At 56.0% G+C, this 57,671-nt stretch carries 42 protein-coding genes and 3 pseudogenes (1 of these 45 running past the window's edge); 24 read left to right on the top strand and 21 right to left on the bottom strand.

What is annotated here, in order from left to right:
- A protein-coding gene (locus JQ575_RS32075; RefSeq protein WP_212037181.1) for a hypothetical protein crosses the window boundary here: on the bottom strand, nucleotides 1-560 show its start. Its footprint begins 1,576 nt before the window's first position; the window shows 560 of its 2,136 coding nt (coding positions 1-560); its start codon is at nucleotides 558-560; the stop codon falls past the left edge of the window.
- A 255-nt stretch (nucleotides 561-815) separates the two neighbouring features.
- Here JQ575_RS32075 and JQ575_RS32070 point away from each other — a divergent pair, with 255 nt between their 5' ends.
- Nucleotides 816-1,376: a hypothetical protein gene (locus tag JQ575_RS32070; protein ID WP_212037180.1), complete on the top strand. Its 561-nt coding sequence runs from the start codon at nucleotides 816-818 to the stop codon at nucleotides 1,374-1,376.
- Between the two features lie 148 nt (nucleotides 1,377-1,524).
- On the opposite strand, the gene JQ575_RS32065 is transcribed toward JQ575_RS32070, so the two are convergent.
- The 10 genes from JQ575_RS32065 to JQ575_RS32020 all read right to left on the bottom strand — a co-directional run bounded on the left by JQ575_RS32065 (nucleotide 1,525) and on the right by JQ575_RS32020 (nucleotide 12,859).
- Nucleotides 1,525-1,776: a hypothetical protein gene (locus JQ575_RS32065; RefSeq protein ID WP_212037179.1), complete on the bottom strand. Its 252-nt coding sequence runs from the start codon at nucleotides 1,774-1,776 to the stop codon at nucleotides 1,525-1,527.
- Between the two features lie 88 nt (nucleotides 1,777-1,864).
- Entirely contained in the window at nucleotides 1,865-2,149 is a 285-nt protein-coding gene (locus JQ575_RS32060; RefSeq protein WP_212037178.1) for a hypothetical protein, read from the bottom strand.
- 52 nt (nucleotides 2,150-2,201) lie between these two features.
- Nucleotides 2,202-4,886 (bottom strand): type VI secretion system ATPase TssH, encoded by a 2,685-nt coding sequence (gene tssH, locus JQ575_RS32055; RefSeq protein WP_212037177.1) that lies wholly within the window; start codon nucleotides 4,884-4,886, stop codon nucleotides 2,202-2,204.
- Complete coding sequence (gene tssG / locus JQ575_RS32050; RefSeq protein ID WP_212037176.1) at nucleotides 4,886-5,923, bottom strand: type VI secretion system baseplate subunit TssG; 1,038 nt, start codon at nucleotides 5,921-5,923, stop codon at nucleotides 4,886-4,888. Before tssG ends, tssH begins: the two co-directional genes overlap by 1 nt.
- A gap of 19 nt (nucleotides 5,924-5,942) precedes the next feature.
- Nucleotides 5,943-7,904 carry a type VI secretion system baseplate subunit TssF gene (gene tssF, locus JQ575_RS32045; protein ID WP_212037175.1) on the bottom strand — a complete coding sequence of 654 codons (1,962 nt, stop codon included), beginning with the start codon at nucleotides 7,902-7,904 and terminating at the stop codon, nucleotides 5,943-5,945.
- A 6-nt stretch (nucleotides 7,905-7,910) separates the two neighbouring features.
- Entirely contained in the window at nucleotides 7,911-8,456 is a 546-nt protein-coding gene (gene tssE / locus JQ575_RS32040; RefSeq protein WP_249167030.1) for a type VI secretion system baseplate subunit TssE, read from the bottom strand.
- A 131-nt stretch (nucleotides 8,457-8,587) separates the two neighbouring features.
- The gene (locus JQ575_RS32035; RefSeq protein ID WP_212037174.1) at nucleotides 8,588-9,094 is read right to left on the bottom strand and encodes a type VI secretion system tube protein Hcp; all 507 of its coding nucleotides are present in this window, start codon (nucleotides 9,092-9,094) and stop codon (nucleotides 8,588-8,590) included.
- A 119-nt stretch (nucleotides 9,095-9,213) separates the two neighbouring features.
- Nucleotides 9,214-10,713 (bottom strand): type VI secretion system contractile sheath large subunit, encoded by a 1,500-nt coding sequence (gene tssC / locus JQ575_RS32030; protein ID WP_212037173.1) that lies wholly within the window; start codon nucleotides 10,711-10,713, stop codon nucleotides 9,214-9,216.
- Nucleotides 10,714-10,727: 14 nt separating this feature from the next.
- Complete coding sequence (tssB, locus tag JQ575_RS32025; protein WP_212037172.1) at nucleotides 10,728-11,267, bottom strand: type VI secretion system contractile sheath small subunit; 540 nt, start codon at nucleotides 11,265-11,267, stop codon at nucleotides 10,728-10,730.
- 158 nt (nucleotides 11,268-11,425) lie between these two features.
- Complete coding sequence (locus JQ575_RS32020) at nucleotides 11,426-12,859, bottom strand: type VI secretion system ImpA family N-terminal domain-containing protein (protein ID WP_212037171.1); 1,434 nt, start codon at nucleotides 12,857-12,859, stop codon at nucleotides 11,426-11,428.
- Nucleotides 12,860-13,396: 537 nt separating this feature from the next.
- Between JQ575_RS32020 and JQ575_RS32015 the strand changes: the two genes are divergently transcribed.
- The 10 genes from JQ575_RS32015 to JQ575_RS31970 all read left to right on the top strand — a co-directional run bounded on the left by JQ575_RS32015 (nucleotide 13,397) and on the right by JQ575_RS31970 (nucleotide 28,727).
- On the top strand, nucleotides 13,397-14,443 hold the full coding sequence (locus JQ575_RS32015) for a hypothetical protein (protein WP_212037170.1): 1,047 nt from the start codon (nucleotides 13,397-13,399) through the stop codon (nucleotides 14,441-14,443).
- Nucleotides 14,444-14,665: 222 nt separating this feature from the next.
- Nucleotides 14,666-16,588 carry a type VI secretion system Vgr family protein gene (locus JQ575_RS32010; protein WP_212037169.1) on the top strand — a complete coding sequence of 641 codons (1,923 nt, stop codon included), beginning with the start codon at nucleotides 14,666-14,668 and terminating at the stop codon, nucleotides 16,586-16,588.
- 61 nt (nucleotides 16,589-16,649) lie between these two features.
- The gene (locus JQ575_RS32005; RefSeq protein ID WP_212037168.1) at nucleotides 16,650-17,258 is read left to right on the top strand and encodes a DUF6931 family protein; all 609 of its coding nucleotides are present in this window, start codon (nucleotides 16,650-16,652) and stop codon (nucleotides 17,256-17,258) included.
- Between the two features lie 123 nt (nucleotides 17,259-17,381).
- The gene (gene tagH / locus JQ575_RS32000) at nucleotides 17,382-18,833 is read left to right on the top strand and encodes a type VI secretion system-associated FHA domain protein TagH (RefSeq protein ID WP_212037167.1); all 1,452 of its coding nucleotides are present in this window, start codon (nucleotides 17,382-17,384) and stop codon (nucleotides 18,831-18,833) included.
- Between the two features lie 134 nt (nucleotides 18,834-18,967).
- Nucleotides 18,968-20,305, top strand: coding sequence for a type VI secretion system baseplate subunit TssK (gene tssK, locus JQ575_RS31995; RefSeq protein ID WP_212037166.1), 1,338 nt, complete (start codon nucleotides 18,968-18,970; stop codon nucleotides 20,303-20,305).
- Nucleotides 20,302-21,870, top strand: a complete 1,569-nt coding sequence (gene tssL / locus JQ575_RS31990) for a type VI secretion system protein TssL, long form (RefSeq protein WP_212037165.1) — start codon at nucleotides 20,302-20,304, stop codon at nucleotides 21,868-21,870. The genes tssK and tssL overlap by 4 nt, the downstream gene beginning before the upstream one ends.
- A gap of 26 nt (nucleotides 21,871-21,896) precedes the next feature.
- Nucleotides 21,897-25,436, top strand: a complete 3,540-nt coding sequence (gene tssM, locus JQ575_RS31985) for a type VI secretion system membrane subunit TssM (protein ID WP_212037164.1) — start codon at nucleotides 21,897-21,899, stop codon at nucleotides 25,434-25,436.
- Between the two features lie 6 nt (nucleotides 25,437-25,442).
- Complete coding sequence (gene tagF / locus JQ575_RS31980; RefSeq protein WP_212037163.1) at nucleotides 25,443-26,138, top strand: type VI secretion system-associated protein TagF; 696 nt, start codon at nucleotides 25,443-25,445, stop codon at nucleotides 26,136-26,138.
- Between the two features lie 20 nt (nucleotides 26,139-26,158).
- Nucleotides 26,159-26,950: a PP2C family serine/threonine-protein phosphatase gene (locus JQ575_RS31975; protein WP_212037162.1), complete on the top strand. Its 792-nt coding sequence runs from the start codon at nucleotides 26,159-26,161 to the stop codon at nucleotides 26,948-26,950.
- Between the two features lie 4 nt (nucleotides 26,951-26,954).
- Nucleotides 26,955-28,727: a serine/threonine-protein kinase gene (locus JQ575_RS31970; RefSeq protein ID WP_212037161.1), complete on the top strand. Its 1,773-nt coding sequence runs from the start codon at nucleotides 26,955-26,957 to the stop codon at nucleotides 28,725-28,727.
- A gap of 100 nt (nucleotides 28,728-28,827) precedes the next feature.
- Here JQ575_RS31970 and JQ575_RS31965 read toward each other — a convergent pair whose 3' ends face one another.
- Nucleotides 28,828-29,841: a DUF4424 domain-containing protein gene (locus JQ575_RS31965; RefSeq protein WP_212037160.1), complete on the bottom strand. Its 1,014-nt coding sequence runs from the start codon at nucleotides 29,839-29,841 to the stop codon at nucleotides 28,828-28,830.
- Nucleotides 29,842-30,415: 574 nt separating this feature from the next.
- Between JQ575_RS31965 and JQ575_RS31960 the strand changes: the two genes are divergently transcribed.
- The 5 genes from JQ575_RS31960 (at nucleotide 30,416) to JQ575_RS31940 (ending at nucleotide 37,098) form a co-directional block, all read left to right on the top strand.
- Nucleotides 30,416-32,182: a hypothetical protein gene (locus tag JQ575_RS31960; RefSeq protein WP_312016061.1), complete on the top strand. Its 1,767-nt coding sequence runs from the start codon at nucleotides 30,416-30,418 to the stop codon at nucleotides 32,180-32,182.
- A gap of 592 nt (nucleotides 32,183-32,774) precedes the next feature.
- Nucleotides 32,775-33,740, top strand: coding sequence for an OmpA family protein (locus tag JQ575_RS31955; protein ID WP_212037159.1), 966 nt, complete (start codon nucleotides 32,775-32,777; stop codon nucleotides 33,738-33,740).
- 19 nt (nucleotides 33,741-33,759) lie between these two features.
- On the top strand, nucleotides 33,760-35,454 hold the full coding sequence (locus JQ575_RS31950) for a caspase family protein (protein WP_212037158.1): 1,695 nt from the start codon (nucleotides 33,760-33,762) through the stop codon (nucleotides 35,452-35,454).
- 10 nt (nucleotides 35,455-35,464) lie between these two features.
- Complete coding sequence (locus tag JQ575_RS31945; protein WP_212037157.1) at nucleotides 35,465-36,232, top strand: DUF4384 domain-containing protein; 768 nt, start codon at nucleotides 35,465-35,467, stop codon at nucleotides 36,230-36,232.
- Between the two features lie 113 nt (nucleotides 36,233-36,345).
- Nucleotides 36,346-37,098, top strand: a complete 753-nt coding sequence (locus JQ575_RS31940; protein WP_212037156.1) for a hypothetical protein — start codon at nucleotides 36,346-36,348, stop codon at nucleotides 37,096-37,098.
- 113 nt (nucleotides 37,099-37,211) lie between these two features.
- Here JQ575_RS31940 and JQ575_RS31935 read toward each other — a convergent pair whose 3' ends face one another.
- The 6 genes and pseudogenes from JQ575_RS31935 to JQ575_RS46230 all read right to left on the bottom strand — a co-directional run bounded on the left by JQ575_RS31935 (nucleotide 37,212) and on the right by JQ575_RS46230 (nucleotide 45,286).
- Complete coding sequence (locus tag JQ575_RS31935) at nucleotides 37,212-38,072, bottom strand: class I SAM-dependent methyltransferase (protein WP_212037155.1); 861 nt, start codon at nucleotides 38,070-38,072, stop codon at nucleotides 37,212-37,214.
- Between the two features lie 356 nt (nucleotides 38,073-38,428).
- Nucleotides 38,429-39,148, bottom strand: coding sequence for an alpha/beta hydrolase fold domain-containing protein (locus JQ575_RS31930; RefSeq protein WP_212037154.1), 720 nt, complete (start codon nucleotides 39,146-39,148; stop codon nucleotides 38,429-38,431).
- Between the two features lie 734 nt (nucleotides 39,149-39,882).
- Nucleotides 39,883-40,167: pseudogene (locus JQ575_RS31925) on the bottom strand (transposase); the annotation flags it as partial.
- A 343-nt stretch (nucleotides 40,168-40,510) separates the two neighbouring features.
- Complete coding sequence (locus JQ575_RS31920; RefSeq protein WP_212037153.1) at nucleotides 40,511-40,642, bottom strand: DNA methyltransferase; 132 nt, start codon at nucleotides 40,640-40,642, stop codon at nucleotides 40,511-40,513.
- 197 nt (nucleotides 40,643-40,839) lie between these two features.
- Nucleotides 40,840-41,388: a site-specific DNA-methyltransferase gene (locus JQ575_RS31915; protein WP_212037152.1), complete on the bottom strand. Its 549-nt coding sequence runs from the start codon at nucleotides 41,386-41,388 to the stop codon at nucleotides 40,840-40,842.
- A 1,198-nt stretch (nucleotides 41,389-42,586) separates the two neighbouring features.
- Nucleotides 42,587-45,286 (bottom strand): autotransporter outer membrane beta-barrel domain-containing protein, encoded by a 2,700-nt coding sequence (locus tag JQ575_RS46230; protein WP_212037151.1) that lies wholly within the window; start codon nucleotides 45,284-45,286, stop codon nucleotides 42,587-42,589.
- Between the two features lie 607 nt (nucleotides 45,287-45,893).
- On the opposite strand from JQ575_RS46230, the gene JQ575_RS31905 reads away from it, so the two are divergent.
- The 3 genes and pseudogenes from JQ575_RS31905 to JQ575_RS45050 all read left to right on the top strand — a co-directional run.
- On the top strand, nucleotides 45,894-48,065 hold the full coding sequence (locus JQ575_RS31905; RefSeq protein ID WP_212037150.1) for a tetratricopeptide repeat protein: 2,172 nt from the start codon (nucleotides 45,894-45,896) through the stop codon (nucleotides 48,063-48,065).
- Between the two features lie 750 nt (nucleotides 48,066-48,815).
- Nucleotides 48,816-48,907, top strand: a pseudogene (locus JQ575_RS46630) (integrase core domain-containing protein); the annotation flags it as partial.
- A gap of 378 nt (nucleotides 48,908-49,285) precedes the next feature.
- Nucleotides 49,286-49,783, top strand: a pseudogene (locus tag JQ575_RS45050) (transposase); the annotation flags it as partial.
- Nucleotides 49,784-49,950: 167 nt separating this feature from the next.
- Here JQ575_RS45050 and JQ575_RS31900 read toward each other — a convergent pair.
- Both JQ575_RS31900 and JQ575_RS31895 read right to left on the bottom strand, forming a co-directional pair.
- Nucleotides 49,951-50,382, bottom strand: a complete 432-nt coding sequence (locus tag JQ575_RS31900) for a DUF5681 domain-containing protein (RefSeq protein WP_212037149.1) — start codon at nucleotides 50,380-50,382, stop codon at nucleotides 49,951-49,953.
- Between the two features lie 159 nt (nucleotides 50,383-50,541).
- Nucleotides 50,542-51,753, bottom strand: coding sequence for a ParB N-terminal domain-containing protein (locus JQ575_RS31895; protein ID WP_212037148.1), 1,212 nt, complete (start codon nucleotides 51,751-51,753; stop codon nucleotides 50,542-50,544).
- A gap of 524 nt (nucleotides 51,754-52,277) precedes the next feature.
- On the opposite strand from JQ575_RS31895, the gene JQ575_RS31890 reads away from it, so the two are divergent.
- From JQ575_RS31890 to JQ575_RS31880, 3 genes are read left to right on the top strand one after another with little or no spacing between them, the layout of a single operon-like run.
- A complete protein-coding gene (locus JQ575_RS31890; protein ID WP_212037147.1) occupies nucleotides 52,278-52,607 on the top strand; it encodes a DUF3489 domain-containing protein in 330 nt (109 codons plus the stop codon).
- The gene (locus tag JQ575_RS31885; RefSeq protein ID WP_212037146.1) at nucleotides 52,604-53,086 is read left to right on the top strand and encodes a DUF2924 domain-containing protein; all 483 of its coding nucleotides are present in this window, start codon (nucleotides 52,604-52,606) and stop codon (nucleotides 53,084-53,086) included. The genes JQ575_RS31890 and JQ575_RS31885 overlap by 4 nt, the downstream gene beginning before the upstream one ends.
- Complete coding sequence (locus JQ575_RS31880) at nucleotides 53,076-54,620, top strand: recombinase family protein (RefSeq protein ID WP_212037145.1); 1,545 nt, start codon at nucleotides 53,076-53,078, stop codon at nucleotides 54,618-54,620. Before JQ575_RS31885 ends, JQ575_RS31880 begins: the two co-directional genes overlap by 11 nt.
- Before the next feature lie 83 nt (nucleotides 54,621-54,703).
- Here the strand turns inward: JQ575_RS31880 and JQ575_RS46625 are convergent, their stop codons facing one another.
- Nucleotides 54,704-54,850 (bottom strand): DUF4055 domain-containing protein, encoded by a 147-nt coding sequence (locus JQ575_RS46625; protein ID WP_409364842.1) that lies wholly within the window; start codon nucleotides 54,848-54,850, stop codon nucleotides 54,704-54,706.
- Between the two features lie 527 nt (nucleotides 54,851-55,377).
- Between JQ575_RS46625 and JQ575_RS31875 the strand changes: the two genes are divergently transcribed.
- Together JQ575_RS31875 and JQ575_RS31870 are read left to right on the top strand one after the other, a co-directional pair.
- A complete protein-coding gene (locus JQ575_RS31875; protein WP_212037144.1) occupies nucleotides 55,378-56,487 on the top strand; it encodes a hypothetical protein in 1,110 nt (369 codons plus the stop codon).
- A gap of 955 nt (nucleotides 56,488-57,442) precedes the next feature.
- Nucleotides 57,443-57,671 (top strand): transposase (locus JQ575_RS31870; RefSeq protein WP_212037143.1); only part of this gene is annotated, 229 nt, incomplete at its 3' end.

The raw sequence follows: 57,671 nt of genomic DNA, 5'->3' as shown, positions 1-57,671 counted from the left end.
TAACCCATTGCGAATCGGCCAGGCTGCGTTTGCACCGCCTCGGCTAGTTTTTTTGCAGCATACGTACCGTTGGCCGTATACAGCCCTTCGATGAATCCGGCCTCGAAATTCGCTAACGGGCCACCAATGATGGCTTTCGGAGCGGTCGAAGGCGACGAGCCCTGTTCACTCTTCACAAGGACCGATAAACTTGCCTTGACCGCGCTGGAGAGATGGACGCTTGCAGTTATGGTAGCAATGCCATCTTTTTGTCCGGTTAGCCGGAATATGCGCAGCCCATCCCCGGCGGTGAGGAACGCTGGTTCGATTTTTATAAACTGGCCGCCGGGAATCTGGACGTCGACATCCATCTCCTGATCGCCCCAGACGCCATCACGCAACGCGACGTGGACACTATTCGAAGGACCCGCAACTATTGCGAGGGAGGCATTACTGCCACCGTGAGATGCGAACTTTTTTGATTCCGCTTCACGCGGATACATTTCGAAGCTCGCCATATCGCGACCTCCTTGAATTATTTTAAAATGATAGCGTATACTGCCGCGTATTTCATAGAACATACCACCGAGCTTCTTCCGGTCAACTGGTTGCGCGGGTCGAGCGGCTAACACGTGAAGCCATGGACCATGGCTGCGCGTAAGACCCCTGCTTGAGCAGCTACGAACGCGATCAAACACCAATTTTAAGTCGCTCAACTATTAGTTTTTGAGGCTGCGAATAGTTCTGGAAAATGAAATCGAGCCAAATGCCAATGCGTATTGACTACCTTATTTATTGGGCATCTTGCGAGTGCATAGTGCACAGTTAGGATAGAAATGACCGACCTGCCCTCGTTTCGATCAAGAGCAAAGGGGATTCTGACATCTCCTGCTTGCAACAACATCCGCTTCAAATTGGACAACGTCCAGATACGAAGCTTCATGTTCGGGTATATCGGCGATGCCATCGCGAGAAATCGCGTTCACATCAAAGCCGAGGGCTTCAACGGATACGACCACGAGAGTGACACCATTTTTCTTGTATCGCCGGACGTACGTCCCCACGAGCTTGTGCATGAGGCGACGCACGCGGTCATCGACGCCACAAATCGCGGCCTTGTCATTTCAAAGGGGCCGGGGGAAGCGGCGGCTTACCTGGCGGAAACGGTCTACTCCATTGTCACACAAGGTGAAGCCAACTCACTAGATGTGCCGCATCTCACGCCGCCGGTTGCCAGTCTTGCGAGGAGACTCATAGAATACAACAAGGACCCGAGACGAACGTTCACCTGCCCTGCTTCTGACGTCACCCTGATCAAGGCGATTTTGGGAAGTTCAAAGCTGGCGGGAAATATGGCCCGGATGGATACGATGAACGGTATTACCGAACCTCGATAGATTTCGAATCCAGGTTTGCGGACTGACCAACCCTACAGACAAGCGCCGTCGTTCTGTCCCCAGGTCTAATGCCCGTTCGAGAGTCAGTGCCTTGAGACCTGGAACAGACTTACGGAAATCTCGCCGCAATGCCCTAGGGATCAACGGTTCATTTCCTGGCTCGCTTCTTCCCGCTTTTCTTGCGAGATTTTTTTGCAACGACAATCCTCTTCTTGTTCGGATTTTTCGAGGTTTTCTGGTCCTGCAGACGAGTCCAGAGGGCCGCAAAATCAGACTCAATCTGATTGGTCAGGCTTTGCAGACCATAGAGCAGATTGAACATGACGGGGTCAGTTTCGGCAGAAACGTGCTTTGCAGCCTCTTTGAAATTTTCTCGGGCGACGACATAACCTGCGCTCATTAGTGTGCTTCCTCCATCAATAGCGTACGACAAAATTATCCGCGAAGTTGCGCAACCCTGGGGTCTGTCCATTGCGAATTTCGTGATCTCAATCTTCTTCGTAGCGCCACAAATCGCCCCACTCGCTTTTCCAGACCTTGTCAGGATCAATCACCACAATCGGAATTTTCTTGGAATTCGCCAGTTCAACGGCCGCTCCGACCGCTTGCAGTGCGGGGACTTCCGCACTTGTCATGTCCGCCGGCACTCTGTCCGGTGCGGCCGTTTTTGGACAGTGCACGATTCCGACCTGCGTATCCCCCTTGTTGATAAGGGTCAGATTAATCGCATCCGGTTGAATCTCATCAACCTGCTCGAAACGGTTTTTGGCCATCGATTCATCCCTGTCGTATTCTGCAGACTGTCTGGGTTGCCCCTACAACTGATCATATCCACGCATATGCAAAGTCATCATTCTCAATCGTGACCTTCGCTTCTTTCAATTCCTGTTTCGCAAGCGAGCGTTTCAGGAATTCGCGCGACATCGCCGGCAGCAGCGTGTTGTTGATGATGTTATCGATCATGCGCCCGCCGGAATCCGGGTCATTGCACATCGAGACGATGTGATCGACGACAGCCTGATCGTATTTGAAGTCCGCCTTGTGGTTCTCCTGAACGCGCCTACCGATACGATCCAGGGCCAACCGCACGATGCCGCCCAACATCTTGTTCGATAGCGGATAGTAAGGAATGGAAACCATTCGCCCAAGCAGCGCCGGCGGAAATACTTTCAATAGTTCAGGCCGCAATTCCTGAGCCAAAGCCTCCGAATCCTCGCGATACTTCGGATCTGCGGATAGCCCCATGATCAGATCCGTGCCGACGTTCGTCGTAAGTATGATCAAGGTATTCTTGAAATCAATCCGGCGGCCATTTCCATCATCCATGAATCCCTTGTCGAATACCTGGAAGAATATCTCATGAACATCCGCGTGAGCCTTTTCTACTTCATCGAGCAAGACAACGCTATACGGCTTGCGTCGAACGGCCTCGGTAAGCCGCCCCCCCTCCCCAAAGCCAACATACCCGGGAGGTGCCCCTTTCAGCGATGAAACCGTATGTGCTTCCTGGAATTCCGACATGTTTATTGTGATTATGTTGTTCTCGCCACCATAGAGCGCTTCCGCAAGTGCCAATGCCGTTTCGGTCTTGCCGACACCGGACGGCCCGCACAGCATGAAAACGCCGATAGGCTTGTTGGGATTGTCGAGCTTGGCACGGTTGGTTTCAATTCGCTTGGCAATCGTGGCCAGACCATGGGATTGCCCGACCACACGCCTGTTCAGAATCTCCGGCAGGCGAAGTACGTTCTCGATCTCGTCTTTCAACATGCGTCCGACCGGAATTCCCGTCCAGTCGGAGACAATGGACGCCACAACTTGTTCATCGACATGGGCGAAGACCATGCGCTTTTCGGGGTCTCTCGCCTCAAGGTCGGTGAATGTTTGACGAAGCTGTTTGCGCACTTCCTCCTTATCAACAGGTTCGGCTGGCTGAGACTCTGATGGAGGTGTGGATCCCGCATCGGTCTCGGCAGGATTGAGGATGTCTCGTAGGCTGCGAATGCTATCGACAATTTTCTTTTCGGCTGCCCATTCTGCATCCAGGGCCGTAAGCTTCTCCGTTAACGCGGCAATTTCGCCATCGATCGCGCCAATCCTTTCTTCGCCAACCACGCCGAGATCGTTATCATCGATCAATGCGGCCTTCTCGTTCTCGTAGGCGGCGATCGAAGAGGTCACGTCTTCGATCAACGCCGGAACTGCGCTCTGGCTGATGGCGACACGGGCCGAAGCAGTATCCAGAAGACTCACGGCCTTGTCCGGTAGCTGCCGCGAGGGAATGTAACGATGTGAAAGGTTTACAGCAGCAACGATAGCGGCGTCGGAAATCCGCACCTTATGATGCTTCTCCATGGGACCTAGAATTCCGCGTAACATGTCGCAGCATTTCTGAACGTCCGGCTCATTGATCTGAATGGGCTGGAAGCGCCGCGTGAGTGCAGGATCTTTTTCGATATACTGGCGGTATTCCGACCACGTGGTTGCAGCGATGGTCCGGAGCGTCCCCCTCGCCAAAGCCGGCTTGAGCAGATTGGCCGCATCACCCGTGCCCGCCGACCCGCCTGCCCCGATCAACGTATGAGCTTCGTCGATAAACAGGATTATTGGGGTCGGCGATTGTTGCACCTCGTCGATCACCGACCGCAGGCGCTGTTCAAACTCACCCTTCATCGAAGCGCCGGCTTGCATCAGGCCCACATCGAGCACGCACAGCCTCACGTTGCGAAGCGGCGGCGGCACTTCGCCCGCCGCAATACGCTGGGCAAAGCCCTCGACCACCGCAGTCTTTCCGACCCCGGCTTCGCCGGTAAGGATAGGATTGTTCTGACGCCTTCGCATCAAAACATCGATTATTTGTCGAACTTCCTCGTCGCGGCCGAGGATAGGGTCCATCTCGCCCGATCGCGCCTTGGCCGTGAGATCTTGAGAAAAACGATCAAGAGCCGTTGTGCCTTTTTGGCTGGCAGAATGACCGGCACCGGCCGCACCTGGAGCGACAAGCCCCGACCCGTCCATCGGACGCAGGGTTTCTTCCTCAGATCCTGCCCAAATATTTCGGTATTCCGCAGTCAACACATCGACCGATATCTTGCTGAATTCCGGGGAAAGGCTGATGAACGCGCGCGCGAGTTCGCGTGATTGCAGTGCGCCAACCAGAACGTGGCCGGTCCGAATCTGGGTTTCCCCGAAAAACAGGGTGGCGTAATGCCAACCGCGATCAAGCAGATCCATGACCGTGTTAGATACCGCGGGCATCTCGGTTTCGTTCTTACGGAAGCTGTTGACCACTGCAGTCACGTTCGCCATCAGCCTGCCGTGGTCGATGCTGAAATGATTCAGTGTTAGGCCAATATCGCTACGCTCGCTCTGCAGGATATGGGCAAGCCAGTGCGCAAGCTCGACGTTGCGGTTGCCCGCGCCCTTGGCCTGTCGCAGCGCCTTGAAGAACGCTTCATATCCAACCCTGTTGAGCTTGCCTGCGACCGCCTCAAGACTAATGTCGGCCATCAGTTCCCCCTTCGTTGTCCGTCCGCGGCTTTTCGCGAACGCTTGTGTTTCATACGGTCGGAAGGATGAAATCGCGCATCACGCCGGAATGCATCCTTCAATGTCCAGTTTGGCGACATCCAGGTGGTCCAACCAAGCTGACCGAATTGGCCGAGCCGGATGGGCTCCGCAGCGCCCGACGGAATGGCCAACTCGGCGTCCCAGTCGAGTTCCTCGCCATTGTAGAAGAATACGAGGTCAGCGAGAGGCTCGCACAGATCACCGCTTGGCAGAAAGCGCATGTACTGCGCCAGACTTCTGGTAAAGATCCTGATCCGAATCTTGTCCTGGACGCTGAAAACAGTCCGGCCCAGCAGCGCGTCTTCACCAAGAACGTTGTATCTCATGCCGACGATCGACCATTCCGCCGCTTCAATCGCCAACCGCGTTCCAACGAATTCTTCCACCTCTGCGTCGACCTTGAAGAGGCCTTGTATTGCCGCCGAGAGACGCGACGCGGATTTGGCCTTTGCTCCCAAAAGACCGGCATAGCCAAGCTTGGCGGCGTCCGGCACACTGTCTAGGTCTCGGTAGGGCGTAGATCCCAGGCCAATTGCAGAACCGATATATGCCACGAAGCGGTCCAGATCGGGTCGGTCATGTTGTGCTATCGGCCTGGAATCCGCCCAAGCACGGAAAAATAACTGAATAAATCGATGATTGAAGATATCGAGAAACCGCGGAAAGGCGTCATCTCGAGCGATCACATAGTGATGGGCTTCTTCCGTGATTGCGAGAGGTAACGCCCCTTGCGGCCCCAGTAGGCCAAGATATTTGACGAATATCCTGAGTGTCTTGTCCTCCTCCTGCACTACCCGCGCAAGATTGGAAGCAGGAAAGTCCATGAAAGGATCCTGCCCGAAATGAACGAACTCATCACGCCTGGCAGTGCTCTCGCCGATGCGGGGGCGATTCTTGTGCTTTCGTTCGAGATGCCGCAATACGGCGAAGTAATCGAAGCGCCATGGTTCCTCTTCGAGGTTACGGAGAAACGTCATGGCCACCTCAATGCATAGGTCATAGCGGACGTCGCTTCCCCATCCGGGGCGGCCACCGCATGATCTCTCCACGCTCCACAGAGTGAATTACCGTCTGGGTGAAATGATTGAAGCCGGAATACTCCGCAAAGAACCGGTCCAGGACCGCGCCAAGTAGAAAAATGCCAGTTCCTTCGAAAGCCCTTTCATCAATCGTTACGCTAATCTCTACCCCGCGCGCGACTCCGATGCCGCCGCGCTCGCGAATGCGTCGATTGATTGGCCGGCTATCGACACTTCGGACGCCACGAATGCGGCGCTCGGTAACGCTGTCGGTCATTTCGGCAAACATTGCTAGGCTTTCGCGGAGCGCCTGCGCATTGCGACCCGCGCCGCGTTCGACCAGACCAAGGTGATTGGTACTCAGTAAGTTGACGAGCCGCCAAGTGACAGTGCCGGTGTGCGCCGTTTCGCTGCGGCTGCGCAATTGCGCCACCACGGGCTCCCGCGGCGGGGTAGGCCCCGCGACGCATACCAGATCCAGCGAAAAATCATCGAGCAAACGGAAATCAGCGCCGCCAGCCCCAATCGGCAGATGTTCGGTCAAATGTCGATTCGAGCATAGCGCCCGCACGCTCAATTCCGCGATGGCGGCCTCATCATCGATGCCGCCGAGTTCGCTGAGCGAGATGAACATGTCTGTCCCGACGTAATCGGAAGAAATGCCGGTACGCTTCTCCTCAACGGTGCGCCGTCGGGGCAACCGCCGTGTGGTGTAATGGAGACTTGAGCTGTGTGATCCGTCGAGCGCTGCAGAATAAAGCGGCTGCACCGGAACCTTATCCTGCCCACCTGGGTAATGCGCATAGACATCAAGCAGTCGATGTGGTTCGAAATCGAGGGAGTGACTGCGATCGGGCACGACATGGTATTCGTGCTGATTCGATTTCAGAGCGATGCGGTCAGTGGTCTTTTCGAACAGGTTGATGGCGGGCGCCGCATACAGCGCAAACATCTCTGGTCGTATTGCAGCGGCAAGTCGCACATTGACTTCATTGAACGCGATCAAAACATCAACCGTCTTGGCTTTCAGCAGCGGCAGCACGTCGCCGAGCCGCGTCAGGTTGCAGCCAAGGAATTTGCGTGGAAATACGAAGTATTCTCGCAGGAGATCAAATCCCTCGAACACCCGATAGTCATTCGGAAACAGGGCATCATTGCGTTCGAACCCAACCTGCTGAAGGCAATCCGTCGACGCGCGATGAATAATCGGATCGCCAAATTCGTCGAGACAGCGGAAATAGATACCCTTACAGTGAGCAAACAATTGCTCATAGAGCCCGATCGAATCAGCTTCCGAACCGACGAAGTAGATTGGCAGATCAGACGTACGGCAGCCGGCGAAATGCATCTCAGGCTTCTTGATTGCCTCCGCGTCCGACGGCTCATCCTCCCAATTCGGCACCGTGCGATGCGTAAATGTCAACCGCATGCCTGACAGCACCTCGGTACCAACCGACAAGCCAAGAGCTTGCAGTGGCGCCGGCGATGAATAATATTCAGCTCCTGTTAGTTCAAAAGGCCACACGACCATATCGTTGCAAAGGCGATAGCGGCACGCAATCTGCCGGTCGAGTTGACGAAATGTGGCGTCGAGATAGGCGCCGCGGTCGATCGCGCGTCCGTCGCGCAAGGCAGCGTCGCCGTATACCGGAACCACCTTTGCCAACATCATCGACGGCGTCGGCGCCTGGTAATGCGGGGCCAGTTGCTCCAGCAGGCTGCTGGTGAATTCAGGAAATTCGTGCTTCAGCTTCAGTTGCACCCGCGCGGCTAGAAAGGCAGCGCCTTCTAAAAGACCGCCTATCATCGGATCAACGCGGTCTTCCAGTATTCCGCCGAGCCGCTCGGCGATGCCCGGATATTCGCCCGCAAACTCACGGGCCTGCTCGTTGAGCAACTGAAGTTCCCGATTATAGAGATCGAGAAATTCCCGGTTCATTGAATTTCACACACGATTGATGACAATCTTTCCGGTGTCGATCACGTCAGCGACAAATTCCACCGGAACGTGAACCGGGTGGCATATCAATTCGGCCCGAACCACAAATCTCACCTTGAGCTCGGCCGCATCGACACTATTGTCCCGCTCAATCTGCAACGAAGCCGCTGCAAGCCGCGGTTCGTAATTCAGGATCGCGATCTTGAGTTCTTCCGGAATGTCATCTACTCCGGCTTCATCAATCGAGCGGCGAGTCAGGTCCGGAATACCAAAGTTGAGAATCGATTTGCGGACATACGGAGTGAGACCCATATCGATCGTCGATGCCATCTCGATCGTATTCAACAATGAATCGAGATCACGCGCGACCTCGCGGCGGAGCGCCGGCTCGGTGATTACCTGACGGGGCCGCAATCTGCGATCCGCGATGACGCGTCCTCCGGCTTCGTCGCGCAAGTCCACCGTTTTCTGCGCGTCCTTGGCATTGTGCGCCGAGCGGAACACGTACATTAGCGGTGGGCTGAGACGGGTCTTAATGTCTCGGTCGGCCATCGCGTAGCTTTCATGTTTCCGAAACAATCTATCGCGAGATTGCGATCACAGGTCGCCGATCTCAATCGCGGCATGGGATCCAGCCGCGACTGCGGACACATGTGCCCATCGAATAGAATGCAAATCAGGAGCTAACTAAGCTTCGCCGTCTGCTTCTGCAAATCGTAGGTGAAGTCGAAATTGCCGGCAGGAGTGCCGTCGGCGTCTGCTTGGCCCTGGTAGGTTAATTCGATGACACCGCAGGTCAACGTCACACTTTCGTGTACATATTGCTCAGATCCCGACCCGCTATGCTGGACGCTCGTCACCAGGACTTCCGTCAGTTTGATGACCAGGTATTCGAGTTTGTCGTTGCCGCCCCTGGCTTTACGGCAAGTGATCTTTCCGCCCGCGAAGTGTTTCCCGGTCGCGGAAGCGTTCATCAAAGCAGCAGTTGCCTTGTCAACGTACTTGCTGACATGAAAATCTGAAAAAGTGGGCTTGCTTTGCTGACCGCCCTGCCCCAACGCGAAGGACGCCGGGTTGCTCACCCCAAACGACCAACCAATGATATCGATCTCGTTCTTGTGAGACGGTGTTGCTTCGTCAATCGATTCGCCCGTAATGCCATCAAGCTGCAGAAACATATCGCCAGCCATTTGAATTCCCCTTCGTTTGTGCCGAGGATCACGTTCCCCATGTCGCACCATCACGGCACGATGTGAGGCAAAGCCTCTAATCTTGGTCTTCGAATCGGCTTCAGTAGTTCAATGAATTTTCACTTCGCAACGGGTAACCGCGAAACCAGGCGCAGGCCAATGTCCATCCCCTCCAGCTGGAAATGTGGCCGCAGCTCGAAGGTTGCAGAGTAATATCCCGGATTTTCTTCGTTTTCAACGATCGTTATCTTCGCACCAGCCAGTGGCCTTCGGCACTTTACGCTCTCGCTTGAATTCTTTGGATCACCGTCAACGTATTCCATGATCCAGTTCGTCAGCCACTTCTGCAGCTGTTCCTTCTCATAATATGAGCCTACCTTGTCGCGCACCATACACTTTAAAAAGTGAGCGAATCGACTGACCGCAAACATATAGGGCAAGCGCGATGCCAAATTGCTGGAGGCCGTCGCTTCAGGGTTATTCTGGTAGGCCTTCGGCTTGGCTAGGGATTGGGCACCGATGAACGCAGCCCGGTCGGTGTTCTTGCGGTGAATCAGTGGAATCAATCCTGATTTTGCGAGTTCAGCTTCGCGGCGGTCGCTGATGGCTATCTCGGTCGGGCATTTTAGATCAACGCCGCCATCATCGGTCGGAAAGGTGTGGGAAGGCAGATCTTCGACCTCACCTCCCGATTGAACGCCGCGTATACGGGCGCACCACCCATATTCCTTGAAGGCGCGGTTGATATTTGCCGCCATCGAGTAGGCCGCATTCATCCATGCGTATTTTTCACCCTTGTGAGCGTCCGTATCCTCTTCGAAGGCGAACTCTTCGACAGGTTCGGTTTTGGCGCCGTACGGCAGCCGGGCAAGCACACGCGGCAGGCAAAGGCCAACATACTTCGCGTCGTCGGAATCCCGCAATGACTTCCAAGCCGCATATTCTGGTGTATCGAACAGCTTGCTCAGATCACGCGGATTCATCAACTCGTTCCACGAATCCATACCCATCAGGGTCGAATCTGCGGCCGCGAAGAACGGCGCATGTGCCGCACCAGCGATCTTGCTGATGTCCCGCAATAGCTGCACGTCGGTCGGCAAGTGACTAAAATAATAGTCGCCAACCAGGCAACCATAGGGCTGACCGCCCAACTGGCCGAACTCCTCTTCATACACCTTTTTAAATAAGGGGCTTTGATCCCACGCCGCGTTAGGGTACTGCCGCAAGTGACGGTAAAGCTCGCCTTTGGCGACATTCATCACGCGAATCTTAAGCATCGCGTCCGTCTCGGACTGGAACACGAGATATTTGAGACCACGCCACGCGCTCTCGATTTGCTGAAATTCCGGCGCATGAAGAACTTCATTCAATTGCGCCGACAGCTTCTTGTCCAGCTGTGCGATCATCTCCTCGATCGTATCCAGAACATCGTTCTTGATCAGGCTCGTGTTGGCGAGAGCCTGCTCAACCAGCGTCTGGACCGCGTTTTCAACTTCGGTGGCGGCACGTTCGGTTCGTGGCTTAAAACTTTGTTTCAGTAGCGCCGCGAACTCATCGGCCCCGCGAGTTTCCGGGAGCGCTTCATGGACGGTTTGCGTTGCCGCCGTTTCGGTCGCCATGGCCAAATCTCCGGTCAGGATTTGCTCTCAGTGTTATCTTCGCCCTCGCCGCCCTGCTCGGACGCACGGTTCTTGACCGCCGCCATGAGTTGCGGGTCGGACAAGAGCTTGCGCAACTGCGCCTCGGCGGCAACCTTGCCGTCCATGTAACGTTGCAGATTGGCGAGTTGCTGGCGCGCTTCGAGCAGCTTGGCCAAGGCCGGAACCTGCTTCGCGACGGCCGCCGGCTCGAAGTCCGCCATTTTGTCAAACCGCAGGCTCACGCCCATTTTCTCACCAGACTGTTCAGACAGCTTGTTGTCGACACGGAAACTGACACCGGGCTGAATTGCCGCCATACGAGCATCGAGATTGTCCATGTCGAAATCCAGAAACTTGCGATCGGCAATTTCCGCTTTTTCGGCGCCCGGCGCATTACCGGACAGATCCGACATTACTCCCATGACGAAGGGAAGTTCGATCTTTTCCTCCGCATTCGCCGGGTTCTCGTAGGTGATATGCACCCGCGGCGGGCGATTTCGACGAATGAATTTCTGGCCGCTATCCTTTGCCATCTAAAGCTCCAATTCTAAAATCCGAGCTGTCGAACCAAAACCATCACAACCGACCAGTCCGGCGGATATATCAATCAGTTCTACTGATTAGACGGAATTTTTTCTATTCCGTCAATTGTCATGAACGTTTCGCCCCGCTTTCCGCGACGGTTAAAAACCTATTTATCGGCACCAATGTTTTTCAGTGCGGCCTTCGGCAGCACATCCCGAAGCACCGCCATGAAATCCCGTTCGGCCAAAGCTCTGGCGCGCTGGCAAAGCCACGGCACGGGACTCGAGGGTTCGGTTCTGCGAAAGTGCCGCTCAACCTGCTCCAGCAACGCAATGGCTTGCGGACGCGATTCGATGCGATAGCGGCGCTGCGCCGCATCTGTGGCCGGCATGCCCCCCGCCATAGAACCGCCTCCAGTAAACGAATCCGGCTGCATCGCTATTTCTGACGGCTTGGGAAGCTTGCCGAGCGGCAATTCGAATACCTGATCACCGCCTATCTGGAACGCCACTTTATCCAGCTGCGTGGGGACCAAGACGCTCATCACTTCGAAGAATGACTTGCCGACCAGTTGGTGTGCCTGCCGAACCAACGGAAGTGTGGGGCTCGAGGGCTCCGACAGAGCGTAGTATTCGGCTATCGCCGCCAGCGCTTCTTTTGCGTCGGCAAGCGCCCCTCCCGCGGTGCCGAGCGAATTCGAGGTTGTCCCCGCCTCATTTTCTGCCACACCGTCGTCGACCGTAGTTCCGTCCACCATACTGGTCACGCTTTCGGCCGCATGCGGGTCGATGAACGTAACGATCTTGTCTACGAGTGCAGGCAGATTTTCGAGGCCAACCGAAGCCCCGTGCTTCGCGAACGCCCCGCGTATGCGGCCGACGGAAGTCCTGAGCAACCCAACATCCCTGCGTACAGCAGCAATGGTTGCCGGATCGGCATCGCCCCTCGCAGCGCTGATGTTGGCAACATTCGACGTGGGCTCGCCGTCGCGCGCCTTGACTTCCCCATTCGCTATCATCCAGGCGCGATAGCTGATCGCCCCAATCCGACGAGCCTCGAATAACGGCGTATATTGCAACGCGAACACCACTGTCGGCAATTCGAGCGCCGCCAAAGCTGATTGGCGTGCAATCATATCGCCGTTCTCAATCCGCGGATGCACGGTATCCCAATACAAATCAAGCGACTCGGCTATGGCGGCAATGCTTGCTATGAACCCTTTCAGATCTCTGTTGAGGACCATCAGGCGAGCGCGCGTGACCATTAACCGGACATCGATGGTGCGCCGCAACAGTGGCTCAAGCGCATCGATCTGTCCGGGCAGGTCGACTGTCGTACGATCGAAAGGCTTGCCATCTTCGACAGAAAAGAATGATGGCGGGAAGACGCCTTCAACAGCCGCAAAGTAATTAAGATACGCTGCATCCCCGTCGACATCGAGGTCAGGCCCGCAAGGCTCCTCGGCGGAAATCGGCTGACAGAACGCGGCGACTGCGCGATCCAAATCGCCGGGAGGCGCTGGATTTGGCGTTTCGGCGACTACCGGTCGCAACGGCTCTGTGCCGCGCTCCAATATGGCCGATGAGTCCTGTTCCGACACCGACGCGCCCCCCATTCGGGCTTCTGCTCAAACGCAGTCTTACTCGCAAAACAAGGCCAGTCGGCCACTCACCGATGACCTGTTCAATCCTATAGTTGATACCAATAACGCCTTTGTTATCCCTTTGCCACTGTGCTGCTTCCAGCCCAAGTTTTGAACAGCAGATCCCGTTGGCCCAAGCCGCCGAGTTCCTCGGTCAACCCGCCTTGGCCCGGAACAAAGCAAATACGAACACCGCGCGATCGTGGAAGCCGAGGGTCATCGGGGAATTCCAGTTTCCTACAATGGCATTGCGCCCCCAAAGAGCGGTGTTCCGCGCGACATCGCACCCGCATGGCATCATGCCGTCCGCTTCGTGAAGCCGCGTGGCAGGTGCCCCCTCCCCTGGCCACCGAGAACGCACATCACCCCCAAGCTCCACTCCTAAGAATCGCCGACGCGCGCCTCCGCGGCAGCGATACAAAAAAGCGTCATGTGGCGCCCATAATCCAAGCTAGTCTAGCGATTATCTGGAATTCATAATCACCGGAGAACGCCATGGGTCATTTCAAGATCGGCAAAAATACCATCATCAATGAAATCGCTTTAGACTCCACACCCAAGACCGGCGGAGCGAAGCGGATCACGCTATTCTACGACGGATGGGGGCGGAACGACCACCCGAGTCTCGTCATCGGCTCGCGCAAGCTGCAGGAAGACGGATGGGCGAAAATCGTCGACAAGACGTTCGACGCGAAGCGGGCGCGCGTCCAGTTTACGATTGAGGCGGTCCCCAACGCGAGCGGCATCACCTATGTTTGGGACTCAGGCGGGACAGCCAATGATATGCTGAGCTTGCGGGTCGGCAACGTGCTGAACCACACCGGCATGAAACACGATCTGATCGCCGATCTGGGGCGTAGCGAAAATCCGTTCAATCTTTGGGTTTATCGTCGAATTTTCGACCCTGCCAATAATGATTTGGGAGATAAAACCGTTCGAAAGGAGTTCTTAAAGGACTGGCAAGATCGATTGGTAGACCAGCCTCTCAAGCAAAACACCGATCCCAACGTTGAAAAAAAATGGAACTGCGGGGCCGCTATTGATGCTTTCAACCGAAGCAGCTTCGGGTCGTCACACGATGTGTGGGGGATGCGGCCTTATATGAAGCCTATGAAGAAGAACGCCTTCGGCTTGCTCATCAAGTCGATTGATTTTCTGAACGACGAAATCAAGGCGGGTGCACAGCGCATGAAAAATTCACTGGCAGAAGGTACGGCGACAGTATTGTTCGTGGTACACGACGATAAATTCGCAACGGACCAAAACGGCCACATCAAAGCGTCAAACCTGACGCACTATGTATCGGTTGTAGGTTGTAACGAGGATGGAAGCGAATTTCTCGTCCTTGACCCTTGGCCTGGCGGAATGAAGCTCAAGTACAGGAGCGGAATTTTCGATTCGATGGGCGGCGTGCAGTCGAACTTCATGGGCATTATGAGGTTGGGTCCGAGGTGGGGAGACCTCGATAGCAAGGGCCGAATTCTCGCTACCCCTCAACCCAAGACGGGCTCACACGAATATTTTGCCGTAAGGGGCGGATGACGCCTTCAACTTTATCAGTCATGCGAACTTCCCAAGAGGACTGAAGACAAGGCGTGATTGTTGGCCGCGGCTGGGCTGGTTCAGTGAGTGCCGCGCACTCACGTCCCAGACGTGGCGAGCCACCTGAGAGTAGACTGAACCCAATCGATGGTCGCTCGACAAAATACGAAGGTTCGAATAGCTTTTTCCACCGGAACTCTTTGTGAGAGGGTGGAGGGCTCGATGGCACTTACTCAAACCGACGTCGTCGCGGAATTGACAACGCCGTTGGGCAAAGACGTTCTCGTGTTGACCCAATTTACCGGGTCCGAAGGGCTGGGCGAACTATTCGAATTCCAGGTCGACGCGCTCAGCGAACAGTCGAACATCAATTTCGACGCGGCGCTCGGCAAATCGTGCACGATCAAGCTTAAAGCCTATCGGGGCAAGGTTCGCAGGTTCGACGGCATTCTCACCCGAGCACAATGGGTGGGAAAAACAGACGACTTTTTCCACTACCGGCTGGTGCTGCGTCCTTGGTTTTATCTCTTGGGCTACAAGGCCGATTGCCGCATTTTTCTCGACAAGAAGGTCAAGGAAATTATTGAGGAAGTTTTCACGAAGGGTGGATTTCCCGATTTTGAATTTCGTCTCACCGGCGACTACGACAAGATCCCCTATTGCGTTCAGTATCGAGAAACCGACTTGGCCTTTTGCTCCCGGTTGATGGAACTGTACGGCATCTACTATTTCTTCGAGCACCGTAACGGCAAGCACATCATGGTGCTGGCCGACTCACGGTCCTCCCACCAGACCAACCCGGACGTCCCCAAGCTACCCTACTTGCCTTTGCAGGGCACAGAACTGCACGTAGACCAGTTGCTCGGCGCCTGGGTTTCGGAACGTCGCTTCCGCACAGGCAAGATCGAATTTAATGATTACGACCCTCAGAAGCCAAGCAAGAAGCTTCGGGCGCCCAATCAGGGGACGGAGACCTACCAGCATGCGAAGCTTGAGGTCTATGACTATCCTGGAAAATATGACGAACTGAGCAAGGGAAGCAAGTTTTCGAAGTTCCGACTTGAGGCCGAGCAGTCGTACGATCACCGCCGATATGTTGACGGGGACGCGGCTTCCCTGTTTCCAGGCACCCTCTTCACGGTCGAACGACATCCGATCGATACGGAAAATCGGGAGTTCCTGGTAGTACGTTGCTCGCACCGCTTTGGCACCCAGCATTACCGCACAGGCTTGGGCGGTGGAGGCCCCGAGGAGCAGGTCTATTACGGAAATTACGAATTTCAGCCGAGCGATCGCCCCTTCCGTATGCTCCCGGTGACCCCGAAGCCGCTTATCTGCGGCATCCAAACCGCTAAGGTGGTGGGCAAGAAGGGCGAGGAAAGCGAGGAAATCTCGACCGATGAGGACGCTCATATCTGGGTGCAATTCTTCTGGGATCGCGAGCCGAAGAAATCCTGCCCGGTGCGCGTCGCTCATGCCTGGTCGGGCAAAAAATGGGGCACGCAATTCATCCCGCGTGTTGGCATGGAGGTAGTCGTCGAATTCCTTGAAGGCGATCCTGACCGGCCGTTGGTCACCGGATGCGTCTACAATGGCGACAACAAGGTACCCTACGACCTGCCAGGCAAGAAGACCCAGTCGGGCACCAAGTCGGACTCCACGAAAGGCCATCACGGCTATAATGAATTCATGTTCGAGGACAAGAAAGGCGGTGAATTCATCAGGCTGCATGCCCAGAAGGACCACCTCGTCAACGTCAATGCCAACCAGACAGGGAACGTTGGCGTGGTTAGTCCCGATTCACCCTATATGGGCGGCGACCAGACCTGGACAGTGGGCGGCAATCGGTCGTGGACGATCCAGAAGGGTAACGACACATTGGAGATCATTTTAGGGAATCAAACCATCACCCTCGACATCGGACAGCAGACGGTCGACGCAATGATGGGGATCACGCTTAACGTATGTTTTGGCATGAGCACCATCGCAATCACGCCAGCGGCGATTTCGATGCGTTCTCCCGTAGTCAACATTCAGGCAGACGCCTCGGTCAATATCCTGGCACCCGCGGTAAATGTCGCCACCACCCTCAATACTCCGCTGTTGGTTACCGCGGCCGCCGTCGTCGCCGGCATACCCGTTTAGACCGGCTCGCAACGTGGGGCGGTCGATGCCCCTTGTTACATCCGGTTCAAGATGCGAAGGTTTGACGATTTATGAATTTTTTGCGAACACGCCGCATACCGACGCCCGAGGTTGTTTGATGTCCCGAGTCCGTTTCGCAACCGCTCAGGCCCTGTTCGACGCATTCCCGGAAGTGATTCACAAGATCAGCGTAGCGCCGACCGGCCAAGCACCGTTAGACTTCCTAAGATCCTTGTCGTCGGCCGGCAAGCTGCCGGACGCTGTGGCGTTCTGCGCCTATCTCTTGCCTCGGCGAGAGGCCGTATGGTGGGCATGCGGAAGTGTCAAAACCCTGACGATCGATGCCGCGCAAGACCGGTCTCCGGGCTTCTTGGCCGCTGAATCCTGGGCCTATCAGCCCGATGACCAGCACAGGCAGACAGCGTTGGATATCGGGAATAATGGCGACCAAAACTATCCCGCCACTTGGCTGGCGCTTGCCGCTGGATGGGCCGGCGGGCTTCACGCCTTGGGTGAACAACACGTGCCCACTCCGCCGTATATGACGGCTCGTGCCGTCCGCATCGCAATCCTGCTCAGTGCTGCAAGGGTTGGAAGCGCCGAACGTCTGGCACGTTTGCGGTTCTGTATTGCTGAAGGTATCAAACTGGCCGAAACCGGATTGGGGTAGGAGGCGTGACGATGACTGGAGGCAAAGGCCGCCCCGCTTAGAAGCGACTGGACGAAACGGTATTGGCAGGCGCAAAGTTCGCTGCGATGCACAAAGGGATGATACCCTGTAAAGAAGCAGGCTATGGCACTTACACTGAGAATTGAGAACCAAACGAGCCTGCCAGACGGCGGGCCACTGAGCATTTCGATAGAGGGCAAGCGCGGGATCGATATCGGTCGCAATCAATATCTCGATTGGACACTTCCGGACTCGAGCCGCCTCATATCCGGCAAGCACTGCGAAGTGCGATGGCGGGATGGCGGGTACTGGCTCCACGATATCTCCGCCAACGGAACCTTTCTGCAAGGCGACGACAATCGGCTTAAGGCGCCGCACCGATTGCGCAACGGAGATCGATTTGCCGTCGGGCACTATATAATCGCGGTAGAACTTGACCAAGAGATCATCTCCCCAACGACCCCATCGTCAAGCGTTCCGGCGCCTGACTACGCCGCCATTTGGAATCCAAACGAGGATATACCGGCCCCCATCGACCCGAAGGAGCTAAAGGGCTCTAACGACCTCAGACCCCTTCAGCCAGACTTTCTCGATTGGGCCGTCGATGTCCCGCCAGCCAATTCCCCACCGGCCTTCGATCCGCAAAGCGCGCCGTTGCGCTCCGAGGCCGCGCATGTCGTTGCGCAGCTTGACGAAAGTTGGTCCAGCGGAGCCTCCAAGGTTCGGTCTGCGGAACCAGTACCCAATCCTGCCCCGAATCCGCGCAGACCTTTACCTAGCCCCCCTGGAGCAAACGTGTGGGCTGCCGAAGCGGCCCCTGCCGACAACTCACTTCCGTCCAGGTTCGAAACCTCCAGCGGCAACCGTGGAGGTTTACCGCCTGCGATTCCTGCGAAGCCGAGCGCGTTTGAACGCCCGGAAAAGCAAGGCGCGGAACAGCCCGATCGCGAAGCTGCGCGGGAGTATCCGGCGGCGATGGCAGGTGCGGTTGGAGCAGATTTCAACCGAATGTTTGCTCGCGGGGCCGGACTAGCCGACAATCCGTTTGGATCGCGAGATCCAGCCGAATTCGCCGAGCAGCTCGGTCAATTGACAATTCTCGTTCTCGAGAACATGCGACAACTTCTCGATGCGCGCCAGCAGGCGAAACGTTTCGTCCGAAGTGCGGACCAAACTACGATTCAGGCGTTCGACAACAATCCACTCAAGTTCGCCCCGACTGCGGAAGACGCCATGCGCATCATGTTTGGCTCCAAGAACCGCGGCTATCTCGATGCTCATGGAGCAGTGATTCAAGCATTCGACGACGTAAAGCGACACCAAGTCAAGACCTACGCAGCTATGCAGCAGGCCCTAAAGCTGATGCTCGAGGAATTCGATCCCGCAAAGATCGAGACCAAGTCCCAGGCCGATCGCGGCCTGGTAGCCATGGTAAGTTCCAACAAGGCTCGGTTATGGGATACTTATGTCGCCCAGTGGCAGGCGCGTACTCAGCATCAGAACGACGGCATGCTCAAGGTTTTCATGGATTACTTTGCCGAGTGTTACGACCGCGTTGGAAATGATGTAGGATAGATTGCTATAGTTGACGGAACGCCATTTTCTGCTTGCGCAATGGATAGCCCGACCCGGCACCTCGCCGTGAGAGAGAAAGTAGTCCCAGCCCAGTGAGTTGATCCTGGGCACCGATAGATAGGTAACGATCAAGAATGTCCTGGTACACGAAGGTGGCATGGACGGAGGGGCTGTTCTTACGGCCACAGCACTTTCAGCAGAATGACCGCTATCATGAGCATCTGCTCACGTCGCGGGTTCGCTACGCGACACCCTATCCATGGGGATTTTCTTATCTGGAGGTCGACCGAGACCTTGCACAGCAAAGCAAATTTGGGCTTCGGCGAGCCGCCGGCGTTATGCCGGACGGTACTCCTTTCGAAATCCCTGCCGATAGTCCACTGCCCCCACCCATCGTGATTCCGGACACCGCATCGCAACAAATTGTCTGGCTATCAATCCCGGTCGCCGCCGCTAACACGCGCGAGGTCGATGAGCGCGACGTTGAAAGTGCAGCTCGTTTCGTGATGAACGCTGAAACTTTCGTTGATTCCAGTTCGACCCTTCGCGTCGAAGAAGAGATTGACGTCGCCTTCCCCCGGCTGGGTTATGATCTTCGCAAATCAGCGAAGCCGGGCTATATCGGCCTAGGTATGACTCGCATCCTCGAGGTAAGGGACAAGCAGATCGTATTTGACGAAAAATATGTGCCCCCCTTGCTGCTGTGCAGCGCACATCCGGTGGTCAATGGCTGGATCGACCGTGCGATCGGATGGATAGACAACAAGCTTGAGGAACTGGCACGCTATGCGGCCGACCCAACCGCCGGGGGAGGCCTTCAGAGCGCTGATTATCTGGTCCTGCAACTGTTGAACCGCCACATTGCGGTCTTGAAGCACTTTAGCTCCTCCGGCTACCTGCACCCTGAACGGCTGTTTGAGGAATTCTTGCGACTAGTCGGTGAGCTTGCGACTTTCGCGACACCCGAGCGACGAGCGCGTGATTATCCCGCTTACGATCATGACGATCTCGAGAACGTCTTCGGGCCGGTAATGCGCGATCTCCAAGATTTTCTGAGCGCACGCCTCGGTCGCAGGGCCATTCGCCTCGAAATCATCGAACGAGCCAACAACGCGTTTATTTCCACAATTCGCGATCGAAGTTTGTTTCGCAACGCAACGTTCGTGCTCGAGGTTGCTGCTCGTCGACCGCTCGTCGAAATTCAGAACGATTTCCCGCACCTGTTTAAGGTCGGCCCGAACACCAAGATGAACGAAATTGTTCACGCGAATCTCCCCGGTCTGCCTTTGGTCCACCTGCCGACGCCGCCACCGCATATCCGGGCCATTACCGACCACGTCTATTTTTATCTGGACAGAAAGTCGCCGCTCTGGCCAGAATTCAGCAACGCAGCGTCCATCGGCATGCATTTCTCCGGAGACTGGCCAGCACTCGAGTTGTACCTCTGGGCCATCCTTGAAGATCGACGATGAGTGAAAAGGACAAACCAATAGATCCTTTTGGACGTGGTGAGCGAACCATCATCCGTCCCAATCCGGGCGGAAGGCTGCCCCAGCCTCCCTCTCCCTATTCATCCCCCGACGCGCAACGGGAGTCCGCTCCCGACGCCCGAAATCCATTCTCGCCAAGCCCGCTTTCCGTCTCTCCCGCGTCATCCCATCCCACGGCGTCCCAATACCAGCCGATACCGCCACCCGTCGCGCCGGTCATCGCACCTTCCTCGCCATTCGCTGCGGCTCCATCCAGTCATGCGCCAGAAGAATGGATTTCTTCGCAGAATGTGCCTGCGGCCCAGCAACAGCGACCCGCGGCGCCGATACTGCTTGTCGATGATCTCGTCGCACCGAACGCCAATCCAATTATGCGAGCCGCCGGGCCGCTCCTTCAATTGTTGGGACGTCTTCGCATCGCGCTCATGCGTGCGTCGTTCGCGAGTTTGATGGACCAAGTTTCTGATGCGGTGAAATTCTTCGAAACCGACATTAGGTCCGCAGGTACTTCCGAGCAGCAGGCAAACACCGCCAAATATATTCTTTGTGCGACCGCCGATGATATTGTTCAGCATATCCCCACGGACGAGCGACATGTCTGGGCTCAATACAGCATGCTCAGCCGATTTTTCGGCGAACGAGTGGGCGGTGTGCGGTTCTTTGAAATTCTGGATCGGCTTAAGCAGGATCCGCTGGTCAACTATCCCATCCTTGAGTTGCAGCATGCCTGCCTTGCGCTTGGCTTCCAGGGTATGCACAGGACCTCAGCGGGTGGCGTAGCCGGACTGCAATTGATCCAGCGTAACCTTTACGAGCTGCTTCGCCAGGTTCGCCCCAAGGTCATGCGCGATCTTTCGCCGCATTGGCGCGGCCAGGCACTAGGAAATCGCCGGCAGCGTATTCGTATTCCGATCTGGCTGGTTGCTTCCGTCGCAGCAGCACTTCTTTTTGCGGGTTTCGTTACCTTACGCACCTGGTTGACCTCAAATGCCGAGAAAGCGGCACAGGTGGCCTTATCGCTGCACCCATCCGACAAGATCGAACTGAAGCGAAAGATCATCGCGCCTCCCCCGCCTCCTCCGCCCCCACCTCCGCCCCCGGAGCGAATTACGCAGCTACAGCGAATTCGTAATGCGCTCGCGGCAGAAAACACTTCCTGCAAGATGACCGCCGATCAGACCGCGAGTTTCATCGTCATCCGGGTCTGCAACCTCATTCTGTTCGAGTCAGCGCAAGCAACTGTTCTCGAGCAATTCAAACCTGTAGCTGCACGTCTCGCTGCCACGTTAGAAAAGGAGCTCGGGAAAATCCGCGTAGTCGGCCACACCGACAATACTGCAATGCGAAGTGCGCGTTTCCCGTCAAATTTTGAACTATCGCTCGAGCGAGCCAAGGCCGCTGCCGCCGTACTGAAGCGGGGTCTCTCCGACACCAGTCGAGTCGAAGTTGAAGGAAAGGGAGCTGACGCACCGATCGACACGAACTCTACACCGACAGGACGCGCCAACAATCGTCGCGTCGAAATATTCATCGCGCGAAGTGAATAACAGTCGGGATAATGAAGGCGACAGGAATGACGCTTAGCAAGGAAATTGTTCGTATAGTCCTGATCGGGATCGGTCTCGGATCGCTGACGTCTTTGATATATTTTGCCGGTCCGCTGGTCGCAATTGGCGATTGGCGTCCTCTCAATAATCCGATCATCCGCCAGATAGCGGTTGTCCTGCTCGTGGCTGGAGTGGCGAGTTTCGGCACCTTTTCATTTTATCGAAGACGGAAGGCCGCAAAGCAAATTTCCGAAGCCATCACCGCTGAAAACGAACCGGTCAACGACGAGCCTGTGCTTAAGGAGCGGATGGCGGATGCGCTGAAGACGCTGAAAACTGCGAGCGGTGGCAGCTCCGGATATCTCTACGATTTGCCATGGTACATCATTATCGGTCCGCCGGGTGCCGGCAAGACGACCGCGCTCGTGAATTCCGGGTTGAAGTTTCCGCTCTCTCAGGGCGCGACGCCAGCGGCTATCGCTGGCGTCGGTGGAACGCGGTATTGCGACTGGTGGTTCACTGAAGAGGCAGTGTTGATTGATACCGCTGGCCGGTACACGACGCAAGATTCCGATGCAAAATCCGATAAGCAGAGCTGGTTCTCTTTTCTTGACCTCTTGAAGAAAAGTCGCCCGCGCCAACCCATTAACGGAGTAATCGTCGCGATCAGCGTGGAAGATTTGCTGACTTTGCCGGCAGCCGAAATAACCGCACACGCCAATGCGATCCGCGCGCGACTGCTTGACCTCCATCAGCGCCTCAAAGTGGATTTTCCGGTCTACGCCCTATTTACCAAAACAGATCTGGTTGCGGGCTTTACCGAGTATTTCAGCTATCTGAACGAGGCCGGTCGCCGCCAGGTCTGGGGAGCAACTTTTCAAACTGCTACCAAGAAGAAGAATCTCGTCGGCGAGATACCCAACCAGTTCGATCAATTGCTGGAGTGGCTCAGTGAGGATCAGATCGACCGGCTGCAAGAAGAGCCGTCGCCCAACTATCGGGTTTCGCTATTCGGCTTTCCCACGCAAATGGCGCATCTCAAGCATGTGGTGTTCAATTTCCTCAATCAGATTTTCGAGCCAACCCGCTATCACGTGAACGCAACACTGCGGGGCTTCTATTTTGCGTCAGGAACCCAGCAAGGCACCCCGATCGATCAGCTTATAGGATCGCTCGCTCGCACTTTCGGAGCAGAACAGGTTTCAAGCGCTGGCTATTCGGGAGTCGGGAAAAGCTATTTTCTGACGGATCTGATTTCAAAGGTTATTATCGGAGAGGCTGACTGGGTTTCGACTGATCGGGCTGCAATCAGGCGGGCACTGATCCTCAAAACAATCTCGTTGACCCTGGTCGGACTCATCTCCATCGGACTGACAATCGGTTGGCTCACCAGCTTCAAGTACAATCGGGACCTGATCGAGCAAAACGAGCGAGCCGACGACGAATATGCGGCGGCGGCAGGCCCTCTTATACAGCAGACTTTAATTGACGACCGCGAACTACACAAAGTCTTGCCTCTGCTCCATCGGCTAAGGAATACTCCGGTAGGATACGGCAACCGCGCTTCACCAACTCCGACTTCGGCGGGGTTCGGTCTGAGTCAGCGCGACCGCCTGCAATCGTCAGCCCAAAGCGCCTATCATACGGCACTCGAGCGATTGTTCCGCCCGCGATTACTGTACCGTCTGGAGGAGCAGCTCAATGCAAGGATCGCCGACGCAGGATTCATCTATGAGCCTTTGAAGGTTTATATGATGCTCGGAGGCGTCCAGCCGCCGGATCGGGCACTGATAAAATCATGGATGCAACGCGACTGGGCCGAGAATCTTTATCCCGGACCGACCAATGCGGAAGGCCGACGACTACTTGAAGAACATCTGGCGGCAATGTTTGAGCTTGAGACCGAGCGGGCGCCGCTGGTCGAACTCGACGGGAACCTTGTAGCCGAAGCCCAGAAGACCTTGGCACGCTTGAGCGTTTCTCAGCGAGCCTACCAGTTGCTGAAATCGGAAGCGCGAGGGCCAGCGAGCGAGGATTGGATGCTTTCACGCAAAGGCGGCCTGGATGTTTCAAACGTGTTTGAAGCTGATCAAGGCCAATCTCTCGACACGATCAGCATTCCCGCGTTTTTCACCTATTATGGCTTCCACGAGAAATTCATCGCAAAGTTGGGCGATCTCTCAGAACGAATGAAGCGCGATCGATGGTTGCTGGGTGAAGCCGGTCGGCAAGCGTCACTTAATCAGCAGTACGATAATCTGGCCAGCAATTTGCTCGACCTTTATGGCAACGATTTTATTGGCGCCTGGCGGAGTGCATTGGCAAAGCTGAAAATGAAGAAGCTTCTTGCCGATAAGCCTAGATATCAGGCCCTGCGTGCGGTCTCCGCACCAAGCTCTCCGTTGCGGCTAATACTCGAATCGATACGCGATGAATCGACATTGACTCGTGAACGTCAAAAGCCGGCAAATAGCGGCAATGCGACGTCCCCGCCCAATTTGAAGACGGTAACGTCGGCACTTTTATTCAACACGCAGGATGGGCCACCTGGCGCCAAGATTGAGGCTCAATTCAAACCGTATCATGCCGTTCTGGATGGCGACAGCACTCGAAAGCCTATCGATTCGATCGTCGCAAATCTGAACGACATTGCGCAAAGCCTCACGCTGATCATCGAAAATCCTCAGCTGACCGCGCAGGCAAATGCAGCGTTGCAAGTTCAGGTCGCGGCGCTCCGCAATAATGCGGCGCGAATTCCACCACCGTTTTCAGATATGCTGCGCGGCGCCGCGGCCGAATTCGAGGGCGACATGGCGGCGTCAACGGCGGGCCAATTGCTGGTGGCACTGCGCGATCAGGTCACGCCGGTTTGTCAGCAAGTCATTACCAATCGCTACCCGTTCTCCCGCGGCAGCAATCAAGACGTACCGCTGGGAGACTTCTCCAAATTGTTCAGTCCAAACGGCGTGCTGGACAAGTTTTTTTCCCAGTTGCTCGCCCCCTATGCCGACACTTCGAGAACGGACTGGGCATGGCGGAAAGAAAGTGCCGTGGGTAATACGCTCTCAGCTGATACTCTCAAGCAGTTTCAACGTGCCGCCTATATCCGAGACGCGTTTTTTCAGAATGGAGGCACCCAGCCTATGGTCGCGCTCTCCGTACTGCCCCCAACAATTAGCGGTGCGGGCGTAAGCGCGAAAATCGAATTGGGTGGCACTCCCATCGTGAGCCCCGTTGGGCCGGCAACGACGCCCGGCCCGGCCCCGTCTCCGCCGCCCTCAGCGAGCGTCGCGCCGACGAATGTGGTGTGGCCCGGACCATCGATGAAAACCGCAATTTCCGTCACCAACGACGCTTCGAGCCAGCCATCCGTGCTGGAACGCACCGGCCCATGGTCAATGTTTAGGATCTTGGAGGCCGGATCGATGACGGTTCGTGCGGAAACTGCTAATACCACCTTCATTGTTGCCGGCCGGGAACTCAAATACCAGATCACGACCGGCTCTATCAAAAATCCGCTGAATCTCAGCGCACTAAGGGAGTTCCGCTGTCCAAGCGGTATTTGATGGGCCATGCGGTGCGGTCTATTTGGAAAACTCGGCACCAAGCGCGACTACATTGCGTTGGCCACACCGCATGATTTTCTGAGGATATGGGAGCCTTGGGTCCAGGCCTGCATGTCAGCGAGCCGCCATCAACTCGCTGCGGAATGGCAGAGTGCGTTCCTTACCGCTCCGGTTTGGCGGTTCTGGCTCGGCGCCGACATTTGCGGTGCGACAGTGCTAGGTGCAATCATGCCATCGGTGGATGGGGTGGGACGCTATTATCCATTGACACTGCTGGCGATGGCCGACCCGTCGTACTCGATCCCGCCGCCGGATCTAAACATTCAAGCTGACTGGTTCGCTGCGGCGGAAGGATTGCTGCTTTCGACTCTCGATCAAGCCAACTCGTTCGAGAGTATCTCCACGGCCCTTGATGTGATGCCGGTGCCGATAGCCGAACCCGAAGTCGGCACCACAACAGGGACCATCGCGATCGGCAAGACAATGCTGGGGATTGTTATCTCCGGCGGAGCGTTCCAGGATTCCTTGCTTGCTCTGCGTCAAGGTAATCACGGAGCTTCAGCGGCCGCGACCTTCTGGTGGACAGAAGGCGGCAGAGACTTCTCGCCGATGGCACTATGTTCACGGGGAATGCCGGATCCGTTTCGATACTCGATCATGCTCACTGGTGCGCTGGTGAGCGATGAAATCGAGAGCGCTTGACAAGCTGCGGCGGAGGAACGATGAACGCCTTCACGTTTGACGCAGGTTCCGCCACTCATCCGGGCAAAGTTCGATTGCGAAACGAGGATTCTCATCTCGTGCGCAACGACCTGGGCATCTGGGCAATCGCCGACGGTATGGGAGGACATGAAGCCGGGAAGTTAGCGAGCCACCTTATTGTCACGGCTCTCGATACTATCTCAGCCACCAGTTCCGCCATTCAGCTCCTTGAAGAAACCAAAAACCGGGTAGTTCTCGCTAATCAGCAAATTATCGAGATGAGGGGACAGCGCGGCGGCGTGGTTATCGGATCCACCATAATAATCCTGCTGTTCTCGGAGGATCACTATGCATGCCTTTGGGCTGGAGACAGTCGTCTTTATCTGGCAAGGCGCGACATTATTCGACAGGTATCTCGCGACCATACGGAGGTTCAGGAGCTATTGGCGAGCGGCGGGGTTACTCCTGAGGAAGCCAAGGATTGGCCCAACAATGTCATCACGCGAGCTGTAGGAGTTCAGGACGATCCAGAACTCGAGTTCGTTTCCGGAGCATTTGAAGACAGTGATATTTTCGTTCTTTGCAGCGACGGGCTGACAAGGCACGTAGCTGATGACGAAATACTGCAATGCGTTTCGGCCCACGACGCGCAAACTTCTTCCGCTGCGCTTGTCGAGCTTGCACTCGAAAGAGGAGGTCTTGACAATGTGACAGTCGTCGTCGTTCGGCCATTAAGGCCAGAATCACAACGAGAACAAACCGTACCGGCCGCGATTCTGCAAAATCCTCCCGCCACCAACGATTGGGAGTGAACGCGTGAATCCCAAGGATCCGCTTCAGACAGCGCACCACCGGATCCCGCCAGGGACCCGACTCAACGGCATTTACGAAATCGACCACCTAATTGGCGTCGGCGGTATGGGCGAAATCTACAAGAGCCACGAAATTCAGACTGGCACTGCCGTCGCGATCAAGATGCTACTCCCCGATATGGCCGCGAACGAGTCTGCGCTCGCGCTGTTTCGCCGGGAAGCTTCGGCGCTTCATTATCTCATGCACGACGCAATCGTCCGGTATTTCGTCTTCACAGTCGAACCGGTTTTACAGCGGCCTTACTTGGCAATGGAATTCGTCGACGGCCGATCGCTCGCTGATATGTTGACTGAAGGGCCACTAACGTTCGAGGCCTTGCTTCGGTTGATGCGGAGAGTCGCTTCAGGCCTAAACGCGGCCCATGAGCGTGGCATCACACATCGCGACGTTTCCCCCGATAACATCATCGTTCCGAAGAGCGATGTCGCCCGCGCCAAGATCATCGATTTTGGTATCGCTCGTTCAACTCAGCTCAACGATGCAACGATCATTGGAAATGGTTTTGCTGGTAAACACAACTTTGTGTCGCCGGAGCAGGTCGGCCTTTTCGGTGGCGATGTTACCGCCAAATCCGACGTCTATAGTTTCGGACTTGTGCTTTTCTACGCTTTGACCGGAACGAAGCTCGATATGGGCGGGACGCAGTTTCAGCTTGTGGAAAAGCGTCGCCGGAGCCCTGACTTGGGCGCGGTCGATGCTCGAATTCGTCCACTTTTGGAGATGATGCTCCAGCCGGATCCTGCCAATCGTCTGACCATGGCTGAAATCGAGAATTGGAAGGTCGGTTTAGCAAAGAATGCTTCGGGAAATTCGTCCGAACGCCGCGATGCTTCGATCGTCGAAGTGGCCTCGTCGAGCGGACGCATGCGACCATGGATTCGATACGGCGCGCTCACCGTCCTTTCACTTTCCGCCCTGATTGCATCTGGAGTTGCATATTACAAATATGTCTGGCTCGTTCCAACCGAGGTTACATCGGTACCGGCCCCACAATTAACTCAAGAGCCATCGGACAAAAAAATTCCGGTTCCGACAGCCACCCAGGCTGAAACGCGCAAAGAGCCTCCGGCAATGCCTACGAAATTGCCGAACGAAATTCCGGTGCGGACTGACGTCGTTCGTCGCTTCGTTCAACAGTATGAAGGCGGCGAATGTTTCTTTGTAACGCCTGTTGCGGTTAGCGCGAGCGCGGCCGTTCTGGAAGGCTTTGGCGCATCGACAACGCCCTTCGACTCCCTGGACAAGGCGTTCCGGGCAAGCCAGGGATTTGAACCCTCGATTGGTGTCCGGCTCGTTACGCCGGCACAATGCCCAGCAGTGTCATTCCTGAATCGACTTCGCGAAGGCACTCGCCCACCACGAATTTCGCTTAACTCCGTCAAGTTGAAACCGGGAGAAGCTCTCGCCGGAAATATTGAAAATTTTGCGAACCGTGTCGTGGAACTGCTGCTGATTACTGATGACGGGCAGGTCCAGAATGTATCCTATCTACTGAAGCCCGGCACCGATGCTCTCTCGTTCTCCAGCAACATTGATGCCCCCCGCATGAACGCACCGCAGCTTCTCATGGCGGTCACGACACCTCGCGTCCTAGATTCGCTGAGACAACCCCGCCCTACTTCAGCCGATCAGTTTTTTTTCCAGGCGCTCAGCGAGGCGCAGCGCTCCAACATCACGATGAATGCGTCGGCGCGATATTTCACCATTCAGAAATAGACGCGCGTCCGTGACTATGAAGAACACATGCGACCCCGATTGCCATCGTCGCCCTCTCGAGGGCGCATGATATCGCTCAGTAGGTCCGTTCATACAGACCCTAGAATCGGCCCAAAAACAGAAGTTTGATGTCGCGATCTGGCGTAAAATCAGTTGCGTTAAATTCCAGGGCGCCTTCAGAGGACTGCTTTAAGCTGCCGGTGCAGAAACTGACGAGAAGCTCTTTTCCGGCCTTATCAACGAGAAGCCGAAAGTCTTTGATCGGCCCGGCCCAATTTGCACCGGTCTTGAGAACATAGCTGACGCGTCGTTCTTGAATCATGGCCTTGTTGGCTTGACCTCCGCCTGCAATCTTGTCCAGCTGGGCCAAAAAGGCGTCTGTAATACAGTAATCCTTGCGGTATTTTTCGAGTTCTTGCGACATCGCTTTGTTTTGCCGCAGCGCTTTCCTCAAGATCGTATCCGAATTACCACCAACGATCGGTCGATAAGCATGCTCGACTGTAACTGGGCGGTCGCCCGGAAACTGTTGTTCACGAACTACTGCGGTTTTTACCAGCCATGTCGGCTGATAGAGCGGACGTCCCCTTTCATCACTTCCCATCTGCGTCAGTAGTCCCCTTTCTACCAGCCTGCTGCGGGTCGCCTCGGATAAATCCTGCGATCGAAGTTGCTGCCCGCCGAGCGGCAGAATCGGAAGCTTGAGTTCTTTCAAAACAGACGTGACGTCATTTTTTCCCACGAACGCGCGCTGATCGATCGCAAAGCTCGTTGGTTTGCCATCGATCTTTGTTTCAAAATCGACAAAATTAACGGGATCGCTCGAGGGAAAAGCGATGTTTTCGCCTTCAGAGAGGTCGATGTCAGGGAGCGGAAAAGCAACAGAAAGTGCGACGGGCGCTGTCCCGGTATTCACAAACTGATATCGAACGCGCACGCTAGTGAGCGAAATCTGGAGCAGTTCGCTGTTCATGATAACGCTGGCAGAACGCGCAAACTGAAGCCCTCCGATTGAGAGTTCCGCTGCCGTATCGTTCGATAGCGCGGATCTAGTGCCCGCGATCAATGAAAGCACTATAAAGAGGACAGCGTAACGGCGGCTTGCTCGCTTCATTATTACTCCTCATAACCACCCAAGGTTTTGGAATTAACGGTGAGCTGGGCCTGCATCTAAGCGTTTTCACGGTAACATAACATTGTTGATCAATGTCTTTGATTGGACAGGTCAGGTTCCTTGCCAGCAAACGGCTTTTTTGACGGAACCCAGAATGTGTCTTTGGAGCAACATGTTGCCGGTGGATCGGTTTCGCAATTGTGACCTTCCAGCCACACCAAAATTGATACCGGCCGCTCCCTGACAAATTATCTGATTGGGCCGCCGGTGGCGTGCGACCCTTAATTTGCGGCGAATTCTCCGCTGGCGCTTACCGCTCAACCTGCCGTCGCTGAGCTGTGTACCAATGGGGACGGCACTCGGTATCCTCCCCTAACGCGACTACCCAACGAACAACGCCTCGATCAGGGCAGACTTCGGTGGGGCCGCGCACCGCAACCGCCTCCAAGCAAAGGTAGAACCATGGTCGCCGTTCGCCGAGATGGCGCTCTTTCGCTTTTCCTTTCCTGTTGCTGACTTTCCGTCCGACGCGATAAGGTCACTGCTAGATTTTTGATCGATTTTGCTGGTGACCATGTTGCAACAGCGGAAAAGTTTTTTTAGCTTTGCGCTCCTCGCCATGTGTGCCGTCCTGTGGCCACGCACCGCTCTGTCCGCCGACGTGATTATTAAGCGCTTTGACGGCGGGAATTCACCGAGCTCGGTAGGAATCGCCGACGCCAGCGCGGACGTCGAATTGACTGGCCCTCAGGCCTTGACGGCGGATAGCGAAGGTAATCTTTTTTTGCTTGACCAGCTCAATCAGCGGATCGTGCGTTTCGATCCGAAACGGCCGATCGAAGAACCCAGCATTCTCGTGATGCCTGGCAGTGTGCAGCCTAATGACCTGGTAGTCCGGAAAGACGAGATTCTAGTATGGGACGGGGGAATTCGGACCCTCAAGGTCTCCAGCGAGCCGACATCGACCCGTGGCGTGGGCGGAACGACCGTCCAACTGGAGGACATCAGCTCACGCTCAGTCGATGACAGGTTTGCGACATCCGCCTTCGCGCAAATGGGATCGCAGCCGCCAGGGAATGCGCTCGATGTACTCGATCAAAATACGCGCGCAGTCACCGTCAAGCAGGGCCGCAAGCCGAGCCGACAATATGTCGCCTCGCGCGGCCGCGGTTCTGTCATTGCGGACATCATCCCTGAAAAGACTGAGAGCAGCGTGCTCGTCGAAGTACGCACGATGGAAGACAACGCGGTGGTCGCCCAAATCCGCCTACGTGTGCGCGATAAACTGGGCGCGGTCGAATTTCTCGAAATTGACAATAATAATCGACTTTACATTCTGGGCGAAAACATTCCAGGCACCTCTTCAGGGGCCGCCACATTCGTCGCCCGCTATACGCCAAGCGGTGAACTCGAAGGCATCTATGAACTACCGCTAGCCAATACACCCCTAACCCGCCGGTTCGTTACAATCTCTGGCGATGGCGACGTGTATTTCCTGCGCATCGACCGAGCGGGTGTCGATGTTGTCGGCGTCGGATTCCGGACACTTCGGGGTGTCAAAGCCATCGACGTCCGTCCCCCGCAACTCGCCACGGTCTCACTACCAAGCAAATTCACCGCGATCGCTGCCGTCCGTCCGTCAAACCGTCAACAAGCCATTGAAACCGCCTTCGCGTTTGAAGGCATCCAATGGCCTCTCACGCCGCAGAATTACGGCAGCGATCCTGACACGACCTGCTCAGGCTTCAACCGGATAAGGCGGCCATGGTACCTGCAGGGCAAGGTCGGACAACAGGTGCGCGGAGTGCCGTATTGTTGGGGCTGCCACGGCTCGCTGCAAAATTTCCGGGTGCAAATGGCGCGTGGCATCAAGGCGGGCAATGTGTGCACCCGCAATACGCCGCGAAACGATGTCGCAGGTGTTGACTGCTCGGCGTTTGTGAGCGCCGTTTGGGGTCTTTCGGTCCATTATACGACCGCGGCCATCCCGGCGATTGCAAAATCCGTCGGAAATCCTTGGGACCTGCGTCCGGGCGACGCGCTGAACAAGCCCGGCTCGCACGTGATGCTGTTCTTGCGTTTCACTCCCGACCGCAAGGCCGAGGTCATGGAATCAGCTACCGGCGGCTGCAACGGCAGAGTTTGTCGAAATGTCTACCCGTTAGCGGCGCTACTGTCTCGCGGTTATCAGCCGGTGCGCTTCAAGGGTCTGGCGGACGACAACACGGTTGTCGCACAAGGCTCGTACAAAGCCGAGCAAGACACAACAGCTGTCGCAGCCAAAAAGAAGGAAGTAGTGAAGCCAATTGGGTCTGCCTCGCCAAAGAAAAAGCATAAGTAATTGAGGGACAACCTACAGGCGGCCATCTTGGCGGCACTGTGGAGGCGCAAGGCGGCACGGTTGATCGCGGAGGTAGTCCAGAACGCAATACGTTCAACATGCACAGACGCTTAATGGTGAATGCAGCCAGTGCCAGCAACGCGCAGGCGTTCAGTTTGACGCGTAATCGATCCCTCTCGGAGAAACCGAATCCACCTGCTTTTTCGGTATTGTTGCTGGGTCGCGCACAAGCTCAACGGCGTCGTGATAGTGATACTAAGAGGCTGTAATCTCTCATTCATTTGGAAGATTGCTTACTTGTCGGCACCTAACGATTGATGCGTGCCATCGGGATTGGTGAGTTCCGGCACCCCTACGTGTTCCGCAATAGGTACCCTCGGTTAATTCGAGGCCCGTTTGGGCCGGCGTTTTGGAAGAAAAACTGCACGGGACGCAGTAACGGCATGGCGACCTGTTTGCAGCACTCGATCGTAATCGTTCAAACTGGAAACGCCACCCGCCCTGACGGCGATTTGTCGCCGGCTCGCCTTTGCAGTATAATGGCACTTTTCCGACTTAGCTGGCGTCCGTCACTCGACCATTTGGTGCACAAATGAGCCTGAAAGGCATTGTCCAGATAAGGTATCGTTTTGTAGCGACCACTTTGGGATGCCTGTTTGCCCCGATTTGCCCTGCCCTCAGCGCGGACTGCAGTTTGTTGCTGGAGCAGTTCAATCAAGCCATCGATACGGCCCAGGAAACTGGTGCCCAAGCACTGGTCGACAAGATCGCTGGAAGTCCCGATTGCGGACAATTCCAGACCCGTGTTCAACAACGTTTGGCTGCGCTTCGTCTATCGGCGGTCCAGATCCTGATGGCGCGCGGACGGCCGATAGCTGAATATGAGCGCTTAATCACCACAGCGGAAACTACTGAGGTATTGTGGCAAGCGTCGGCGACCCTGGGCGAAATTCGATTTGGAGAGCGTCGGTTTGCAGAAGCTGCGGAAGCCTACGACCGCGCGATCGCTGTCGTTCAAAACGAGACCCTGACGCCCTCCAAGCCGGAGAAATTCGAAATTGAGGGTTTGTTGGCTCGCTCGGCACAGGCCCGCCTGCTGTCAGCTAATACGAAAATGGCTGACGGAAGCATGCGGTTCGTCCAAACCGCGCGCGATCAGCGCGACGGCACGATCGGCGGCATTTATTCGCGCTCAGTTCGCGGAATCACGCCGCAGGTGGTCCCGGTGCCCATCACGTTTGAATATGCAAAGGCCACGTTTACGCCAATTGGGGAACGGGCCGTTCGCGAACTTGCCGATGCACTCAAAGAGCAGCGCCCAGCGCGCATAACACTTGTTGGCCACACGGATATTCGAGGCAGCGACGAAACCAATTTGAAGCTCTCAGCTGCACGAGCCGAAGCGGTCGCGGCGTATTTGAAGGAAGCTGGGGTGAGCACGGCAATGGAAACCAAAGGTGTCGGCTCAAGCCAACCCTTCAAGGTGATGGATTCGGCGGGTCTTAGCCAAGACGATATTTATGCCCTGAACCGGCGCGTCGAGTTCATACGTCAATGAGGCATCTGAAGTGCCAGCCATGCGCGCGATAGCCACCATCGTTTCCGCCGCCATAACCTTGGCGGCATTCTCTTTATCGATGGTCTTGGCGGCTCCATCGACCACCACCTTATATCTGCAAAATCCAGACGGCGGGACCATAAGAGGCCTGATCATTGGCATCGACGCGTATGAACACGTTCGTCCGCTCAAAGGATCGGTCGCGGATGCTAGAGATATCGACAGATCGCTGCGACGGATGGGGACGAACGACATCGTCACGCTGATCGACGCGCAGGCTAATCGCGCCAACATACTGCAGAAAATCAGCGATCTCGTTCAACGGACGGCGGCAAGCGATCTCATCATTCTTTCGATTGCCGGTCACGGTGCCCAAGAGCCTGAAACCGTCAAGGGCTCTGAGCCCGACGGCCTTCAGGACGTATTTCTCTTGCCCGGTTTTGAACCTACGGCCGAGGGCTCGCGACAACGAATTCTCGGGAGCGAATTCAATCATTTCATCCGGCAATTTGAATTGCGCGGTGCCAAAGTGCTGTTCATCGCCGATACCTGTCACGGCGGCGGTATGGCGCGGGATATCGATCCCCGAGCATCGGAAATGAGCTTTAGGCAGGTATCGAAATATACCCTGTCGGTGGACAAGCTGACTCCTGTGACAAATGAATCTGATCCGGTCGCCGATCTTGATCTCGACCATACCGCGTTCCTCGCGGCGGTCGACCGCAATACCAAGGCGCCGGAAGTAAAAATCCCAGGCGTTGACGGGCTACGAGGAGCATTGAGTTATGCCGTCGCGCGCGCTTTTGAAGGTGGCGCCGACGCAGACCGTGATGGCAAGGTTACGTTGAAGGAGTTGTTCGCAAACGTGCGACAAGTCGTCTACCAGTTGTCAGATCAGCGCCAAAACGTAGTCACCAAGACGTCTCCTGGTCGATCGGTGGATCGTGATGTCGTCTTTCAGCTAACGCAGCAGGGGCCGACACTGGCTAATGCGAATTCTGCTCCGGCCGTGTTGGCTACGGCCTCGACTCCGGAAAGATCCACCGAGAATCCAAATGCGTCGTCAGCGCCAATTATTCCTGAGCGCCCGGTTCCGATACGACTAGCTGCGCTCGACGGCCGAACCAACAGTTTTCCCAAATTATCCTCTCGCGACGCCACGATCGAAATTGTCCGACCCATCGACAACCCCGATCTCATTTGGGACCAAAAGTCCCGCGACGTCATTTCTTGGGGCGATGTCGTCGCTTACGGGGTTGATAAGGAGGACCTCTTGTCCGTCATCGACCGGACAGTTGCAATCCGAGAGCTGAAGAAGATCGCAACGAAGACCCCCCAAACTGTTCGGATCACGCCCGACGATGGCCAGTATCGAAAAGACCATCTCGTTCAGATTGAACTCTCCGATGTTTCGGGACGTTCGGTCATCCTGTTCGACATATCCGGCGATGGTACAATTCAAATGTTATATCCAATCGGGAAGGATGCTGCGATACCCCCAGCCGGAAGCCTGCGGCTTCCGCTTCGCGTACGTGAGCCATTCGGCGCCGAGCAGGTCGTTGCCGTAACGTCGCCCTTGCGATTGGCCGACCTCGAACAATCGCTTTTGCAACTTGATCGGCGGAAAGCGCCGGGACAACTCATCAAAATACTGAACAAGTATCTTCCGCCCGACGCCCGCGTGGGATCGGTCGGTTTCTTTACCGCGCCCTAAGGGTGAAAGCATGTCGCTGCCGGACCCTCTAAAAATCGCCGTGTGCTGCGCGATATTGAACGCATTAGCGCAACACGCCGTCGCCGCAGTGGTCATTCTGGATGGGACCGCATCGCCACCACCGGTGATTTCACCTGCTCCCGAAAAGCCTTCGCCGCGCGAGCAACCAGGTGCGAATGAAAGCGGAATGCTGAAGCAGCCGACTACGCCGACCACTGCGGCCACGCCTTTCCCGCCAGTGGCCAGCACAGATCGCTTAATGGACGCAAGCGATCTCAATGCTGTGAAAGTAGTGAATCCGGCCGAAGTCACTCTCGATATGATGCCTGGCCAGACCGTCAGCGTAGGTTCCCGCGTTTCCTTCCGAATTAGCAGTAAGAAACCCGGCTATCTGGTGCTAGTCGATGTCGACGCGACCGGACATCTCACGCAGATCTATCCAAGCACGGCGTTGCTCGCGCGGGCAAACAAGCAAAATGGCAACTATGTAAGGCCCGGCGGCGTGTTGACGATACCGCTTGCAACGGATCCTTTTGGTAGTGGAATCGAATTCGTGGTCTCGCCGCCCAGTGGCGAAGCCATGATCGTGGCGATATTGAGCTCACAACCAGTTCAGATATTGGACCTGCCCGACGTACCGCCGGAAGCCAGGACTCAATCTGATGTGCTCGCGTTTCTAACTAAATGGACCAGTGAATTGCGCATTCCAGATGAATCGACGGGCCAATTGCGCGGGGTTCGTTGGTCCTTCAAAGCGAAGCCCTATAGCATTCAATAAAGTCGACCAAGCGTATGACGTGGACAGCGCTGCTATCGAACGGGATTGGTCACACACCAAAGAGCGGCATGCGTAATCTCCGGGCTATGTTTTCGGGTACTGTGGATTGGCCAATGATTGGTGCCGTATTGGCAGTGACATTCGCAGCCGGTGCGGTGATCTTCGAAATATTCACTCTAGTCGGGCCCGGTCAGCAACCAACTGTGAAGGACATACCCAGGCTCACCAATGTGGGCCCTGTGGAACGTTCCGCATATGAGCTGCCAGGCTTCGCTACAGGGCGGTCATCCGAACAAGCGCTCAGTTTTCCGCTGATGCGATTGATAGACCCCGACCGCACCTTCCCGATCGAAGGACAGGATCAGCCCAGTCAGGTCCCTGCGTCCGCGCCACCTAAGAAAACGTTGGCACCGAGCGTTACAAAGCGGATAGAACCGCAGGCCGATCCTAAGGTTGCCAAACAGGTAGAGCCCCAGGCTGATCCCAAGGTTGCAAAGCGGACGGAACCCAAAGTCGATTCTAAGGTCAACAAGCCGTCTACGTCCGAGGTCAAGACGTTCTCGCTTGAATCGCAACCGCGCCTGGATCAATGGCGAGTGGTCGTGACATCAAAAGCAAGCTATTTCAATTTGGGCGGCCACGTCGGCAGGAATGGCGTCGTCGACACCCTTGCCAGTAGTCATTTGAGGGACGCGCTTAAGACGCACCGCAACTTTGCGCAGCTTCCCCCTGACATCAAAACGCACATACTTACGCAAGATATCAATCTTGCGAAAATTGCGCCTTACCGCGGGTTGGTTGGTATCAATGACAAGACGATGGAGGAGGAACAAGCCATCAGGTTCGAGCGAATAGCCAGCAGGTGATCCCTCGCAAATTGCAGCGGTGTTCCCGTGGAGCATCCTGGACCGGTTACTCCAAGACGTGCCTTTTCTAAGCAAGCCATACGTTAGATGGGTCGAAATGTCTGGCTGCCAGCTCAAATCGTCGAAGCGCGCATAATATGCCCGCCTTTGTCGGGCTGTGAGCTTGTAGCTACAGGGAAGAAGCGCGCCGCAATCGACTTTGGGCTGGTGTCTTCGACTCTCCTGAAGCCGATCATGTTCAATTTTGCGCACAGTGGCGCGGTTTCGAAATAGCTTTGTATCTGTTCTCCTGCCGCGGTCACCTCTGCCGCAAGATCCCGATACTCGGCGCAGCTGACCGGAGTAAAGGATCCCGTCTGATTCAAGTAGTCGAATACTACGTCGGCTCCGCCTTGCAGTTGCGCTATGTATCCGAGCGTTCTCCAGATCGCCGGTTCGGTGAGATAGGGTACCACGCCCAGCCAGCTGAAGAAGGTGCGCTCGGCAGTCGCGAAGCCTGCTGATCCGAGGACGTCTGCCAGCGTCTCCCGTTCGAAATCCATAGCAACGTACGAAAGTGACTGCGGTACCGGAATAGCGGCGGCCGTAAGCATCTCCCGCTTTCGGGCTTGGGTCGCTGCATGGTCGACTTCAAAAATGCGGAGACGAGCAGCGAGCGGCGTTCGATAGGCCAAGGTATCGAACCCGGCGCCAAGTATCACGAATTGGGCTGCACCTTCATTCGCCGCGGCTTTCAGGGCATCTTCTGCAATGCGCGCGCGAGCGGCAATGAACCAGCGCAACTCCGGTCCAGGCATATAAGAACGAGAGAAATGATCGCACAAGCGCGCGTGCCTGAGCGCATTCTCGATGTCGGGTCCGAGGATCCGTGTGGCCAGTGTATCGACTAGGATAGAAGCGCCGTCTAGTAGCTGATGCGCCGCGCGCAGACGGGCAGCGCCCAACGCCGTAAGGCTTGGCTGGTCAATCTGCATCACAGCGTTCTACAGCGTTTCTTGTGCCGATTCGAAACAAGCCCAGCGGACGTAGAGCATTCAATCGTTGTGGTACTCACTTAGGACTTCAACTCTAGAGTTCATCTCAGACCGGATGCTGGCTTTTCTAGCGCGCCAGCCCTGGACACTTGGGTAGATTGTGCACAAACCGCTAGGGTCCAAAAGATCATCATGAGGCTGTTACGGCGCAGCATGGGGCTTGCGTATGGTTTGTCGATGCCCGCGCTTCCACAAACCTATTCGCTTACATCATGTTCTGTCATGACAAAATCACCAAGATTTCTCCTAAGGCCATTACTGCGTCGGCAGACCGACTCTTTGGCCACGCGGAACGTTCAAAACCTAGCAGTCAGGGGCGGTGCCTGTATTTTCATTCCTAAAGAAAGTGAGATGAAGGCTTCGTTCATCCAGCTTGCAACCTCATGTTGGCAATTTTCATCTTCCCCTACGTCTGCCCATCCAACGCCCCCTAAAGCACCATGCGATCCTTTGAACGTCTTCGATTGATGGTCGCCTGTGCCGCAGGGACTGACTGTGAACGTTCCGAACTCTGGTCTGATCGGATTGCCACGCAACGCCGGAAGAGCCGCCAAGTTATATGGTTTCATCGGAAGGACGCCCTCATATTTTTTTACTAGAGCTTGATCAAGTGAGCGAGACGCCGTTCGCGAAAAGCGCACGTTTTGCGGTATCGACTTCGCGCAAACTGAACCGCGGGTTGGAGCACGGGTAACCGGATCAAACAGAAAAAGACCGTCTACCTGAACGTTGCGGATTGAAAGCTGCTCAGCAGCTTCAAGGGCGATTGCGGCACCGCGGCTGTAGCCAGCAAGAAACAATCGCGTCGCTCCCAATCCTCGGGCGACATGCAGGAGGTCGACTGCCTCAGCTGCCTTTTCGTTGAAGCGATATCCTTCATCAGAAGGACCTCGCCTGTAATTTGGGTTTCCGCGAAATAATTTGGCTATCTGCGAACAAAATGACCGTGCCATATCCTGTTCGTAATCCTTGTTCCACCAACGACCCGTCCCGTCCACCAAGGCAATTGCGTCCATCCCCCAGACCCTCTTTGTCAGCCGCAACCGGCAGATACGATCTGGCGTAATGCATCGAGTCAAGGCACAATTTACTGTTTTTTAATCGGTGCTCGTGATTGGCCAAGCCTCGCCTATAGCAGCAGCGCGCCGCACTGTCCGGCCGAGCCAGACGCCGGCGCCTGCGAGCATGGCCAGGCCCTCCTCTTCCGTCGTCAGATCAGCCTCGAAGGCGCGGATCGGACGGCTGGGGCCGGCATCAAACATCGAGTGCGACCGCGGTGGCGTATGCCGGTGCAATCGTGCCTGAAGCGGAGTTCATGAAACGGCACTGTTCGTCAACTGCAGGCTAGCCGCCAGCACCGCCAACTCCACTCCTGCCACCGCTGCCGCCAACGCTGCCGTGCTGCCTGCACCGGCGGGTCCTCCGGCGCCGCCACTACCGCCAATGCGTGCCTCCACTGCCACCTCCGCCGCCCGCAACGTCTCCAGATGCGCTTGAGCCGCACATTCCGGTGTTCGACAAGCCGCCCGCGACGATGGGACGTTCTCCCGCGACGACTTCGCCTACCAACACGATCTCTATGTCTGCCCAAGTCGGTAAGGTGTTGAGTTCTACCGGGACCTTGGTGAATGACGGGACATCACTGCTCTACGCGGCAGCAAGCATGACTGTAAAGCCTGCGCATTGAAGCCGCGGTGTTGCCCTACCTGCGTGCAAGGTCCCGCGTTCAATCCACGAACAGGCCCGAGAAATCAACGATCAGATATTCGAGTCCGGATCATCGGACATTGCTTCGAATATCCGCCACCAAACACCTTTGATGCTCCATCGACTGAAGCGTCGGAACACGCTGTTCCAATCCCCAAACGCCTCTGGAAGATCGCGTCAGGAGGAGCCCGTGCGCACAATCCACAGCACCCCTTCCACGAACATCCGGTTGTCGAGTTCCGTCGAGCTGGTCGGGCCGACCTATGATCAGCGGCGCCAGCCGCTCCCACGCAGCGTCGCTCAAAACCAAACGGTCCTTCACACCCAAGACTGCCTCCCAAAAAGAAGCCTTGAATCTGATTTGCGCCTAAAAGGAATGCTTAGAGTCCACACCACCTAGTGCTCGGGACGAGTTGCTCCTGGCGGCCACTGCCCAGAACCTCCGAATGGCTGGCAAAGCTGATCCTGCCGCCTGCTTTGAAGCCCGCTTAAGCACCAGCCCCCCGCGCTTGCCCCTTCGTCAATCCCGAACGATTAGCTCGCCGACTTCTTCAACTCATTCCGCCAGAAGCGGTCATTCCATAGTCGCTCAGTACGTGTATCGGCGTTTATTTCCCCTCAATGTCATCGTCAAAATGGTTGTCCGGCGAGTAACCGCTCCCTCATTTCATCTAGCGTACGGTTAAAGCTCTCTTGAGCGGGGTGCCGCTGCCGAGGAACGGATCGAGGACCAGATCACCCCGACTTGAGCAATCGAGGATCGCATCGGCGACCAAAATGACCGGCTTGACGGTCGGGTGCATTTAAGCAGATGGTCCTATTCAGTTGACCGATCAAAATCGTTTGCAGCCCGATATGGGTCGGTGACGACGTGTCTACCAAGTTGGACATTGATTCCGGTGAGGTCGACCTCCTGTTTTGAAGATGAGTATCAGTTCAGGCTGGCTTCGGTAGAACGAACCCATTCCGGCGTTGTGTTTTACCCCATCGCGAATGTTCTTCAGCTCGGGAAAATTTCATTTCCGGCCGCGAGCATTTCGCTGGCGTGGCGCCTAATCCATGGAGATTTCGCACCGGATTGGCTAAATCGCTTGAGTTGAAAACAGACCGTTGTCAGGAAATCGATAAAATCCTCGCGATTCATCTCGCCCGACGCGATCGCAAATTCGGGTGCTTTGTCCTTATGTCCGTGAACTCGCACGTTATACGGCGGCTTCGTGAAGACGAGGTCGGCGCGTTCCTCTTCTAAGAGAGCGGCGCAAGATGCCGGTTCCAACGAGTTGCCACACAACACGCAATGTGGCCCGAGTAGCCAGATGAGGCCGGGTTTTGCGACAGAAGGCCTCAACGGAATGCTCTGGAGGTCATCGGCTGTGTCTCCCGTCTCGCTCGTCGACCTGCCTTGGATCAAGAAATCGATTTCGCCCATCTCGAACCCTGTGACTTCGAGTTCAAAGTTGGGGTCGAGCGCAGATAGTTCGATGAAGTGATTGGCGAGCAGCTTGTGACTCCAGGCACCGTTTTCCGTCAGCTTGTTGTCGGCGATCATGAAGGCACGGATATTTTCCGGCCTGATCGACCGAGATGGTCAGGCCTTCCGTTGCCTTGAGCTCTCGGCTGCTGCGGGCAATTTGGCGAATTTGTCGCCGGCTATGGAGGCGCGGATTCGCGCCATTCAGAATCAAGGCGTGAAGAGGATGATAGACGACCTTAAGCTGGTTGCTCACGTGAGCCTCCGTTAGGGAGAGGATTTCGTATGGGCACAGCTCATCAGAGGCATAGCCTGAAAAGCACACGCATCTCGACACCGGGCTTGAGAAGTGAACGCCGCAACTAACTGGTACTGTCTGTTGCCGACTGACTGAATACAGCTGTTGACTGGTCCGTGAAGCGGATTTTCTGGGCGACCTAGCAGAAGAAACCCGCTGATTGCCTTTTTTGCTGACGAATCACTGCCAATTTCTTGACGGAGGAAAGCAATCTAATTTGCTGTGAGGGTCTGACTCCACCGGCCTGCGCTTGCTCTAACTCAAGTTGGCATTCGCCGTTGAACCGGGTAGCCTAGGTTTGCGACCAATGTACATGTCTCAGGGAACGTTTTTTGGCGTGAGGCATTTAGAATCCACGAGGTGCGAGCAAAATGACCCAATCAAAGATATTGACCTTGAGCGCAGCGCTAATTATGTCGTTTGCGGCGAAACCGGTGATTGCAGGGCCGGCGGTCTCGGAGCCGGCGGCCTGCGCCGCAATCTATCCCAATGCCGAGTGCACGTATGGTTTTGTCGCCCGGACGAAAGCCGGCGATCGGAATACGATACGTTACGCGTCAAACTATGGTTGGCCCGAAATTCAGGCGCTAAGGGCCTTCACGCGGATGCGCTAAGGTTATCACATGTTGAGACCGAAAAGACGGTCGGGCCGGATCTCAACTGGCGGTCTTGATTAGGAGGGCCGTTACTCGATAGGATGTGGTTGGGCTTAGTGCACCGCGTGACGCCTAGCCTAGAGGCGACGTTTACGGCCCCAATTCTGCCGTCCGTAGGCCTTATTCGGGCCTGTTTGGCCGATTACAGGGCCTGAGTTGGCCCTCCACGAACCTGAAAGCGTCTGATTCGGCACTGCATTGGATGTTCCGGTGACCAGAAATCGCGTTTGGCCGATGCGCTACCCGAACTCCCGTGTCTATTGACCCGTGCTTCCCGGCTACAAATTACGCGCCTGAGCGTGCCCACAAAAGCGCGCCTTCGTTACATTTGATACCGCAAACCAACCCTTACGCCACCGGCGGTCAAGTTATCGCCGAAGCGCGTATCCGCCTTCACGAAGCCTGACACACCGTTCGTGAGATTGAAGAAATTGACGGCGGCCTGGATCTCACCACGGACCTTGCCCACGTCGGATGGAAGGGTGATGCCCGTGCTGCTGAAGACCAGGGCGTTACCCGTCTGACTGAAAATGCTGTAAACGTAGCCGAGCAGGCTTGGCTCGATCCGCACGCCATTGACCAGAAATTCGGTGCCGACCCTGGCGCCGATTCGTCCGCGCGTGGCCTCGCCATCATTGAGGGCAATGGTGGTCGGAGAGAACGCGGTAGTGCCGCTGAAGTTCGAGCTAACGTATTCGATACCCGCCGTCGGCTCGACGTAATACTTGTTCGGCAAATCGAATTTATAGCCAATGTTTCCCGTTACAGCATAGTTTACCAGATCAGCCTTTTGATTGATTCCGCCGCCGTTGATGCTGACATTGAGGAGATCAGTCTTGAACATCAGGTCGGTGAACCAGTTGCCCCTGAGATAGGTTGCGTAGACGCCCAGGCTGCCGCCGTCAAAATTTTGCGTGGTCGGAGAAGCCTTCAAATCGACATGTGAGTCGGTATAGCCCAGCAAGGCGCCGAGCAGCAGAGCGTCGTTGGCCGAAGTGACGTTCTTGATCAGGGCATCGGCACCGGCCAACACACCGCCGGTCCGCTGCCGGAAACCGAGATCCTGGGGGAATGTCTGCCCACCGAAGTTGATGACTGTTGAGCCATTTTGATCTTGATAGTCGCCCCATGCCTTGACCCAAACCGCTGGACGAACCGTCGGCCCAACGGGAGTTGGTGGCGCCTTGAAGGCAGCAAATGCGTCAGTTACCCTCCGCTTTGCCGTATAGCCGAGCGCTTCATCGGCAAAGCCTTGAGCTTGGGGTTCCGTAGAATTGTTAAGAGAATTTCGCACCTCCCAGATGTGGTCGAAAACCACATTCGAGGATTGGAACGCAATCGTCTGGGCCGCGGTCAAAGCGATGCCGCTGGACAGACCTGCTACGGACGGAATCGATCCGACAGCAAGTTGCAGGCCACCATTCTGCGGCAAGAGGGCCAACGTAGTCGTTCCGAACGGCGCGGTCACGAGCGTGAACGTGTTGGGGACAATCGGCGAGTTTGCCTGGATGATGGTAGCTCCTGTCGTGAACGGAGCCAATGGGGTCAGATTGAGCACCGAAACAGCGGTCGATCCGGAGGCACTCCCCGTGATGCGAACCTGGTCGGCTTGGGCAGTTTGCGAGCTGAAGTCGAGCAGGATTCTGCTTCCCGGTGATCCGACGTAGTTGCCACCGACATTAAGCGTATCGCCGACCGCGTTGTTTTGCAGGTTGACCGTACCGGCATTGCTGAATGAGCCATTCACGGTTGAATTGCCAGCGACATTGAACATGCCATTGTTGTTTGTGGCTGTCGTCGCTAGCGTACCACCAGCCATACTGACCAACCCATTGTTCGTCAGGGTCGTAATACCGGTAAAGCTATTTCCTCCCACGGCAAGCGTCGCCCCGCTGGCGTTCGTAAATGAATTGTTGGCCGTCAATGGACCCGTTACCGTGAACGAACCCGCATTGTTAGCTAGCGCACCATTGATTGTGCCCTGCGCGTTCACCGTCGCGGAATTTGTCAGGCCGCCGGAGATGGTCCCGGCAGTTGTCAGCGTTCCATTGTTAACAATGCCAGTTGATGTTAGCGAGCCGCCATTTCCCACGATAAGGCTGCCGGAGTTATTGACCGCCGCAGCAATCTGGGTCGTTGCGCCGATATCGAGCGTGCCAGCCACAATAGTCCAGGGCAGCGCCGTCGCCGAGGGTCCATTCGTTAGCGTCCAAGCACTCGTTCCCGTTTTCTGAAATTGCCCGAAGTTCAAGTACTGAGAACCCAACTGCGACATCATAAAGTTGCCGGCGGTTGCACCTCCGAGTGCAAAAATATCGCCACTCTGGGCTACGACATTTCCGGTGATCGAAGACGTCCCGGTGATCGTCAGGCTATTTACACCGCCCGTGAACTCGATCGCGTTGCCAGGGGAGCCACCACCAAACAATCCCCCCCCGGCAATTGTGCCGCTATTGATGATTGTTAGGTTCGATCCTGAAATGCCAACTCCCCTACCAGCACCCTGAATTAACGACAAAGGCGTCGACCCGTCATTGCCGCCTTGGATGGTACCGTTGTTGATCAACGTAGCCCCCGAAGCCGCAAACTGGACACCAATGCCGCCCGAGCCGCCGAAGCCACTAAGGGCCCCGTCAGCCTCCCCGGGCGCGTTGCCGCCGCCGAATCCTCCGTTTCCGCCGTTTCCGCCCCGGATCGTTCCGTTGTTGGTGATTGTCACACCTGAGGCGGTAGACACCAAACCAACGCCGCCAATGCCGCCGCCCCCGCCAGAACCGGGATTTGGAGAAGTGAACGAGCACGGATCAGGACAAAAAGGCACCGAACCGCCCTCACCGCCGGCCCCGCCGTTGCCGCCTGTAATCACCGAGTTATTGGTAAATGGCCCGGCTGAAATGATCAACCCGGCGCCACCATTGCCGCCTCCGCCGCCTCCGCCGCCTCCGCCAGGACCAGTGAGGGAGGTTGAACCACCGGCGCCGCCCGCCCCACCGTTTCCGCCGATTTGCGGAATATCGTTCACTGGAAAAACGCCAACGAGGCTAACACCTCCGCCCCCTCCGCCTCCGCCGCCTCCGCCGCTGGTGGTGGTGGCGGGAGAAACAAGCGGCAAACCGGCACCGCCAGGATTTCCGGGGCTACCGCCAGCTCCACCCGCTCCTCCCGGAATCTCCCCAGCCGCAGCGGCCGATCCCGGGGCTCCATTTGCTCCGAACGTGTCAGCGTCGCCCCCGGTACCCCCGGTACCACCATTTATAGAGGTTTCGGAACTACCGGCCCCGCCGGATCCCCCGGATCCGCCAGCGGCTAGCATTGGGCTAGAAAGGCACGCAGTAGCGAGCGATACCGATACCGATACAACTGCGTGAAAAAACTTTTTAGTTGTCATTATCGGATCCCCTATTTCCCCAAACTCCTGCAATTCGGCTTAAATGACTAGTCCTTTTTCTTTGATGGCGAATTGATTTGCGCACTGTTGCGAATGGGGTACAGCCGAGCAGACCTTGCTTTCTCGCTTTCAAATGAGGCTTCACATACCATCCGAGTTTGTGACAAAGCCTCCGCCCTCTGCCTCCTCCGACTTCAACTGCACTAGCCAGGCCAGGTAGGGCTTGCTATCGTAGAGGGATTTGAATATTCTTGGTTTTTGTACCTATTTCGACAGGTGGAGTATGGGCCAGCTGCGAAACCGCTCCTGCGTCATGCCGTTGATCATGGCCGGGTTGTTTTGGGTCGCAGGAATTCCGATCCCGAGTTCTTTTGCGTCGAATTGGTCAGATTGCAGTTCCGGCGATGCCGCGCGGGCGATCTTAGGATGCACCACAATTCTCAAGAAGGGCTCCGCCGTACCCGCGACCCAGCGGGCGGTGGCGTACGTCAATCGTGGTGTCGCCTATTACGACCGCAACGAACTCGAAAAAGCGCGCGCCGACTATACGAGCGCGATTCAGATCGATCCGAAGAACGCCGAAGCTTTCCATAATCGTGGGGATCTGCTGCTGCGCCAGGGCGCGCTGGAAGCCTCCATTAGGGACTACACCGATGCCATTGCACTCAACGATAACTTGGCGAGCGCTTACAACGGGCGCGGCAACGCGCTGCGCGAAAGCGGCCAAATCGACCGTGCAATAATAGATTACAGCAAAGCCATCGATCTGGATCCGAAATCGCCGTTCGCCTACAACGGGCGCGGCAATGCGTTGCGGGACAAAGGCGACATCGAAAAGGCGATTGCCGATTTTACCCAAGCCATCGGCATAAATCCTAGTTACGCAACGGCCTACATCGGACGTGCCAACGCCCGGACAGACAAGAGCGACTGGGCTTCCGCGCTGAAAGACTACGACTCTGCTGTTTCGATCGACCCCAAGGACCCTACCGCATACAACAATCGCGGAACTGCACACCAAAACATTGGCGAATTGGACAAGGCAATCGCCGATTATGACAAGGCGCTGTTGCTCGATTCAAAGAGAGCCGCATTTCATTTCAATCGTGCTCTAGCGCTTCATCTTAAGGACAATGTCGACGGCGCCTTTGCCGACTATAGCGAAACGATCAAGCTGGATCCGAGTTACGCGTTCGCCTATCACAACCGCGGCTTGATCTCACAGCGCAAGGGCGACCTCGATCGCGCTATTGCTGACTACACAAAAGCCATCGAGATCAATCCGAAATATCCGCAGAATTTCACCTCGCGTGGGCTAGCTTTGCTGCAGAAGAACGATGTTCGTAGGGCGACCGAAGATCTCCAGAACAGCATTCGCTTAGATGATAAGCAAACAAATGCCTTCATCGGGCTCGGTGAAGCATACGCCAAATCGAGGTCCTTTGGTCAGGCAAAAGCGATGTTTGACCAGGCTATTCAGCTCGATCCGGTCTCGTCAGAAGCCTATTTCAAGCGCGGACAACTATTCGAGTCGAATGGAGATTCGGTTCAGGCGGCGAGCGATTACAAAGTGGCGCTATCCTTTGATCCGCAGTTAAAAGTCGCTCAGGAAGCGTTAAAGAAATCTGAGGTTGCTCAGGAAGCTTTAAAGCAAGCTGCCAATAAGATGAAGGCAGCGAAGGTGGAATCGCCGATTGTGCCTCCGGGACGGTTAAACAGGGTTGCACTAGTTATAGGGAATGGCCAATACGGCCGAGTTGCAAGTCTTCCTAACGCACTGCACGATGCATCCATCATTGCAGAGGCTTTTCAGAAGATTGGGTTTCGCCAGGTTGTCAAAATCGAGAACCAAGGCCGCGAGGGCATGCTTGCCGCCTTGCGACGGTTTCGCGATCTGGCCGACAATTCCGAGTGGGCGGTTATTTATTATGCCGGTCACGGCGTAGAGATAGACGGGGTGAACTACATCGTTCCTATTGACGCGCGCCTGGTCGCCGATAGGGACGTTCCGGATGAAACTATTTCCCTGTCGCGGTTCCTGGATGCAATCGAGCGCGCAAAGGAGATTAAGCTGATAATCCTTGATGCCTGCCGAGAGAATCCGTTCCTTAGCACGATGAAAATGTCGAGCGCCTCGCGATCGATCGGACGTGGCCTCGCGCGAATCGAACCGGAGGGCGGTACGCTCGTCGCGTATTCAGCAAAACACGGTCAAATTGCGCTGGATGGCAAGGGCGAAAATAGTCCATTTGCGATCGCATTAGCGAGCCGCATGCTAGCGCCCAATGTTGAAATCAGAAAGCTATTTGGTCTCGTTAGAGACGATGTCTTGGCCGCGACCTCGCGCAAGCAAGAACCATTTATTTACGGGACTTTAGGTGGCGACGATCACTATATCAACCCTAAGCAATGAGTGACGCTCGACGTTCATGAACAGGCGACCGCACATATTCGACACGTGGCTCGCGGCGGTTGCATTGCTCGCGACTAACAACAATGTTGTCGCGCAAGATGTCGTACGTCCCAGTTTGCAGCTCGCGAGTGCTGAGGTCGGCTATAAGACGACCACGGGATTATTGGGCAAGCCGGTTTTAGTTTCCCGATCCGACGTCGAGGCTTCCGGAAGGGTCCGCTCTGTCGTAGTCATCGATGGCCCGAGCCCAATTCAAACGCCGGCTGCCGACCCAGCCTTCAAGGCCGTATTGCTTACCCCGCGCGGCTCAACTGGACGTCCGATCCAGACGCAATTGGCAAACCTGCCAGATGTTCAGGAGCCCGTCGCGAAAGAGACGGAACCTCGAGCCGATCCGCCCCCTGCGTTGGCTTCGACGACCGCCAAAATTGTTGTTCCCCACTCGCCCGTTCATGAGCGTGTCCCGGCGCGCGCTATCGAGCGCTTGGCATCGACTACTCGTTCGGTGGCGCCGATACAGAAGTCAGCTCCGCGTCCTAAAGCTACCCAGCCAGAACGCCCCAGCTATGGAACTGCGGAAATCGCGGCGACCCGCGCGTTTACCCGATTTTAGATTAGGTTGGTCGCTTGGTCCACGTGGAACGAACGGAATAGTGGGCTGCGCGTGGTGCGTGAACTTGGTCACATCATCGAAAGCCGGGGGACGCATGATCGTCATCGATTATACCGACTTGGCAGGAGGAAGTTGAAATCGACTGGCATTACATCGCGCCGGGCAAGCCGACCCAGAATGCCGCAGAGCAACGGCCGGCTACGGGACGAACTTGAATGAGACGCTGTACGTCGCTGCTCAGGCTTTCCAGAGCAGTCCTGGTTAAGCTGCTGGACTGCGTCGCAGGTGAAGCGACATGATTGATCGTCCCAGACGCCGCAGAAGCATCGAACGAATTTCATCCGTGCAGCCAATTTTCTTGGATGTGGCAAATGAGCTCTTTGGACAAATACAAGACAGCGCTGTGTGATCACGCAGTTCGACGCCCGAAAGGTGAACGTTCGCGCAAGCGATCATCTTGGCTGCAGCAGAAGCGACCCCTGAAATTGAGATTGTGGAACGTCTGTGGCGTTCAGCAAGTTTGCCGACAGCGAAGCCGATGGGCATGAAGAGTGTTGCTAAGTCTATACTTCTATACTGACTTGGACGTCCAGCTCCAATGCTGAACTGGTTGGTCGAGGAGAAAGCATCGCGCCCCGTATTCCCGTGTTCGACAAATCGAAGCGGGACGACGGCACCTAACGTAGCGACTTTCGATATGACCCGACGAGCGACGTTTACAACTGCCCCGGCGGAAAGCAGCTTGGGACAAGCGGCATCGTAAATGAGGGTAAGACGCTTCTGTATCGGGCCAGTAAGTTCGACCGCGATGTATGCGCACTCAAACCGCAGTGCTGTCCGAAGGACCCATCGCGCAAGATCCCGCGCGACATCCATGAGCACGCCCGGGATGTTGCCCGTTCGCTCGCCAGCACCGAGGGCTTCGGCGGTCACGACGTGAGCGCAAGAAGATCGAGATGCGGTTCGCGCACTTGAAGCGCATTCTGAAGCTCGGCCGGCTTCGACTGCGTGTCCACGAGGCGCCCAGGACGAATTTGTTCTGGCTGCCATCGCCCAGAACCTGCGACGGCTCGCACCGCTAGTTGGGCGACCGCCACCCCGCTGAGGCTCTGTGCATCGCGTAGCGTAAAAGTTGCCTAGAGAGCGTCGGGGTCGGGGGATCAAACCCCATCGCCCCTAAATGAATTGGCCAACGCCCATCAGCAGCAGCCGACTTTGCAACAAAATCCGCCAAAGCGGCCGTTCCATAACAGCGCATTACGCGAATCCGCGTTATTTCTCCTCAGTCTCATCGTCAAACAATGGGCGTCCGGCAAGTAACCTCTCCCTCAATTCATCTAGCTTGCGGTTAAGACTCTCTTGAGCGGTGGATTCTTCATGATAGGAAGCCTCTGACTCTGCTTGGCGTCCGCGCTCGCTAAGTGGTCCAGCCATTTCGAGAATTAGTTTGATAGATCTGAAGTCGCCACTTGCTGCCTTGTTTACAAGTTGCTTCATGACCGCGTCGGATTTTCGAATGGTTCGCCTAGACCCGTTTTCGTTGATCGTCACTCTCTCATTCAGAGTTTTCTCAAAGCGGTCGGTTAGCGATCGAGCGCCCTTGGGTCGTCCGTTCGGGTTTCCTGACTTACCCTTCGAAAATTGGCTGCGCCGAGGCGGGCGGCCATATCCGATCTCGTAGTCTTTCCCTTCTCTTTTAGCCATGACGGTCCTCTTTGACTCCAAATTCCTCGCGAGATGGTTCAGCCAACGGGAGGTTCGTAATGTCGCTGGATGAATTGGTTAAATCTTGATCCTTAACTGCCTCGAGCTCCAGTTGTTGAAACGCCTTGTTATCCGAGACGCGGTGGGCCGACAGTCCAGTCAGATTCTGCCACCGCCGTATGGCAGTATCGACGTAAAGCGGATCGAGTTCGATACCACGGCAGACACGACCGGTACGCTCCGTAGATGAACCGGCTTCGCGGTGGGATGCAGCGCCAACAGATCATCGCCTCGGCGCGCCTGCGTGTTGGCGCTATCGTAGTTCCAGACGTTAGAGCGGTGCCGGCCATGTTTGCCGAGAGCAACATTGTTGACGTGAGGCGCCGTACCGGCCTTGAAAACAAAAATCAATTCGTGCTGTGAGCGGTAAAGCGATCCGAGGCCAGCGGTGTTTTTAGCCCATACGCAAATATTTTTTAAGTCTGAGTAGACTTGTTTTCCGGCTGCAAGTAAGTCTGCCGCGCCATACCAACCCATACAAATATAGTGAATGGCGCCGTCCACGCTATGCTGCTCCAGCATTGTGCACGCACGATGCAAGAACCTAGTAAATTCCGCGCTGTTTAGTTCACCAGAAGCCTGAGCGAACTCGCGATGCCGAGTTTTACCTTTACCTGAAACAGGGCCATCGATCTTGACGTTGTATGGGGGATCCACAAATATAACGTTCGCTCGTTCACCTTGCATAATACGTTCAAACGACACTTCAGATGTGGCGTCGCCGCAGAGAACCAGATGCTTACCTAAACGCCAGAGGTCACCAACATGGCAGACGGCGACCCCTGTAATTGCGTTTTGAAGTCCATCCGCCCCTGACACGGCGACCGAATTGAAATCCTGAATAACCAAGTCGATCTCTGGAAGGCCGAAACCCGTAATTGAAAGGTCAAAGTCGAGATCGAGATCTTTCAGCGCTAGGAAATTTTCGCCTAACAGGCGCTCATCCCAGTGAGCGTTCAACGCGAGCTTGTTGTCAGCAATGCGCAATGCCTTTAGCTGGGCCGCAGAAAGATGACGAACTTCAATGAGCGGCACCTCAGTCATGCCGAGGTACTTCGCTGCGAGCACGCGGCCGTGGCCTGTCACCACATTCCCAGCTGCATCCACGGCAATGGGCATGAGAAAGCCAAACTCGCGAATGCTATCTGCAATTTGATTGATCTGTTTTGGCGAATGCTGCCTAGGGTTGTTCTGATCCAGTATGAGCTCGGTCACAGCCCGGTATTGAACTTGAATTTCGATGGGCCGGAGATTGCTTTTTGTGAGCCTTCTATTGCCGGGTGTTTCTGAATTGGCGCCCGAGTCCTTCATGACTTGCTCCTTTCGAACACGTTTCTTCATCGACTAAGACGTCGAAAAAGTACTTAACGGCGCTTAGGCCTTGCAATTGACGGCATTGCCGGGTCCGCCCAACCGCGCACGCCTGCTGCGAGGACTGCGGTGGCCGTCAAACTGACGGCTCCATCTCGCGGACGACTCACTGAACGCAAAGGACTCCTCTAAACGGGGGAATATCGAATCTTCAAATCTTTGAAAAGGTGATTTGCGCATTTTTCGCTTCGATATTTGTCTAGCGCACGGCTCGCGGACGTGTGGATATTAGGCATTAATTTAAGCTCTCGTGCCGCCTAACGACTCGGACGAGCAACAACATTGCGTAGAATTCGCTGGACTTTGGTTGCCCGCAGAGCGTCACTCGGCCGTGAGCTTCCTGCTTCAGACCCCCAAATCGGCATCGGTCGAAGCGCTCCCCGTTTCCGGCCCGCGATAGCAATTTCGCGGGCTTGCGTCAGTGGCAGCACCGCACGTTGCCGGCTAAATAAGGAAGCGTCAAAATGACTATTAACAAATCAAGGTTAGGATCCCAAAGCACCGCGCGAAAGTTTCGTGCATCGCAGCCAATCAAATTGAAAAAGACTTCATCGAAAGCGACATCAGCCAAATCAACCGGTGTTGCATCGAAGCAAGAGATCGTCCTCGCATTGCTGCGGCGGCAGACCGGAGCGACGGTTGCCGCGGTTATGAAAGCAACCGATTGGCAGCAGCACTCAGTCCGCGGGTTTTTTGCCGGGGTGATCAGGAAGAAGCTGAAGCTCAACCTCACCTCCGAGAGGATAGACGGCGCGAGGATCTATCGAATAATCCGATCGGGCGCGACCTCATGAAATCTAGCAATGGTCCAAATGGAGCCGATCCAGCTGTTGAGGCTGAGCTGGGTCGGCTGACGGTGATGCCGATAGTCGGCCTGAGAAAACGCTACCGCGAATTGTTTCGAACTGAACCGCCCAAGGCGTTCGGTCCCGACTTGCTCCGCCGCAGCATTGCTCACACGATTCAGGTGAACACCTACGGCGACCTTCCCCTGCCCATCCGGCGGTTGCTTGCCCAGATGGTAAAAACCGCTTCGGCCAAGCCTGCCGGCCGTCTGGAGCTACCCCAGCGGATTAAGCCCGGGTCCGAGCTGGTGCGGACCTGGAATCGTAAGACGTATCGGGTCAACGTGATGGCCGACGGCTTTTTCCACGCTGGTAAAACTTACGCCAGCCTCTCCGAAATCGCTTTCGCCATCACCGGCACGAAATGGAACGGCCCACGATTCTTCGGACTCCGCGCGTCGCGCCCGGAGGCCCCCGATGGCAAATGACACGAAGGTCCTGCGCTGCGCCATCTACACCCGGAAATCCACCGAGCACGGTCTTGAGCAGGAATTCAACTCTCTGGATGCCCAGCGCGAGGCTTGCGAAGCCTACATTAAAAGCCAGGCATTCCAGGGTTGGAAGGCCCTCCCTCAGCAATACAACGACCCGGCCTACTCCGGAGGCAATCTGGATCGCCCGGCCCTCAAAAGGCTGCTGGCGGAGGTTGTGGTCGGCAAGATCGACGTGATCGTGGTCTACAAAATCGACCGCCTTACCCGTTCGCTCGCCGACTTTGCAAAGCTGGTCGAAGCCTTCGAGGCTAGATCGGTCTCATTCGTTGCGGTTACCCAGCAGTTCAACACCACAACGTCCATGGGCCGCCTCACCTTGAACGTGCTGTTATCCTTTGCCCAGTTCGAGCGGGAGCTGTCGGCCGAGCGGGTTCGTGACAAGGTCGCGGCCAGCCGGCGCAAGGGCAAATGGACCGGCGGTACGGTGCCGCTCGGTTACGGCACGAAAGACAAAAAACTGGTCATCGACAAATCCGAGGCCGAAACGGTGCGGACGATCTTCAAGCTTTATCTGGATTTGGGATCGTTCAGCAAACTCGTTGCCGAACTCGACCGCCGCAAGATCGTCACCAAACGACGCAACACAAAAGTCGCCAAATATCGAGGCGGAATCCCCTTCACATACGGTCCCCTCGCCCACCTGTTGAAGAACAGGATCTACGTCGGAGAAACCCACCACGGCGGCAAATGGTTCACAGGCGAGCATGACGCTATCCTGGACCAATCGACCTTCGATCGGGTTCAGGAACTGCTCAAATCAAACACCGTCAAGCGCAGGCTGAAGTTTTCACAAAGCGGCGCGCTGCTTCAAGGCAAACTGTTCGACGATAATGGCAATCGCATGGGGCCGAGCTTCTCCAGCAAGAACGGCGTTCGGTATCGATTTTATGTCAGCACCGCGATGCGCGGGCGCCCGCACAAGGCCGGTACCGTGAGCCGAATATCGGCCCCCGAGGTCGAAAATCTCGTGAAGGCGGCAGCCGAAGAGCGCGGGATACCGATCGATCAAATCGTAAAAGTGACGGTATCAGCAGCTTGCATTCGTGTTGATGCAGGGAATATCAAGCGAAAGCAGCGAACCATCGACATTCCTTGGTCACCCAAGCCGAAAGGCGTTGCCACCATCACGCGCGCGCCGGACCACGCCGACGAAAAACTTGTGAAATCCCTAGTCCGGGCTCACGCGTGGCTCGCAGACCTAACCGCGGGTCGGTACGCCTGCGTTGAAGACCTTGCTGCGGCAGCCAACATCAATCCAAAAGTGGTTCGCCAAGGCCTGCGATTAGCGTTCTTGCCGCCAGAATTGACGATGAGCGTCCTGAATGGCAAGGCCACTATGGCTCTAAAGGACATTCCCAAAACGCTGCCGCTACCTTGGGCCGTACAGCGGGCGATGATCGGCTATTCGTCGATCGAATGTTATGGAACATCGGGCCCACTGATGGTAATTTCCTTAGACCCCGGCTGACTGAATTCGCGATGGTGGCGAGGGTGCTGGTTTCCCCCTGACGCTTTTGGCCGAGCGCTTCAGCGGTTTCGATCTCTCGCTTTTCAGGTGCGGGCGCCCAAGGCTGCCATCTGCCCTTCCTTGTCGACCATACCCTGACGGAGCTGCTTTAGACCCTCACCTTTGAATTCAAGGTAAGTGGGTGAGGCCTGAGGGTCTTTCACGACCCCGTCGTGCAGCTTTTTTGCCATGCACGATTATGCACACAGCATTCGGCAGTTTGGCAACGTCGTTGCAGGGATTGGTAGATGACCTCAACAGCAGGGCCGTGGGCGGCGTTGTAGCGGTTGGACGCCCTCACGCCTAACCAGCCAAAGACGAAGGAAGCCGATCGAGACGGCGCCGCTCGATGGCACACACATTCTGCTTTGGCACGCTCAGCAACGATGAGCCTCGCGAGGTCTGGTATGGCAGTTCTGCAGGCCGACCAGGTGCGACATGGCATGCAACCCGCAGTCCCGCTAGGGAGCCGACCGAATAGTTCTCGACCCGTACACTGGCGCCCCCTCCCGGCTCCACCCCAGCCTGCACTGATTCGCGCGTCCTGAAGCTGTGGATAAGCGGGACAACCGGGGATACATATGCACAACATAGCACCCCACCCCCACTTGCGCCTATACTAGATCTAGGCGTGCCCGAGTCGGGGCGCTGGCGGGACCCGTGGGCTCGATAACTAGAACAAAATGAGTCTTCTGGGTTCGTTCTCCTAGGAGGATCTATGACCAAAGGCGGCCGTAAGTCGCGTGGTGTACAGAGTTCTGAGACTAAGTTACTCCCGTGGCGGCCTTTTTCTGACAGGCCGACCGGGATTTGGATCAACGAGACGGTGGCGCTGATCAAGCAAACCGGCCAACCCGAACTGATCAAGTCCCTACAACGAAACCCGATTCCGAAGGACGCCAAGTTCTGGGTCCTCCGGCATCTCATCACTGTCGACGGCACTAAGCGGCCGGATGGCGACAACTGTCCTTGCCCGGTGTGCACTCCAAACAGGTTCCTGACCGGGTCCTTGGTCTGGTACTATGAGCTTCAGTTCTGCGCCTTCATCGGCAACTGCTGCGCCAATGATGACGTCTTGGCCGAGGCCGAGAGGGAGCGGAAGTGGCGAGAGAAGCGTGACCACGAGGAAGACTACCTGCTCGCAGCGTTGCCGTTGGTCGCGTCCAAGGTCACCGTACTGGATAGCCTGAAGCCGGTGGCCCTTGAGGCGGTCCGGGCGTACCGGAAAATCCGGAACACCCTGCCTCAGGTACACGAGCAGCTCCGCAAGATGAAGCAGCACCATGGCGGGCAAATGACCCTGACCGAAGTCATCCGCGACGAATCCCAGGACAACGACGACTACTTCGGCCCGGCGGGATTCAAGGGTCGAGGCAAGGATGGCGTCGAAACCCGGGACCACACCTTCGGGACGTTCGCCGGCCACATCGCCGTCATCAGGGACTACAACCCGCAGAAGGAGCTGGAGACCATTCACCGAAGCCTGATGTCGGTGGCTGCCAACGCCTACGACCAGACCGCCCTGGACTTCATCTGCGGCATGGATGAGAAGCAGCGGCACGCCGCTGTGGTCATTCTGCAGGACGTCGAAGACAGCATCGTCAAGTTCAAGGCCAGACTTCAGGATCTCGCCTCGTTCTACTCGCGCGAGAACGCGGAGAAGTTCAACAGGTTCTTCACCCACGACCTGAATAGCGTCTACTACCGGGTCGAATACACCACGACGCGGGGCCAGCCGACCTTGAGCTTCAAGAAGGGCGCCAGCCACTACGACCTGGTTCGCGGCTCATGGGCGGAGAAGCTGGAGTTCGACTGGCCGACGAAGTGAAATGAAAAGGTCCCGGGGTTACCGGGGCCTTCCTAACTGGTGGGGCGGCATCTTTCAGCTATGCAGTTCAAGTCACTTCCGCTTCGAAGCTGGCGCGGCTAGTCCTCAACCTCTTAAGGTCCCCAGTGCCGTGAGCTTTGCTATGCCTTTTGTGATGCTCACGCGCATCGTAATGAGGTTGCCTGTGTGCATTTTTGTGACGAGCTCTCTCATCTTTAGTTCTCCGGTTAAGCTTAGGTTTAATGAAACTTCGGCTTGAATGGAGACCGTCGGTCGAGGCAGCCGCGCCACTTCGGCAGCTAAGAGAATGACGAGCCCCGCTACGGCTGAACTGTACATTCCGGACAGAGATATATGTCCTGGGCCAACCAGCGGCAACCTAGCGGACATCGAAGAAGACCGATCGACGGAGCGATGGTGGTCCAACTGCAATTCATCGAACCGTTCTCCGCCAATCGTCTCCACCAAAACGGGAATTTCTGCGGTTTGGGCTGGAGACTTTTGGCAAATTCTCGCCAAGGTTGACGATTTTCGGTGACCAGAGACTTCAGACGCCCGCACGAGAACCCTATAAAATGTGATACTTTCAGCCCAAACGAGCACACCTCTCCGGTTGAGTGACTGCTTGACTGGCGACGCAGTGCTGATCGCACCCGTCTCCGCTCAATTTCCCTGCAAACAAGGAATTTTACAGGGAAATTGACGATTTTGGGCGTCTGGAGACACTCCAAGCAGCCAGAAACCACTGCAACACAGGCGTTTTGCACGCACTTCCCTAATCCCAATAACAGGGAAATATTTTGGACGAACAGGGTAAACGTTCTGCCGTAACAGGGAGCCTTTCCTTCATACATGTCAATGACCGCTTTGCGCCGATTTTGTTGCAAAAGTCAGTTGAGACAGGCCGCGAAGCGTGATTCCGTTGTGGTGACGCGATTCTCGGTGAGGTCGATCCATGATGGGCCGTCTGAAGAGTGACCAAGGTCAACTGTTCTACGAATTTCGTCTTGGCGATGCGGTCCCCGAAGATCATCTGGTGCGGAAGATCGACACTGCGCTCGATCTGTCGTGGCTTCGCAGCGAGCTTGCGCCTCATTATTCGTCGATGGGTCGTCCATCGATCGACCCGGAACTGATGATCCGGATGCTGGTGGTGGGGTATGTGTTTGCGATCCGCTCGGAGC

It is taken from the genome of Bradyrhizobium sp. JYMT SZCCT0428, assembly GCF_018131075.1.
In the GTDB taxonomy this organism is placed as follows: domain Bacteria; phylum Pseudomonadota; class Alphaproteobacteria; order Rhizobiales; family Xanthobacteraceae; genus Bradyrhizobium.
Note: the sequence above shows the minus strand (reverse complement) of the source record. Positions and strands in the feature narration are given on the sequence as shown.

What these genes read in the sequence shown, in the direction of transcription:
- JQ575_RS32015 (WP_212037170.1), top strand. Translation starts at nt 13,397, where the DNA reads ATGGGTCATTTCAAGATCGGCAAAAATACCATCATCAATGAAATCGCT.
- JQ575_RS31920 (WP_212037153.1), bottom strand. Translation starts at nt 40,642, where the DNA reads ATGCACCCGACCGTCAAGCCGGTCATTTTGGTCGCCGATGCGATCCTC.
- tssM (WP_212037164.1), top strand. Translation starts at nt 21,897, where the DNA reads ATGACGCTTAGCAAGGAAATTGTTCGTATAGTCCTGATCGGGATCGGT.
- JQ575_RS31960 (WP_312016061.1), top strand. Translation starts at nt 30,416, where the DNA reads ATGTTGCAACAGCGGAAAAGTTTTTTTAGCTTTGCGCTCCTCGCCATG.
- JQ575_RS32035 (WP_212037174.1), bottom strand. Translation starts at nt 9,094, where the DNA reads ATGGCTGGCGATATGTTTCTGCAGCTTGATGGCATTACGGGCGAATCG.
- JQ575_RS32070 (WP_212037180.1), top strand. Translation starts at nt 816, where the DNA reads ATGACCGACCTGCCCTCGTTTCGATCAAGAGCAAAGGGGATTCTGACA.
- JQ575_RS31945 (WP_212037157.1), top strand. Translation starts at nt 35,465, where the DNA reads ATGTCGCTGCCGGACCCTCTAAAAATCGCCGTGTGCTGCGCGATATTG.
- JQ575_RS32010 (WP_212037169.1), top strand. Translation starts at nt 14,666, where the DNA reads ATGGCACTTACTCAAACCGACGTCGTCGCGGAATTGACAACGCCGTTG.
- JQ575_RS32060 (WP_212037178.1), bottom strand. Translation starts at nt 2,149, where the DNA reads ATGGCCAAAAACCGTTTCGAGCAGGTTGATGAGATTCAACCGGATGCG.
- JQ575_RS31885 (WP_212037146.1), top strand. Translation starts at nt 52,604, where the DNA reads ATGAAATCTAGCAATGGTCCAAATGGAGCCGATCCAGCTGTTGAGGCT.
- JQ575_RS46625 (WP_409364842.1), bottom strand. Translation starts at nt 54,850, where the DNA reads ATGGCAAAAAAGCTGCACGACGGGGTCGTGAAAGACCCTCAGGCCTCA.
- tagF (WP_212037163.1), top strand. Translation starts at nt 25,443, where the DNA reads ATGCGGTGCGGTCTATTTGGAAAACTCGGCACCAAGCGCGACTACATT.
- tssH (WP_212037177.1), bottom strand. Translation starts at nt 4,886, where the DNA reads ATGGCCGACATTAGTCTTGAGGCGGTCGCAGGCAAGCTCAACAGGGTT.
- JQ575_RS31890 (WP_212037147.1), top strand. Translation starts at nt 52,278, where the DNA reads ATGACTATTAACAAATCAAGGTTAGGATCCCAAAGCACCGCGCGAAAG.
- JQ575_RS31930 (WP_212037154.1), bottom strand. Translation starts at nt 39,148, where the DNA reads ATGGACGCAATTGCCTTGGTGGACGGGACGGGTCGTTGGTGGAACAAG.
- tssF (WP_212037175.1), bottom strand. Translation starts at nt 7,904, where the DNA reads ATGAACCGGGAATTTCTCGATCTCTATAATCGGGAACTTCAGTTGCTC.
- tssG (WP_212037176.1), bottom strand. Translation starts at nt 5,923, where the DNA reads ATGACGTTTCTCCGTAACCTCGAAGAGGAACCATGGCGCTTCGATTAC.
- JQ575_RS31955 (WP_212037159.1), top strand. Translation starts at nt 32,775, where the DNA reads ATGAGCCTGAAAGGCATTGTCCAGATAAGGTATCGTTTTGTAGCGACC.
- JQ575_RS31915 (WP_212037152.1), bottom strand. Translation starts at nt 41,388, where the DNA reads ATGATCGCCGACAACAAGCTGACGGAAAACGGTGCCTGGAGTCACAAG.
- JQ575_RS31965 (WP_212037160.1), bottom strand. Translation starts at nt 29,841, where the DNA reads ATGAAGCGAGCAAGCCGCCGTTACGCTGTCCTCTTTATAGTGCTTTCA.
- tssL (WP_212037165.1), top strand. Translation starts at nt 20,302, where the DNA reads ATGAGTGAAAAGGACAAACCAATAGATCCTTTTGGACGTGGTGAGCGA.
- JQ575_RS31940 (WP_212037156.1), top strand. Translation starts at nt 36,346, where the DNA reads ATGATTGGTGCCGTATTGGCAGTGACATTCGCAGCCGGTGCGGTGATC.
- JQ575_RS31875 (WP_212037144.1), top strand. Translation starts at nt 55,378, where the DNA reads ATGACCAAAGGCGGCCGTAAGTCGCGTGGTGTACAGAGTTCTGAGACT.
- JQ575_RS31975 (WP_212037162.1), top strand. Translation starts at nt 26,159, where the DNA reads ATGAACGCCTTCACGTTTGACGCAGGTTCCGCCACTCATCCGGGCAAA.
- tssE (WP_249167030.1), bottom strand. Translation starts at nt 8,456, where the DNA reads ATGGCCGACCGAGACATTAAGACCCGTCTCAGCCCACCGCTAATGTAC.
- tssK (WP_212037166.1), top strand. Translation starts at nt 18,968, where the DNA reads ATGTCCTGGTACACGAAGGTGGCATGGACGGAGGGGCTGTTCTTACGG.
- JQ575_RS31880 (WP_212037145.1), top strand. Translation starts at nt 53,076, where the DNA reads ATGGCAAATGACACGAAGGTCCTGCGCTGCGCCATCTACACCCGGAAA.
- JQ575_RS31895 (WP_212037148.1), bottom strand. Translation starts at nt 51,753, where the DNA reads ATGAAGGACTCGGGCGCCAATTCAGAAACACCCGGCAATAGAAGGCTC.
- JQ575_RS32065 (WP_212037179.1), bottom strand. Translation starts at nt 1,776, where the DNA reads ATGAGCGCAGGTTATGTCGTCGCCCGAGAAAATTTCAAAGAGGCTGCA.
- tssC (WP_212037173.1), bottom strand. Translation starts at nt 10,713, where the DNA reads ATGGCGACCGAAACGGCGGCAACGCAAACCGTCCATGAAGCGCTCCCG.
- JQ575_RS31900 (WP_212037149.1), bottom strand. Translation starts at nt 50,382, where the DNA reads ATGGCTAAAAGAGAAGGGAAAGACTACGAGATCGGATATGGCCGCCCG.
- JQ575_RS31935 (WP_212037155.1), bottom strand. Translation starts at nt 38,072, where the DNA reads ATGCAGATTGACCAGCCAAGCCTTACGGCGTTGGGCGCTGCCCGTCTG.
- JQ575_RS31950 (WP_212037158.1), top strand. Translation starts at nt 33,760, where the DNA reads ATGCGCGCGATAGCCACCATCGTTTCCGCCGCCATAACCTTGGCGGCA.
- tssB (WP_212037172.1), bottom strand. Translation starts at nt 11,267, where the DNA reads ATGGCAAAGGATAGCGGCCAGAAATTCATTCGTCGAAATCGCCCGCCG.
- tagH (WP_212037167.1), top strand. Translation starts at nt 17,382, where the DNA reads ATGGCACTTACACTGAGAATTGAGAACCAAACGAGCCTGCCAGACGGC.